We start from the raw sequence: 56586 nt of genomic DNA, 5'->3' as shown, positions 1-56586 counted from the left end.
TCGTGCAGGTGGTCCACATCGGACATGGCCCTGGGCTCCTGGTGACGGTGACGGAATGATGTCCGCAAGGTCTATCAACAGCCACTGACAACGGGCGCACCGGCCCCGCCGCCCGGTGCCTCACCGCCGATTGTCAGACCCCCGCCGTAGCGTTTTCCACGTGGCCGGCACAGCGGGTGCCGGTCCGGAGGGGAGACGTCTGTGTACCGGCAGGGCGATGTGCTGATCATGGCGCTGGAGGAGTCCGAGGTGCCGCCGAACCTGCTGGACGCACCGGGCGAACTGCGCGACGGGCGGGGCCGGCTGGTGCTCGCGCTCGGTGAGGTCACCGGCCACGCCCACGCGGTGCCCGGTCCGGCTGATCCGGGAGGCCGGGGTGTTCGGCCCGATGCTGCTCCACCTCCCCGACGGGGGACGGGTGGTGCACGAGGAGCACGCGGTGATCCCGCTGCCGAAGGGCTGGTTCCGCGTGGTGCGCCAGCGGGAGTACGCGCCGGGGGCGGTCCGCGTCGTCGCGGACTGAGCCGCCCCGCCGGCCGGGCCCGAGGGAGCCGGCGGCGAGGAGTGGCCGGAGAACGTCCGGAACAGGAACCGGAACAGGGAAGACAGGGGACGGGGAGAAACATGCAGTACGTGGACTCATGGCGGGCCGTGGCGGCGGCGACCGGTGCGGCGGACCGGTCGGCGGCGGAGGACGGGGTGCGGCTCGCCTACCGCAGCGCGGGTCTCGCCGAGCCGGCGGAGTTCGTCTGGGCCGATTCGCCCAGGGAGGCCGTCGGGCTCGTGCGGAAACTGGCCGACGCGGGACGCTCGGTCCGCGAGGAGATCAGGACCCGGCCCTGGGCGGACGAACGGCGCCGGATGTACGACGAGTTGGGCCCAGCCGGCTGGTCCGCGCTCTGGTCCGCCACCGGCGCCCAGCTGTGGGAGACCACGGCGGCGCTCGCAGAGCGGATACGGGCCGCTGTCGTCACAGAGGCGGCCGAGCGGCCACAGGACGAGCCGGATTTGCGGCTGCTCCTCCTCGACGCGGTCCTGGGCCAGCACGACGCGGCCTGGCTCGCCGCGTTCGACGGCCGGGGCGACCGGCTCGACGGACTGGCGGCGGTGGCCAGGAACGCGGGCTGGTGGTGGCCCTACGAGCGCACGGTGGTGATCAGTGAGCGTCCCGAGGAGCTGTACCGCGACGAGGCGGGCAGGCTCGACCGGGGCGACGGCCCCGCGCTCTCCTACCGGGACGGGTTCGGGCTGTACGCCTGGCGCGGCATGCCGGTGCCCGCCGCCTTCCTGGCGGAGCTGACCGCGCTCACCCCCGAACGGATCAGGGCCGAGGAGAACGCGGAACTGCGGCGCGTGATGCTGGAGTTCTACGGATACGACCGCTACCTCACCGAATCCGGCGCCGAACCGGTCCACCGGGACGAGACGGGCATCCTCTGGCGGATCGCGCTGGACGGCGACGAGGACGTGGTCATGGTCGAGGTGGTCAACTCCACCCCGGAGCCGGACGGCACGCACCGCACCTACTGGCTGCGGGTGCCGCCCTCGGTCCGGACGGCGAAGGACGGCGTCGCCTGGACGTTCGGGCTGCGGGGCGAGTCCTACGCACCCCTGCGGCAGACCTGACGGACGGCGGGCGGATGGACGGGCGGACGGGGCGGCCGCCGGGCCAGGGCCCGGCCGTTGGTCAGGCCGTCAGCGCCGCGTGGTCGATGCCGAGTTCACGGGCCAGTGCCTGCTCTGTCCACTCCAGCATGGTGGCCCGGGAGAGCGGGCCCGCGTACGAGGTCATCTGCACGGCCAGGCCGTCCAGCAGAGCGGTGAGCCGCCAGGCCACGGACATCGGGTCGTCGCAGTGGAACTCGCCCGCGGCCGCGCCTTCGTCGATGACCTCGGCCAGCTCCGCCTTCCACTGCTGGTCGAGGTCGCCCGCGACCGTGCGCAGCGCGGGATCGCGGATCGATGCCGCCCAGCCCTCGATCCACAGCCGCCAGCCCTTGGCCTGTCCCGTCGGTGCGTACCAGCGGACGGCGGCGCGCAGCCTGCGCACCGCCGTGGTCCGGCGGGTCAACAGCTTGCGCAGATGGGCGAGATCGGCCTCGGCCGCGTGCGCGAAAGCGGCGGCGACCAGCTTCTCCTTGGTGGAGAAGTGGTAGAGCACGAGTGCGTTGCTCACGCCGAGGACGGAGGCCACATCGGCGATCCGTACCGCCGCGACGCCGCGCACCTCGATCTGTTCCACGGCAGCGCGCAGCAGCTCCTCGCGTCGCTCCGCCACACTCAACCGCACTCTGCCCACGGCGCCACCCTAACAACGGCCTTGCCGGGGAAGGCCAGAACCGCGATCCGCCCGGTGGCCGCAGAGCCGTGATGCGTCCGTACGGGCGGCGGTCGCGCGCCGGGTCAGCGGTACCAGCCGAAGCGTTCCGCCATCACCGGCAGCCGGTCCGCGACGACGGCGTGGGCCGCCGCCCTGGGGGTGCAGCCGTCTGCGGCGGCCCGGCTCATCACCAGCTCGACGAGCGCGCGCATCGAACTGCGGGTGTGCGCGAAGGCCTCGTCCGCGTCGGCGCCGATGTCACCGAACAGGGTCCACCACCACCAGGCGTTGGTCCCGGAGTTGACGACGACATCGGGCAGCACCGTGATCCCGCGTTCGGCGAGCAGCGCCTCGGCCTCCGGCAGCACCGGCATATTGGCCGCCTCGACCACCCAACGTGCCCTGATCCTCGACTGGTTCCCGGCGTCGACGGCGTAGGAGATGGCCGCCGGAACGAGCACCTCCACGTCCTGTTCCAGCCAGGCCCCGGCGGGCAGCTCGCGGTCGGCCTCGCGCAGGGCGCCTCGGTCGACGGTCCCGTGGGCGTCCCGGGCGGACAGCAGGGCCTCGACGTCGAGGCCGGCCGGGTTGGCGATGGTGCCCTTGACGTCGGCCACGGCGACCACCCGGAGTCCGGCGCGCGACAGGAACCTGGCTGTCGCGCCGCCCATGGTGCCGAGCCCCTGCACGGCGGCCCGCGCCCCGCCGTACGCGATCCCGTCCCGGTCCAGGGCGGCGAGCGCCGACTCTGCGACCCCGCAGCCGCCGACCAGCTCGTCGAGGCCGATGCCGTCCACCTCGACGGCGAAGGCGTCGGCCAGTCGCCGCCGGGCGGCCGGCTCGTCGTCGAGCAGCGGATAGACGGCCTCGATGGAGGAGACGAGCCCGGCCTCCGCGGCCGCCCGGTCGACCAGGTCCTGGCTGAGGCCCAGGTCCTCGCCGGTCGTCCAGATCGTCTCGACGTACGGGCGCACGGCGCGCAGATAGCGGACGAGGACGCCGTAGGCGGCCGGATCGCGGGGGTCGCAGTCAATGCCGCCCTTGGCGCCGCCGAGGGGGACGTAGCGGACTCCGGTGCGGTCCGCGTCGAAGTGGAGGGCTTCCTTCATCGTCATGCCGCGGGCCAGTCCCGCCACTTCTTCGAGCGTGCAGCCCGCGCGCATCCGCAGCCCGCCGCTGGACACCCCGCGCACCAGCCGGTCGACGACCAGGTGTCCTCGGTGACCGGTGACGTGGTCCGTCCAGGTCAGTGAGATCAGCGGGGCGGGCGGGGTCACCGCGGGCGTCGTCATCGGAGTTCTCCTGGGTCACTGCGATCGGGGCGGGCCCGGCGACGGTGCGGCGGACCCGGGGCCGTACGGACCGGGTGCCCGTCGGGCCCGCGATCTTTACTGAATCGCGAGTCAGTATCGAGACGATCCGGCGCCGCTGTCAACGCGGCCCGCGCCGAAGCGGGGCCCGCCGGCCGGATGCGGTCGCGCGGGCCGCGGGACGTATGCCGGACGCGTAACGCGGAATCCTGCGGAGGGTCCGGACGTTGGATTCGGCATGACGGGAATCGACGCACATCAAGATGCGCTCCTTCGGCTGTTCTCGGAAGGGAACAGCGGTGTACTGGTCACGCTGAAGCGGGACGGCAGGCCCCAGCTGTCCAATGTCAACCACTTCTACTATCCCGACGAGCGCATCGTCCGGGTCTCGGTCACCGAGGACCGTGCGAAGACCCGGAACCTGCGGCGGGACCCGAGGGCGAGCTACCACGTCACCAGCGAGGACCGCTGGGCCTGGACGGTCGCGGACGGCACCGCGGACCTCACCCCGCCGGCGGCAGACCCGGAGGACGCCACCGTGGCGGAGCTGATCGCTCTCTACCGCGACGTCCAGGGCGAACACCCGGACTGGGACGACTACCGCCGGGCCATGGTCAGGGACCGGCGGGTCGTACTGCGTCTCCACGTCGAGCACGCGTACGGGCAGCCGCGTGGCTGAGGCGGGCCCTGCGGGCCACCATCCTGTTGGGTGTTCTGCTCTCGCACTGTCGTACCCCCTGTCCATAATGAGATGACACCGACTCCCTCAGGAGATCTTGTGACCGGCGCTGACTCCACGTTCTCGCTCCGTACCAGACTGCGTGCGCTGCGGCCCGCCGACTTCGGGGCCGACCCGGGCGGCCCCCGTATGGAGCGCATTCGCCGTTCCCCGAATTTCGTCGACGGGTCCTTCCAGAACCCGGTCGGGGCGCGGATCAGGCCGTCGGGGTCCGCCCTGGAGTTCGCGAAGACGTACTTCCGCAAGGAGGAGCGGGTCCTCAGATCGCCGACCGGTGATGTACCGGTCCATGCCACCACTCTGGCCGATCTCGCCACGCCTCCTGTCTCCGGGCTGCGGCTCACCTGGATGGGGCATTCCAGCGTGCTCGCGGAGATCGACGGCCGGCGGGTGCTGTTCGACCCGGTCTGGGGCGACCGCTGTTCGCCCTTCGCCTTCGCGGGCCCAAAGCGCCTGCATCCCGCACCGCTGCCGCTCGGCGTGCTCGGTCCGGTCGATGTCGTGGTGATCTCGCACGACCACTACGACCACCTCGACCTGCCGACCATCCAGGCGCTGGCCCGTACCGACACGGTCTTCGCGGTGCCGCTCGGGGTCGGGGCGCACCTGGAGCGCTGGGGCGTGTCCCCCGACCGCATCCGCGAGCTCGACTGGAACGAGGACACGCAGGTCGCCGGGATCAGCCTGACAGCCACCCCGGCCAGGCACTTCTGCGGCCGGGGCCTGCGCAACCAGCAGCACACCCTGTGGGCTTCCTGGGCCGTCGCGGGACCCGAGCACCGGATCTACCACAGCGGCGACACCGGCTATTTCCCCGGCTTCAAGGAGATCGGCGCCGCACACGGCCCGTTCGACGCCACCATGATCCAGATCGGTGCGTACAGCCAGTACTGGCCCAAGGACCACACGGGCGGCAGGCCGGAGCCCGGTGCCTGGCCGGACATCCACATGAGCCCCGACGAGGGGGTCCAGGCCCATCTGGACCTTCAGGGCGACGATCCGGCGGCCGGCGTCATGCTGCCGATCCACTGGGGGACGTTCAACCTCGCGCTGCACCCGTGGGCCGAGCCCGCGGAATGGTCGATGCGTGCCACCCAGGTCGCGGGAGTCACGATGGCGGCTCCGCACCCGGGCCGCCCGTTCGAGCCCGCCGATCCGCCGGCCGTCGAACCGTGGTGGCGCGGTGTGGCGGCGGAGCCCGTGGCGGGCTGGGGCAACTGGCCCCCGGTCCACGTACCGCTGCCCGGCGGAGCCGTGACGCCCGCCCCCGGCCGTGACCGCGACCCGGCGGCCCAGGCCTGAGCGTCGGGGTGTCCGCGGTGCGACGCGCGCGTGCCGCGGACACCCCGACGTGCCGGTTGACCGTCGGCGGGGCTCACCCCGAGGGGTGGAGGTGCGTGCGCTGCCCGTCGTGGTCGAGGATGCACAGGATCTCGGCCGGCCCGCCGTGCGCCTTCACGGCGTGCGGGATCATGGTGGAGAACTCGGCGGCCTGACCCGTTTCGACCCGGATGGCGCGCTCCCCGAGGATCAGCGTCACGGTCCCCGACAGGACCGTGAACCAGTCCTTGCCCGGATGCACTCCCAGCCGGTCGGCCCCGGGGCCCCTGGCCTCGTCGGTGATGCGCATCTTGGCGACGGTGGCACCGGCCGGCCCGGAGCCTCGGTTCAGCACCCAGGTGGTCAGCCCGCGCTGCTCGTCGCGCTGTGGTCTGATCACGACATCCTCGTCGTCGGCGCTCTCCACCAGCTGATCGAGCGAGATTCCCAGGGCGCGGGCCAGTGCCGTGAGCTGGTCGAGGCCGATGCGCCGGTGACCGGTCTCGATCCGGCTCAGGGTGGAGGGGCTCAGGAAGGCGCGCTCCGCGAGATTGTCGAGTGACCAGCCGCGGGCCCGCCGCAGACTCCTGATCCGCATGCGCACCGTGCTGTCCAGATCGCTTTCTTGCGTCATGCGCAAGAGCATAAGCGCTCTGCGCAAGCCAGGGATATTGTCGGGATATGAACACCCCCGCCACGCATACGGCCGCCACGGACACCGACACCACCGCCGCCATGGCCGAGATCCTGGAACTCGACGCGGAGGTCCTGGGGACGTACCTGTCGGAGCTGACCACCTGGCTGGGTGAACTGTCCGACCGGGAGCCGGTCCGCATCGTCGACCTGGGCAGCGGAACCGGGACCGGTGCGATCGCCCTGGCGCGGCGCTTTCCGCGCGCCGTTGTCTCGGCGGTGGACGTCTCCCCGCAGCTGCTCCAGCGCCTGTCGGTGAAGGCGTCCGGACTGGGACTCACGGACCGGGTCCGCGGCGTACAGGCCGATCTGGACCGGGACTGGCCGGCCCTCGGCGCCGCCGACCTCGTCTGGGCGGCCGCCGCACTCCACCACCTGGCCGACCCGGACAGGGTGCTGTCCCACGTGTTCGACACCCTGCGGCCGGGCGGACTGCTGGCCGTCACCGAGATGGACTTCTTCCCCCGCTTCCTGCCCGAGGACATCGGAGTGGGCCGGCCGGGCCTGGAGGCCCGCCTGCACGCCGCCCTGAAAGGGGCGCCCGCCGCCGGCTGGACGGGCCACCTGGCCCGCGCGGGCTTCACGTCGGAGGCCGAACGCGCCTTCGTGATCGACCTGCCCGCCCCGCTGCCGGGCGCCACCGCCCGCTACGCCCAGGCGTGCCTGCGGAAGCTGCGCTCCCACCTCGACGGGCAGCTCCCCGCCGAAGACCTCGCCGCCCTCGACGCCGTCACCGACGACGAGAGCCCGCACGGCGTCCTGCGCCGCGACGACCTCACGGTCCGGACCACTCGGACCACCTGGGTGGGCCGCCGCCCCTGACCGCCCGTCGGGCGTCGGCGCCCGCACGGCCGGGCGCGGGTCGAACGGCGGTACGCTGCCGTCGGGAAGCGGGTACGGCGTCGGTGCGCCTGCGCCTTCGAGGGAGCGGCCATGCTGCGGGTGCACTTCACCCCCGAGGACCTGGGGCGGATCCGGGTGGCACCCGGTCCTGACTTCCTCTGGGAGATCAGCAACAGCGTGCAGACCCTGCAACGCCGCGACGGCGAAAGGGTGTTCGGCGCATGGCGCCGCTGGGTCCGCCCACGGCTCTCCGCGAGCCCCCGGCTGCTCTCCCCGCTGCTGCCGCCGCGCGGGTACTCGCCGGACTTCCTCACCCCCACCGCCGGCGACCGCGCGACCTTGCAGGCGGCCGTCGACACCCTGATGAGCACTCCGCGCCCACGGCTGCGCACCGATCTGACGCACCTGGCGGCCACGCTCCAACTCCCCGGCTGGGTGAACTCCCTGGCCGGCGGGGACGCCGACGCCCTCCGGCAGCTCGGTGAGGCGCTGCGCACCTACCAGCAGGAGGCGCTCGCCCCGTACTGGCAGCGCGTCCACGCGCACATAGACGCCGACCGCGCCCTGCGCCTGCGCAGCCTCCTCGACGGCGGCACCGAGGGGCTGCTGGCCGGGCTCGGGCCGCAGTTCCGCTGGCGCCCGCCCGTACTGGAGGTGGCATACCCCGTCGACCAGCAACTCCGGTTACAGGGGCGGGGAATCGTGCTGCAGCCGTCGTTCTTCTGCTGGCCCACACCGATCACCCTGGCCGACGGGGACCTGCCGCCCGTTCTCGTCTACCCCATCCACCACGCAGAGGACTGGGCCGGTCCCGCCCCCGCCCGGCCTGCCGGGGACGCCGGGCCGCTGGGCCCGCTGCTCGGCCGCACCAGGGCGCGCCTCCTGCGCGCGACCTGTACCGGATGCTCCACCGTCGAGGCCGCCCGGCTCCTGGACGTGACCCACCCCGCCGTCAGCCAGCACCTCAACGTGCTGCGCGCGGCCGGTCTGGTCGCCACCGTGCGGGAGGCCGGCCGGTCCATCCACGTCGCGACGGCGGAGGGGCGGGCGCTGCTGGCCGCCGCCGGGCGGGCGAAGCGGTAGCCGGCGGCGGGACAGGGCCCCGTAAGCCTGAACTCTCGGGGGACAGGGCCCCGTAAGCCTGAACTTTCGTTCCTTGCGCCGTCCGTCGGCCGGGCACGACGCTGGCCCCTGCTGCCGGACCCGGCCGTGCCGCGCGGAGCCGCGGCGTTCACCGGCCGAGTGCCTTCCCGGCAGGCGTACCTCCCGCAAGGCCCGTCCCCCCACTCTCAGGAGCCTTTATGCGCAGGAGACTTGTATCCTCCGCGATCGCCGTCGTCGCCGTCGGTGCTCTCCTCCACCCCGGCATGGCCCAGGCATCGCCCGTACCGCACACCCCGCCGGTATCCGTGCTCGCCCACGGGACGAAGGCCGGTACGGCCGTCGTCAGCGGACAGAACGCGCCCGGCACCCGGCTGAAGGTCGACGCCGGGCGTACCAGCAGCGGGCACTGGCTGGAGATCGACTACCAGGTCCAGGAGACCGGCTACTGGTGCGGTCCGGCCGCCACCCGCATCGCCCTCTCGGCTCGGACGGCCCCGCCCAGCCAGGGCGTCCTGGCCGGACAGCTCGGCACGACCGAGGCCGGCACCGACCACATCGGCCAGGTCACCGGCGTACTCAACGCCAACCTCGGCGGCGGCTGGTACGAGACCAAGGAGATGCCGAACGACCCGCCCACCCAGGCCCAGCGGGACCTGCTCTGGAACGACATCGTCTTCGACATCGACCGCAACTACCCGCTGGTGGCCAACATCGTCGCCCCGCCCGGCAACCAGCCGCCCGGCTACCCCTCGGACCAGACGATCTACCACTACTTCACCGTGTTCGGCTACGACGACGTGGACCGCACCGTCCTGATAGCCGACCCCGCCTCCTTCGGCGGCAACCAGATCTACTGGATCTCCTTCGATCAGCTCGCCACGCTGATCCCGCCGAAGGGCTACTCGGCGTGACCCGTTCCCTTCCCGCCAGGAGGCCGTGTTGAGCAGCTACCGTCCCACCCGCAGAAGCGTCATCAGGGCCGCCGGTGGGATCTCCGCCGCGATGGCGCTGGGCACCGAGGGCATCCTCGCGGCCGCGTCCCCGGCCGGTGCGGCGGGCGACGGCTTCGGACTGCGCGTCGTGGAGCGCGGCGAGGCCGATCCCCGCATGTGGTACTACCGGTTCGCGACCGACGCGATCGGCTGGAGTCCGGGCGTCAACGTCCTGCTCCCCGACGACTACCACACCGGCGCACGCACCTACCCGGTCCTCTACCTCTTCCACGGGGGCGGTACGGACCAGGACTTCATCACCTTCGACCGTGCGGGCATCCGGGACTGGACGGCCGGGAAACCCCTCATCGTCGTGATGCCCGACGGCGGGCACGCGGGCTGGTACTCCAACCCGGTCAGCTCCAACACCGGCCCCCGGAACTGGGAGACCTTCCACATCGGCCAGCTCCTTCCCTGGATCGACGCGAACTTCCGTACCTACGCCGAGTACGACGGCCGTGCCGTCGCCGGATTCTCGATGGGCGGCTTCGGCGCCCTGAAGTACGCGGCCAAGTACTACGGCCACTTCGCCTCGGTGAGCGCCCACTCGGGCCCGGCCAGCCTGCGCCGCGACGCCGGACTGGTCACCCACTGGGCGAACGCGTCCTCTGCCGCCCTGGACCTGGGGGGCGGCACGGTCTACGGCGTACCGCTGTGGGACGAGGCCAGGGTCAGCGCCGACAACCCGGTCGAACGGATCGAGAGCTACCGGAACAAGCGGGTCTTCCTGGTGGCCGGCACCAGCCCCGACCCGGTCAACTGGTTCGACACGGCCAACGAGACCCAGGTGCTGGCCGGCCAGCGGGAGTTCAGGGCCCTCCTCGGTGACGCCGGCATCCCGCACGAATGGTACGAGGAGCCGGGCGGGCACATGATCCGCGCCGCCATGGTCCGCCGCGACCTCGACGGCATCGTCGCCCGGCTCCGCAAGGCCTGAGCGGATACGTCACAAAGCCCCCTCGACCCCGCCAACCGTCGAGGGGGCTTCTCGCGTGCTGCCGGGGACATGGCCGGTAACAGCCGCATAGGCGTACGTACTTAATCGGTCGCTCGTGCGAGAGGTCATACCAGAGCGGGACGGATGGCGGGCAAGTTCCGCAACTGCCCGCCGCGCCCTCGTCAAGGACGACTACCGTGTGTGTCCGGTGATCAACGGTGGGCTCATATCCCGGAGCCCGTCCGGCCGATGATCCAGGAATGACCGACCACCGTAGGTGCCACCACATGGATACCGATTCCTGGGGCCCCACGTACCGAGGACGCTGATGTCTCAACTTCGCGCACCCGACGCGCGACCGGAACGCCGAGAGAGCGGGCGGCACGGCCGACCGGGCGCCCGTTCCCACTCGGCCGCGGCCAGACCGCGCGCTGCCCAGCCGTCCCCCGAGGCGCGTATACGCCCCCAACTCCTGCGCACCGCCGTGCTTCCGGCCCTCGCCGTCATGCTGACCGGCGCCGCGGCCGTCATCCTCACGGTCCGCTCCACCGGCACCGCGCCGTCCACCGAGCTGTGGACCGCGCTCGGCGCGGCCGCGGCACTGGCGGTCGCCGCCGTGGCGGCGGCCTTCCTCGCCGCCAACCGCGTCGCCACCACCGTCCTCGGCCGGTGCTTCGCCCTGCGCCGGGCCAGCGCGCAGGGTCAGGCCGAACTGCAGCAGGTGGTGGAACAGCTCCGCAACGGCGAACCCGTACCCACCCGCCGGGCCCCGCAGCCCACCGTCCCCGGCAGCGACGCCTTCGAACTGCTGGCACAGGAGCTCGGCCGCCAGCAGGAAGCGGCCGTGGCCGCCGTCGTACAGGCCTCCCGGCTCTCCGAGCACACCGGCGAGGACCAGAAGGTCGAGGTCTTCGTCAACCTCGCCCGTCGGCTGCAGTCACTCGTGCACCGGGAGATCCAGCTGCTCGACGAGCTGGAGCACGAGGTCGAGGACCCCGATCTCCTCAAGGGCCTCTTCCAGGTCGACCACCTGGCGACCCGGATCCGCCGGCACGCCGAGAACCTCGCGGTCCTCGGCGGCGCCGTCTCCAGGCGGCAGTGGAGCAACCCGGTCACCATGACCGAGGTGCTGCGCTCCGCGATCGCCGAGGTCGAGCAGTATCCGAGGGTCAAGCTCGTGCCGCCGATCGACGGCACCCTGCGCGGGCACGCCGTGGCCGACGTGATCCACCTCCTGGCCGAACTGGTCGAGAACGCCACGGTGTTCTCCGCCCCCCAGACCCAGGTGCTGCTGCGCGCCCAGCACGTCACGGCGGGCCTCGCCCTGGAGGTGGAGGACCGGGGGCTCGGCATGCCGGGCAACGAGCAGAAGCGGATGAACGCCCTGCTCGCCGACCCCGACCAGGTCAATGTCGCCCGACTGCTCCAGGACGGCCGGATCGGGCTGTTCGTGGTGGCCTCGCTGGCCCGCAGGCACGGCATCGCCGTACGGCTGCAGAGCAACATCTACGGCGGCACCCAGGCCGTACTGGTGCTTCCGCAGTCCCTGCTGGGGGCGGAGGACGACACCGCGGCCGGCGAGGCACCCGCCCCGCCTCCCGGCCCCGTGCACCGCCCGCCCCCGCTGGACGAGGCCGCCGCCCCCCGCGACCTCGGCCCGGCCCCGGCGCCCGCCCCCGAGCCGGAGCGCCGGCCCTACGTGCCGCAGCAGCAGCAACTGCGGATGCACCAGCCGACGCGGCAGACCCGGCGTCAGGGCGAGGGCCCGCCGCTCCCGCTGCGAGCCGAACGCCTCGACCGGCCCACGCCCGCAGAGGCCCGCCCCGGCATCCGGCCGGCCGACGACGCGGTCCCGGCGCTCCCTCCGGAGACCGGGGTCGTACGCGGCACGATGGACCGCCCGCAGCTTCCCCGTCGCGCGAACCAGGAACACCTGGTCCCCCAGCTCAGGGAGGCACCGGTCCCGCGCACCGAGGAGGAGCCCACCCTGCACGACCCGGGCCTGGTGGCGGCCTTCCGGCGCGGCATCGACCTCGGGGAGGCCCGAGCGGAGACGGAGCCGGGGGCCGAGTCCGTACCGGAGCCCGGCCCCGGGGTGGATCCGGCGGCGGTGCCGGCCGCCGGGACACCACTGGACCCGCTTCCGGTCCGGGGCGCCCCGGCGCCGGGACAGCTCCTGCGGACCGGCTCGTACCACAGCGACCAAGACCCACTCGACGCGAACACCTCCAAGGAGTAGATGCACCATGGCGACCGATATGCCGTCCGGTCAGGTCTCGGACCTCGACTGGCTGCTGAGCGGGCTGGTACAACGCGTGCCGTACACCCGCAGCGCGGTCCTGCTCTCCGCCGACGGGCTGGTGAAATCCCTCCACGGCATGGACGCCGACAGCGCCGACCACATGGCGGCGCTGGCGGCCGGGCTGTACTCCCTCGGCCGCAGCGCCGGGGCGCGGTTCGGGGACAACGGGGAGGTGCGCCAGGTGGTGGTGGAGCTCGACTCGACCCTGCTCTTCGTCGCCACCGCCGGTTCCGGCACCTGTCTGGCCGTGCTCGCCGGGCGGAGCGCCGACGCCGCCGTACTGGGCTACGAGATGGCCATGCTGGTCAAGAGCGTCCGGCCCTATCTGATGACCCCGAACAGACAAGCGGCCGGGGTGCCGGGCGCCACGGGGCTGTGAGCGTGTCGGCCACCCAGGACGCGCCGTTGCTCGACGATGCGGCGGGCCGCCTCATCCGCCCTTACACGGTGAGCGGCGGCCGCACCCGCCCCACCACCGTGCTCGACCTGCTCTCCCTGGTGATGGCCACCGGAACCGTCCCGCAGGTCCACCTCGGCCCCGAGCACTCGGTGGCGCTGGGACTGTGCGGCGGGCCCACCTCGGTGGCCGAGATCGCCGCGCACCTGCGGCTGCCCGCGGTCGTCACCAAGGTGCTCCTCTCCGACCTGGTCGACTGCGGAGCGGTCACTGCGCACCCGCCCGCCTTCCATGACATGCCCACCGACCGATCCCTGCTGGAGGCAGTGCTCGATGGCTTACGACGACAGCTCTGACGGTTTCGACGGCTCCGCCCCGTACCCGGGGTCCGGGAGCCCCGGAAACGTCGGCTACGCGCAGGAGCCCAGCAGCCCGGAGGGCTTTCCCGTCGCGCTCAAGGTGCTGGTCGCGGGTGGATTCGGGGTCGGCAAGACGACGTTCGTCGGCGCGGTCAGCGAGATCGCGCCGCTGAGCACGGAGGAACTGCTGACCCAGGTCAGCGCGGCGACCGACAGCCTCGAAGGCATCGAGTCGAAGACCTCGACCACGGTGGCCATGGACTTCGGCCGCATCACGCTGGACGAGAGCCATGTGCTCTACCTGTTCGGCACACCCGGGCAGGAACGGTTCTGGTTCATGTGGGACGAGCTCTCGCAGGGCGCGCTCGGAGCCGTGGTCATCGCGGACACCCGCAGGCTGGAGGAGTGCTTCGCGGCCGTCGACTTCTTCGAGCGGCGTGGCATCGGGTTCATCGTCGCGGTCAACGAGTTCGACGGCGCCTTCCGCTACGGCCCCGAGGAGGTGCGGGCCGCGCTCGACCTGACACCCGCGGTACCCGTCGTCCTCTGCGACGCCCGGATCGCCAGTTCGGGGACCGGCGCACTGGTCACCCTCCTCCAGCACCTCATCAACGCCACCGCGGAGCCGGCCCCGCTCTCCGGCCACGGCAGTTTCGGAGTCCATACGTGATCCCGCACGCCATCGGACGGATGCTGCTGACCCCCGTCGACAGCGACGCCCCCGTCCGGACCCAGCGGCTGCGCAGCCTTGACCTGGGGGAGCGGAGCGACGCCTCGTTCGACAACTTCGACGCCTTCGCCGACCGGGTGGCCGAAGTGACCGAAGTGCCCTTCTCGATGGTCAACTTCATCGACGGCAACCGGCAGTTCTACGCCGGACTGCACACCCCCGCAGGCACCCGCAAGGGTGCCGACCTGGGCGCCACGGCGGCGGGCAGCGGCCGCAGCGGGCGCTATGTCGCCCTCGACCACGGATACTGCCCGCACGTCGTGGTCCGGCGAAGAGCGCTGGTCCTGGAGGACGTCTGCGACTATCCGAGGTTCGCCGGGAACCCGGTCGTCGACGACATAGGCATCCGCTCCTACCTCGGGGCGCCGCTCATCGACCGGACGGGGATCGCCCTGGGCGCCGTCTGCGCGGTGGACACCGTGCCCCGCCCGTGGGGGAGGGCCGGGCTCGACACGATCAAGTCCCTCGCACAGGAGCTGATCGGGCACATCCACAGCCGGGAGGACAACAGCATCGGGATCTGACCCGCCCCCGTCGGCCCAGGGCTCCGGCCGGCCGGCGCCGGTCAGACCCCGACTCGGCCCCCTCAGGAAGGTCAGACTCCGACCCGGCCCCCCAGGAAGGTCAGACCTCGACCCGGCTCCCGTCCAGGAAGGTCAGGACCACCGCTTCGCCGTCCACCCGCACGCGCACCGCCGTCCGCAGCGCCTCCGGATGGACACTGTCGCGGGAGAGCACGACGAGCGACACCTGCACGCTCCGGCCGCCCGGACGGGGCGCGCTGCGCAGATACGGGACCGCCGAGTGCGGCCCGTACGCGTTGGACTCGACATCGCGCGCCACCGCCGCCCCGTCGGCGCCGCCGTCCCACCCGTACAGCGCGACCACCGCACTGGTCAGCCCGTCGGCCGTGCGGGCGAGCGCCCAGTCCGGCCCCGAGGAGGCGAACGGGCCGGTCGGACCGGCGACCGCGTGGCCGCCCTCCCGGATCACGGCGCCCTCGGGCGAATCGACTCGGTGCACCCGGATCTCCCACGGTCCGTGCAGCACGCTCGTCGTCCCGATCCGGTACGCGCGCGCGTCGCCCGGCAGCCGCGCCGCAGACCAGGACGCGGCGACACGGCCCTCGCAGCTCACGGGATGGATCCGGCGGCGGCGGGAGGGGGTGCCGTCCGGGGCGATCAGGGACAGCTGGTTGTCGATGTTGCGGGCCAGGGCGTGCGGCGCGGACTCCGGCGCGGTCGCCGTCGAGTACGCGAGCTTCGCGTAGTGCGGGTCGTCCTCGCCCGCGCCCCGGTCCGGATCGGCTTCGGGTGAATCGGCTCCGGACGGACCGGCTTCGGGCGCGGGCGGGTTGTGGTCGCTGCCGTGGTTGACCAGCCGGACGATCCCGTCGTGTCGGGTGCCGTGCAGCAGCCAGCCCGGTGCGGGCAGCGCGGTGTACGTGTCGGACTCCTCGACGGGAAGCGGGAGTTCGCGCGCCGTCCACACCGCGTGGTCCGCCGGGAGCAGCAGCCCGAGGAAGCCCTTGCTCGCCCAGTACGGTGAGGCGGGTCCCGAGTACGGCTGGGTGGACGGCAGGAAGGTGTCGTACCAGCCGAGCGTCAGCAGCCCCCGCTCGTCCGGCACCCCGCGCTCCACGAAGTGCCGCAGCGTGCCGGAGGCGAGCCGCCGGGTGAGTCCGGGCGCCAGCGGCGTGCAGTCCGCGAGCGCGCCCATCCACACCGGGGCCAGCGAGGCGAAGCGGTACGCGAGCGAACGGCCCTGGTGGACCGGGGCGCCGTCAGCGCCGAAGAAGTGCGGGTAGTCCTCCAAGAACCGGCTGAGCCGCTCCCGGTAGACCGCGGCCCGGCCGCCGTCGTCGTCCGGCCCGGCGATCCGTGCCCACAGCAGCGGGTACAGATGCATCGCCCAGCCGATGTAGTAGTCGAAATTGCGGCCGTCCCCGTCGGTGTACCAGCCGTCACCGACGTACCAGTCCTCGATCCTGTCGAGTCCGCCCTCGATGTCGGACCTGCTGTACGGGGCGCCCACAGAGGCGAGGAACTGCTCGGACACCACCTGGAACAGCCGCCAGTTGTTGTCCCAGGTGCGGCCGCCGACGAACCCGGAGAACCAGTCGACGACCCGCTCCTGTACCCCGGCGTCGAGCCGGTCCCAGATCCACGGCCGGGTCTCGTGCAGCGCGACCGCGATGGACGCCGCCTCCACCATCTGCTGCGAACAGTCCGTCAGTCGCGGCCAGGCCTCACCGCTGCCGGGATCGGTGCCGGCGGCGAGACCGGCCGCGTACCGCTCGGTCAGCGCGGGGTCGACCGCCCCGCCCGCGCCCGCGATCCGGCAGGCGGCGAGCAGGAACGACCGGGCGAAGCCCTCAAGACCGTCCGAGACGACCCCCGACCAGCTGCCCCGGCCGGGCAGCCGGTACTGCGCGAAGCCGGGTGTGGCGTACGGCGTCAGCGCGTCCAGCATCCGGTCGGCGGTCGCCTCCCAGTGCGCCCGGGTCCAGCCGGTACGTGACGACAGGACCCGGTCGGTCGGCGGCAGTTGCAGATGCGGGGCGACGGACATGGTGGCGCTGCTCCTCGGGGTCGATGCTCAGAAGGGGGGGCTTACAGGACGAGTTCGGCGCGGTGGCTGTGGCCGCGCGAACCGCCGGCCGCGACGGTGAGGACGGTCCGGCGGCCGAGGACGACGCTCACGGTGGCATCGGCCCGCGCCACCGACCGCACCCGGAATGGCAGTTCGACCGTGATTGAGGCCTGGGTCCGGCCCGGGTCCGCCATCGCGACCGACACCCGCGCACCCCTTCGCCGCACGAGTACGGACGCCGGTCCCGACGCGACGATCCCGGCCGCAGACCCGGCGTCCCAGAAGTGCGCGGCGGTCAGTCCGGCCCTGCGGTCCTCCACGGCCTGGGCGATGGCGTCGTTGGCGACGATCCGGACCGGCCGGGAGTGCGACCAGACCGCGGTGGCGGCGGCCGACGCCCCGGGCAGCAGTACGTAGGCGTAGCCGGCGTCGTCGGGCGAGACGCCGTGGTCCACCCAGAGCGTGACGTAGCGTCGGGTGACGGGATCGGAGCTGCCCCCGGTGTCCGCACCCGTGTTGATGGCCCGCCACGTCCCGGTGCGCTCCTCGCGCAGGGTGCGCAGCGCGGCCCCTTCGGGGAAGACGTAGCCGCCGGTCCCGTCGAGATGCGCCCACCGGGCCCGGCGGAACTCATCGGACCGGCCCTGCTCCGCGGGGAGCGGGAACCCGTCGACCAGGAGCCGGGCCCGGCCCCGCGCGCCGAGGTTGCGGTTCTCCACGATCGTCTCGACCGCCCGGCCGTCGCTCGCGGTGATGCCCGCGCCGAGCGCGACCACCGCGTTGTCCAGCAGGAACCACGCCTTCCTGGTCCGCAGCGTGCTGCCGGGGGCGCCGGTCACCTCCATCGCGGCCACCGTGTACCGGTCGTCCAGTACGGCCCCGCCCGCGACGCTGTTCGACGGCAGGTAGGTGGAGGTGCCCGCGCCGGTGCCGAGGTCTTCGCGGCGGCGGTTGTCGACGGTGGTGCCGGGGAGCCGGTAGGGGTCGACGGTCGGCCAGAAGCCGTCGTTGTACTGCCCGAGGTCGTCGCCGTCGTACAGATACGTCATGCCGTCGCCGGTGTACCAGCCGTGCAGGTTCTCGCCGTTGCCCGCCTCGTACGCGGAGATCCGCTTCGACGACAGCGAAAGGGCGCAGGCCCAGCCGGGGCGGCGGTGCACCACCCGGTCCATGTCCGCGAGGACGAAGCTGCCCGTCGTGCGCGCCCCGGCGCGGATGGAGTGGTCGTCGAGCACGGCCTTGGCCAGGGCCAGTTGGGGGAGGGTGGCGAGAGCCGCGAACGGGGTGGTGCGGTTGCGGGTCAGCCAGCCCTTGGCCAGCGACCGCCAGCTGTCCGCGTAGGAGGCGGGCGCGCCGGCCGCGAGGAGGAGGATCGCCGCGACGGCCGAGGCGCCGTCCCGGTGGTCGCCCGCGCGCTCCCTTGAGACGGCCCGCCCGCGCACCGAGTCCATCATCAGCCCGTCGAAGACCACCGGAGCGAAACTCCGCTCCACGGCCTCGTACATCACGGAGACCTCCGGGTCCGCGACCGCCCACGGCGAGTTGGCGAGGAGGGCGATCAGCCAGGCCGCGCCGCCGAGCAGCACGGTGCCGTACGAGCCGGTGTACGCGACCACGTCGTGCTGGACGAACGAGCCGTCCTCGTAGAACCCGTCACCCGAACTCGCGTACCGGAAGAGGCTGTTGCGGCCGGAGTCGCGAACGTCGGAGAGGGCGTCCCGAGCCGATTCCAGCTTCTCCGCGTCCTTGCCGAGCAGCCCGCGCAGCGCCACGGTCACCGCCTTGTCGGTGCGGTTGGCGCCGGTCTCCGCCAGTGTGGGGGAGTTGGTCCGGCGGTCCGCGTCGGGGCAGAACCGGTCGACGACGGCCAGATAGTCCGTCAGGTCGTCCTCGGGCAGCTGACCGCGCAGCAGTACACAGCAGTCCATCAGCGCTCGGGGAGCGCCGATCTCCCAGAACCACCAGTTGCCGCTCTCCTTCGCCTGCGGATGGTAGGCGGTGTCGTACGTGAAGCGCAGCGCGCCGAGCAGGGCCTCCGCGGTCGCCGCGTCGCCGGACAGCGCGGCCCCGGGCGTGGCCCACGCGGTGGCGAGGGTGCGCAGCCGGGTGTAGCTCTGCCCGAAGTTGCCCGGCTCCGTGACCGGGGAGAGGTCGGCCCACAGCGCGGTCCGTCCGGCGTCGCGGTCCAGGGTGTCCCACAGCTCCTTCGCCGTGCTGTCCAGGGCCGCGAGGGCGGCGGCGAAGTCGGAGTCAGAGGGGTCTGACCCGCCTCCCGTGATCAGGGTCTCCGCCCGCAGGAGAAGTCCGTCGAAGTCCTGGTCCGCGCCGGTCGCGTTCACGGGTGTACTGTCCGCCGCCTGCGCGGCACCCGCTGTCGGTGCGAGCGTCGCACCGACTGCCGCGGCGCCGCTCGCGGCGAGAAGGGTCCTTCTGCTCAGTTGCACGATGACTCCCTGTCCTGTGCGGCTGCGTCGTCCATGTCCGGTACCGCTCAGTCGGAGAGCGTGCTCGGGTCGACGTCCGGCCGGGGGAGGTTCAGGGCGGCGAGTTCCGCCCTGCCGACGGCGTCGATGGGGAAGGCCCAGGTGTTGACGAAGAAGTCCGTGAGGTCGCGGCCCGCGACGCGGCTGGAGTAGGTGGCGAGTGCCCGGTAGCGCTTGTCGTTCTCCGTGGAGTCGGACTGCGGGTTCTCCTCGCGCACCAGCTTGTGCAGCCGGGGCCAGAAGTCGTCCCCGAAGGCCAGTTCCAGCTGACGGAGCGGCACGAGCTTCTCGTAGGCGCCGAACGACTTCTCGTAACTCAGCCCGTCGGTGCCGAACTTGGCCCGTGCGGTCTGGAAGGCGGTCAGCCCGGTCGCCGGATCGACGGTGAGCAGGTTGGACGGCTGGTCCAGGGTGCGCTGGGCGGCCAGCGAGTAGATGTTCACCGTCACCTCGGTGAGGCCGCCCGGCTTGTAGGCCATCTGCTGATGCAGGTGGCCCAGTTCGTGGTAGAGGCCCCAGCCGCGCGTCCGCAGGCCCTCTACGGTGGTGGCCCGGTCGAGATAGGCGCGCGGGAAGCCGTTGTAGCCGTGCGTGGCGTACGCGCCGACACCGGTCGGCACCTTGCTGACCTCGGTGAAGTGGTACGGGCCCGCCTTGCGCCGATGCACCGGGCGCGAACCGTCGAGGCCGCTGATCCGGGCGTGCGAGTCGATGATCGTCCCGACCAGCCGGAGCAGTGCGGCGTGGTCCTCGCCCCGGTACTGAAGCGCGCCGTCCCGGGTCAGCGTCATGATCGTGTCCGGACCGTGGAGTTCGGCCCAGGGCGACTCTGTGAGAGTGTCCAGCTGTCGCTGGTAGTCCGCCTCCGTGGTGCGTCCCAGCGTGAAGACGGGCATGGGGACGGCTCCGGAGCGGATGAGTACGGAGGCCCGTTCGCCGTGCCCGGTGAGCGTCAGGTAGACCGGGCCGCCGTGCGGGTCCGTCACGGTGTTGTCGCCGGCGGTCAGCGGATAGGAGCGCGGTTCGGTGATCTCGCCGTAGTAGTCCCAGGCGCCGATCCAGAGCGTGGGAAGCAGGCCGTCGTGCGGCCGGACGCCCAGCGAGAGCGGGGCGCCGGCAGGCACGTACAGGCCGGTCGGCTGGAACTCCGAGCCGCGCAGCGCCTGTGCGAGCCGCAGCCGTTCGGCCTCGGCCGAGGGGCGGGCGGTGACGGTCAGGGCGACGGGGCGGGCGCCCGGCCGGCGGGGGGCGGCCTGCGCGGCGGGAACGGCGGCGCCGAGTGCGGCCGCCGCCCCGGCGCCGGCCGCGGCGGCGAGTACGGAACGGCGGCCGACCGGGGCGGTGGACGGGGCGGAGGGGGTGTGCTGACGCATGCGGAACTCTCCCTGCAGAAACGAACGAGGGGCGGAAGCGTGCGGAACGGGATAGGACGTGCCGTCAGCATGTAAGCGGTTGCTGTCGAGCCGCAAGGGGAGTCGGGAAGTTACTGTCATTTTCTATGGCCAACTGCGGACAGGCAGGAGGTAACCGGTCAACCGCGCGCGGGCCCGCCGGCCCGGGGACCAACGGAATCGCGTACCACGATGTGGGTGCCGAGCCGCAGCGCGCCCGTGGTCGGCTCCCGCCAGTCGTCCTCGTCGCCGCCGGAGACGGCCAGCCGCACCGCCTGGCGCCCCATCTCCTCCAGCGGCACATGGACCGTGGTCAGCCGGGGACGCAGCTCCTGGGCGACCGGGATGTCGTCGTAGCCCACCAGCGAGATGTCCTTCGGCACCCGCAGCCCGGCCTCTTCGAGCGCCTGTGCCGCGCCGGCCGCGACCACGTCGTTCGCCGCGAATACGGCCGTGAACTCCAGCCCTTCCCGGATCAGTTCGGCCATCCGCCGGTAGCCGAAATTACGGCTGAAGGCGCCCGACTGGACCAGTTCGGGATCGGCCGGCAGCCCGCGCAGCTCCAGGGCCCGCCGGTGCCCGGCCAGCCGGTCGCGGGTGGTGGAGAGCCTGGGCGGGCCGCCGAGGTAGAGGATGCGCTCGTGGCCCCGCATCAGCAGGTGGTCGGTGATCGCGAAGGCGCCGCCCTCGTTGTCGTACTCGACGGACGCGGTCGGCGCGGCCTCGCCCAGCGGCGGCCTGCCGCACAGCACCAGCTTGGAGCCGCCCGCGTCCAGCTCGCGCGCCCGGCGGGCCAGCTCCGAGGTGTAGCCGCGGTCGGCGATGGAGCCGCCGACCACCACCACCGCGTCGGCCCTGCGCTCGTGCATCAGGTCGATGAAGGCCAGCTCGCGCTGCGGGTCGCCCTGGGTGCAGCACACCAGGCAGAGCCGACCGCCGAGCGCGGCCTCGCGCTCCACGCCCCGCGCGATGTAGGCGTAGAAGGGGTCGATGACCTCGTTGACGATGATGCCGACGGTGCGGTTGGAGACCCCGGCCAGTGCGCGGGCGTGCGCGTTGACCACGTAACCGAGCTCGCGCATGGCCGACTCGACGCGCTCCCGGGTCGCCTCCGCGACCGGGTAGTTGCGGTTCAGGACGCGTGAGACGGTGGCCGTCGAGACCCCTGCGCGCCGTGCGACGTCGGTGACCGTCGCCCGCCGCTGTCCGTCCGCGGCCGTGCTCTGCCGGCGCATCCGGCTCACCCCCTGGTGGCTGTTGTGTGACGCCGAGCCTAGAGCCTGCGGCGGGACGGGGTTCATGCGATCCTCCCCAGGTCCGCCCGGTGCACCGGGTGACCGAAGGGCTCGCCCCGCGCGTACCGGGCCAGCTCGTCGACGGCGAGTGCGCCGAGGCGGCCCACCTCGTTGCCCTGGGCGCCCGCGAGGTGCGGGGTCAGGAAGACGTTGGGCAGCTCCCACAGCGGGTGCCCGGCCGGCAGCGGCTCGGGCGAGGTCACGTCCAGGACCGCGTCGAGCCGCCCGCTGACCAGGTGCCCGGTCAGCGCCTCGGTGTCCACCAGCGGGCCCCGGGCGGTGTTGACGAGCAGGGTGCCGGGGCGCATCAGGCCGATCCGGCGGGCGTCGATGATCCCCCGGGTCTCGGGCGTGTCAGGGGCGTGCACGGTCACCACGTCGCTGGTCGCGACCAGGGTGTCCAGATCCACCGGGGTGACGCCGAGGAGTGCGGCCTCCGCGGCGCCCACGTACGGGTCGTACAGCAGCACCTCCGCGTCCAGGACCCGCAGCAGCTCGATGACCCGGCGGCCGATCCTGGAGGCGCCGACCACACCGACCCGCAGCCCGTGCGTGCCGAGCCAGTGCTGCCGGTCCAGGTCGGCGCCGGTGCGGTGGGTGCGGCGCTCCCGGTAGAGCCCCGCCAGCGGGAACACCCGTTTCGCGCCCATGATGATCGCGGCCAGGGTGAACTCCGCCACCGGCACGGCGTTGGCGGAGGCGGCGGAGGAGACGACGATCCCCCGGTCGAAGGTGTCAGGGGACAGGAACGTCTTCACCGTGCCGGCCGCGTGGATCACGGCCCGCAGCGCGGGCGCCCTCCCCAGCAGCGCGGCGTCCACGGGCGGGCAGCCCCAGCCGGTCAGCAGCACCTCGGCGGCGGACAGCGCCGCGGTGGCGGCGGGGGAGTCGAACTCGCTGATCACGGACGGGTCGAGGAGATCCGCCGTCTCCTCCAGCCGGGCCCGGACGGGAGGCGGGAAGACCTCGTCCAGCAGTCCGGGGCTCATGACCAGAACCGTGCGCGGCCGCCTTCCGGGCGGGGTCGCGGCATCGGTACCGGATTGAGCCGGTGCCTCTTCGGTGGTTCGCACCCTGCCTCCGGACAGTAATCGCGTTCTATGGAATGACCGGCACGCTAGGGAGCGTGACGCCCGACCGTCAAGCTCTCTCCGCCTGCAACTGACCCGATTCAGACGGTATACGGCGATTTTCTGGCCCGGATTTCCTTCGGAGAGCACTGCGAAACAAAGACGTTCGCTCGGATCTCTTGACGCTTGGGTTAACCGCTTACTAACTTGCGGCCGCAGAAGGCTCACCACGCGCCACCCGGCCGAACAGGACGCACCATGGCTGACACAGCACCCCCGCTGCCGCGGGAAAAACGGCGGCAGCGGGCCGATGAACCCGCCCCGCCCGAAGCCCGGACCGCTGCCGCGCCACACCGGCTGACGCTCGGACAGCGGATCAAGCGGGACCGGGTGATGCTGCTGCTCACCCTGCCCGGACTGCTCTACTTCGTCGTCTTCCACTACGTCCCGCTGCTCGGGTACGTGGTGGCGTTCCAGGACTACCAGCCGTACCTCGGCTACATGCACAGCGTCTGGGTCGGCTTCGCCAACTTCTCCTCGGCGTTCGGTGAACCCGCCTTCTGGAGCGCGACGTTCAACACCCTGGAGATCGCCCTCATCCAGCTGGTGTTCTTCTTCCCGATCCCGGTCGCCCTGGCCCTGCTGCTCAACAGCATCGCCAGCGACCGCATCAGGCGGTTCGTGCAGAGCGTCGTCTATCTGCCGCACTTCATCGGCTGGGTCATCATCGTCTCGATCTTCCAGCAGATCCTGGGCGGCGCAGGGCTGCTGCCCGATGTGCTGGGCGGTCTGGGGCTGCCCCGCTACGACATGATGAGCGACCCCGACGCCTTCCCTTGGCTGCTGACCCTCCAGGTGGCCTGGAAGGACGCCGGCTGGGGCACGATCATCATCCTGGCCGCGCTCCTGAACATCGACCGGCAGAGCTACGAGGCCGCCGCGATCGACGGCGCGGGCCCCCGGCGCAGGCTCTGGCACGTCACCCTGCCGGGCATCGCCCCCGTACTCATCCTGCTGCTGATCCTCAACCTCGGGCAGATCCTCTCCGTCGGCTTCGAGCAGATCCTGCTGCAGCGCGACGCGGTCGGCCCGGACGCCGGTGAGGTTCTCGACACGTACGTCTACTACCACGGCATCAAGGACAACGACTGGGGCGTCGCCGCCGCCGTCGGACTCGTCAAGGCCGTCATCGGCACCGTACTCGTGCTGGGCGCGAACAAGCTCGCCCACCGACTCGGCCACGAAGGGGTGTACCGCGGTGCTGACCGCTGAGAAGACCCGCGCCACGTCCGCGACCACGGCGCCCGCGCCCCGGCAGGGCCGTAAGCCCAGGACCGACGGCCGACCGCCGTGGATGGAACGCCCGACCCGGCTGGGACAGACCGCCAAGGCGGTGGCCGTCGTCGTGGTCGTCCTCGCCGTCGCCTATCCGCTGGTCGGCGTCATCGGAACGAGCTTCGCCTCGCAGACCGACATCATCAAGGCCTCCGGCCTCGTCCTGTGGCCCGACCACCCCAATCTGGACGCCTACCGCACGATCTTCACGGGCGGCGTCGTCACCCGGGCGCTGCTCGTCTCCGTGGGCATCACCGTGTTCGGCACCCTCGCCAGCCTGCTCGTCACCATCGGCATGGCGTACGGACTCTCCCGCCGCGAGGTCACCGGCTCCCGCCCCATCCTGATGATCGCCCTGTTCACCATGCTGTTCAACGCGGGCATCATCCCGAACTTCCTGCTGGTCAAGGGGCTCGGGCTGTACGACACCTACGCGGCGCTCGTCATGCCCACCCTGGTCAGCGCCTTCAACCTGGTCGTCCTGCGGTCCTTCTTCATGAGCCTGCCGGACGAGCTGTACGACGCGGCGAAGGTCGACGGCGCCGGCGACATCCGCATCCTGGTGCGAATCGTCCTCCCGCTCTCCAAAGCGGTCCTGGCGGTGATCAGCCTCTTCTACGCGGTGACGTACTGGAACGCCTTCTTCAACTCGCTCCTGTACCTCAACGACTCCGACAAATGGCCGCTGCCGATGGTGCTGCGGACCTACGTCCTCCAGGGCCAGAGCCTGAACTCGGCCTCGGCGGGCGAGGTGCTCGCCCCGCAGCAGGCCGTCCAGATGGCGGTCCTGGTGATCGCCGTCGTGCCGATCCTCTGCGTCTATCCGTTCCTCCAGCGCTACTTCACCAAGGGCGTGCTCACGGGCGCCGTCAAGGGCTGAGCGCAGCCCCCGCCCCCCACTCCTTCCTCCCCCTCTCACAAGGAGATTCAGGTGTCGAGCTCCACTCCCGTCAACCGCAGAGCGCTGTTCCGCATGGGTGCGGGCATCGGTCTGGGACTGGCCGCCGCGCCGCTGATCGCCGCCTGCGGCGACGGCGGCACGACCGCCAAGGCCGAGGCCAAGAGCGCCTCGCTGCTCCCCGGCACCGCGATCCGCAACATCGGTCTCAAGCCCGATCTGGCCGGTACCGCCGCCGGCGTCCCGCAGGGCTTCTTCAGCTACCCCGCCAAGCCGCTGCGGGCCACCAAGGGCACCCCGCTCAAGGGGGCGAAGCCGATCAGCGCGACGATGGAGACGTTCTCGCCGCCGCCGCCCTCGCGCGGCCGGAACGCCGCCTGGCAGGAGATCGAGAAGCTCCTCGGCGGCCAGGTGAACATCACGGCCGTCCCCGCCGACGACTACGGCACCAAGTTCTCCACCATGGTCGCCAGCGACAGCCTGCCGGACCTGTTCATGTACCCGGAGGTCGGCGGCGTCGACAACAAGGCGGCCTTCCTGCGCGCCAAGTGCGCCGACCTGACCCCGTACCTCGCCGGGGACAAGGTCAAGGACTACCCCAACCTCGCCGCGATCCCGAAGGGCGCCTGGCAGTCGGCCATCTTCGGCGGGAAGCTCTACGGCATCCCGATCGCGCGCACCGGTACGGGCGGCGCGGGTTTCTACCGCCACGACCTGTTCGAGGAAGTCGGCGTGACCAGCCTCGACCAGATCACCGGCCTCGACCGGTTCATCGAGGTGTGCAAGGAGCTGACCCGGCCCAAGAAGGACCAGTACGCGATCATCGCGGGCGCCACCAACGTCCTCGCCATGTCGGCCGGCGCGCCGTACGCCTGGCGGATGGACAGCAAGACCGGCAAGTTCACCACCGACCTGGAGACCCCGCAGTTCCGTCAGGCCGTGGAGACCGCCCGGTCGCTGTACAAAGCCGGCTGCTACTACCCGGGCACCCTGCAGATGTCCGGGGCGCAGAAGGCCCAGTACACGGACATGTTCAAGAACGGCAAGGGCGCGTACGTCTACGACGGCATGCCCACCTACCTGGCGCCCGGGGTCGGCTACGTCGCCGCGATGAAGGCCATCGACAAGAAGTACGACCCGAGGCCCTTCGTACCGTTCGGCTCCTCGCCCGTCGCCTGGATGGACAACGTCAAGCTGGAGAACACCTTTGTGAAGAACGCGTCCGGGGAGCGGGTGCGGCAGATCCTGGCCCTGGCCGACTTCGCCGCGTCCCCGTTCGGCAGCGAGGAGTACACGCTCATCAACTACGGCATCGAGGGCAAGGACTTCACCCGCGACGCGAAGGGCAACCCGGCGCTCACCAAGCAGGGGACCCAGGACGTCACCGTGCCCTGGAAGTTCATCTCGTCCGCCGTCCCGGCCATCTTCAGCGCCGACTCGGAGGAAGGTGTGCGCCATGTGCACGAGGCGTTCACCAAGATGATCCCGATCATGGAGCAGGACCCTACGCTCCAGTACTCCTCGCCCACCTGGGACTCCAAGGGCTACGGCAGCCTCTACACGTTCAAGCTGGACGCGCTCAAGGACATCATCTCCGGCCGCAAGCCCATGTCCGCCTACGACCGGCTGGTCAAGGACTACCTCGCCAAGGGCGCCGAGCAGGCCCGCGGCGAGTTCGAGGAAGCCGCCCAGAAGGGGAAGAAGTGACGACCCGACGCGCAGCCCTCAGACTCGGCGGCGCGGCGGCCGTCGCGGCCGTGGCCGTACCGGCCCTCGCCCCGGCCGCCGAAGCCCGGCCGCACCGCTTCGACCCGAAGCCCGGCGCCAACGGGGTCGGGGACCCGCTCTTCCCGACCCTGGGCAACGGCGGCTACCAGGTCCTCCACTACGACCTCACCTTCGACTTCACCCCGGTCGCGTACGACTTCTCCGGCAAGGTGAAGATCAACGCCAGGGCCACCCAGGACCTCTCCGCGTTCAACCTCGACACCGACGGCCACACCATCGACACGGTGACCGTCTCCGGCCGCCCCGCCACCTGGCAGCTCACGCCCGGCCAGAGCGGCCAGGAGCTGACCGTCACCCCGGCGCACCCGCTCCACGACGGACAGGCGTTCACCGTCGAGATCGGCTACCGGGGCAACGGCAAGGCGCCCCGACTCGGCCTCACCGGCTGGAACTTCGGCACCGACGGCGGATTCGCCTCGGCCGCCCAGTCCTCCCGCGCCGACACCTTCCTGCCGTGCAACGACACCCCGTCCGACAAGGCGACGTGGGCCTTCCACATCAGCGCGCCCAAGGGCTTCGTCGCCACCGCCAACGGTGAACTCACCCACAAGTCCCCCCGCGCGGACGGCTCCTGCGTCTGGCACTTCGCCCTGCGCGAGCGGATGGCGACCGAACTCATCGGCATCGCCGTCGTCAAGGGCACCTACCTGTACGGCACCAGCCACCGGGGACTCCCGCTGCGGCACATCGTGCCCCAGGGGCAGGAGGAGAAGTACGGCCCGATCGTGGCCCGTACCCCGGACCATCTCGACTGGCTGGAGGCGAAGTTCGGCCGCTACCCGTTCTCCGTCTACGGCCTCCACATCTACGACGGCTACACCGACGCCCTGGAGAACCAGACCCTGTCGCTGTTCTCCACCAACTGGTTCAAGCTCAACGCAGAGGGACAGCCCGGCTACGAGACCACCATGGTCCACGAGCTCGTCCACCAGTGGTTCGGCGACTCCGTCACCCCGGACAACTGGCAGCAGGCCTGGCTCAACGAGGGCCCCGCCGTGTACTACGCCGGTCTGTACGGCGAGGAGCGCGGCTGGTCCGTCTTCGAGGACAAGATGCGGACGACGTACGAGAAGCTCGACGCCGTCCGCGCCGCCGACGGCCCGCCCGGACTGCCGAAGGCGCTCGGCGGCACCAACATCTACGACGGCGGCGCACTCGTGCTGTATGCCCTGAGCCTGCGGGCCGGCCAGCGGAAGTTCGACACCGTGATGCGCGAGTGGGTCAAGCGTTTCAAGGACTCCACGTACACCACAGAACAGTTCATCCGGCACACCGTCGACGTCACCGGTGACCGGAGCCTGGACCCGTTCCTGCGCGACTGGCTCTTCGGGGCCGTCAACCCGCCCATGCCCGGCCACCCCGACTGGAAGGCCACCGCGTGAACCGCCCGTTGAACGCCGTACGAGGAACCGCCGCCACTGCCACCGCGGTCTTCCTGGCAGCACTCCTCGCCGCCCCGGCCGCCCAGGCCGCGCCCGGCACCCGCACCCTGTACGCGGCCCCCGACGGCCGCGGCACCTCCTGCACCGTCAGCCGCCCCTGTACCCCGGAGGGCGCCCGCGACCGGGCCCGCACCGAGAAGGGGCGCGACGTCCGCGTCCTCCTCAAGGACGGTACGTACCGGCTCGACGCGCCCCTGAAGCTCGGCCCGGACGACTCCGGCACCACCTGGGCCGCCGCTCCCGGCGCCCGCCCCGTCCTCTCCGGCGGACAGGACATCACCGGCTGGCACCGCAACGCCGACGGCACCTGGAGCGCCGCCGTCCCCGCCGGGGTCACCCCGCGACAGCTCTTCGTCGACGGCGAGCGCGCCACCCGCGCCCGCGGCGAGGCCTGCGCGGCGAGCACCTGCGACGCCTCGGCCACCGGCATGACCGGCGCCACCGCGACCGGGATCGACCACTGGCAGCGCCCCACCGACGCCGAAGCCGTCATCCGGGTCCGCTGGCGGAACTACCACTGCCGGATCGCGGGCGTCAGCGGCGACACCATGACGTTCGTCCAGCCCTGCTGGACCAACTCGGCGAGCGGCACAGACCGCACCGGCCCCGCCTGGGACTCCACCGCCGTCGACTCCACCCGCTACAGCGGAGTCGCCTTCTTCGAGAACGCCCCCGAACTCCTGGACCAGCCCGGCGAGTTCGTATGGGACTCGAAGGGCCGCACCGTCACCTACCTGCCGCGCAAGGGTGAGGACATGCGCCGCGCGCGGACCGTCACCCCGCACACCGAACAGCTGCTCGTCGTCGACGGCGCCCATGACGTCACCGTCAGCGGGATCGGCTTCGCGTACGCGGCGTACCGCCAGCCCGGCACCGATGAGGGCTACGCGGGAATGCAGGCCGGTCTCACCCTGACCGGCGCCACCGGCCCCGTCGACCACGCGGGCCGCTACTACACCAAGCCGTCCGCCGCGGTCACCGTCCGCGGCGGCCGACGGGTGCGCGTCGACAGCGGCCGGTTCAGCCATCTCGGCGGCGCCGGAGCGATCCTGGAGGCCGGCACCAAGGACAGCTCGCTGACCCGTTCGTCCTTCACCGACCTGTCCTCCGGCGCCGTCTACGTCGGAGACACCGAACCGATGCCTGAGGCGTCACTGGCGGGGGAGCGGAACACCGTCGCGTACAACACCATCAGCCGCTCCGGCGTCGAGTACACCGACTCGGTGGGCATCTGGGCCGGTTACGAGGCGGGTCTGAGCATCGATCACAACAGCCTGGACCACCTTCCGTACTCCGCGATCTCGGTCGGCTGGGGCTGGAACCAGCCCGAGGCCCAGAAGTCCGTACTGCGTGACAACAAGGTGACGGGCAACCGCATCACCGACGTCATGGAGGTCGCACAGCAGCAGCACGACGGTGGCGCGATCTACACCCAGGGTGCCCAGCCCGGCACCGTCCTCAGCGGCAACTACATCAACCGCTCCGCGTACGGCAACACCGAACGCGACGGGAACGGCATCTACCTCGACGAGCAGTCCTCGCACATCACCGTCGAGCGCAACGTCATCACCCGCATCGGCTACAAGTGGGTCTCGAACTGGGCGGACTACGGAATCCAGAACACCGCGCGCGGCAACTGGACCGACACCGCCGCCCCCGCCCTCGGCGGAACCGGCTCGGTCATGACGGACAACCTGACCGGCCTCGACCGGCTGCCCGCCCAGGCGCTCGCCGTCGCCGCACGGGCGGGCGCCCACGGCGGCCCGGTCGAGCAGCTCCGCACCGACCTGGCCCGCACCGGCACGGCCACCCAGTCCTCGACCGACGGAGCGGCGACGGCGGCACTCGCCCTGGACGCCGACACCAACACGGACACCCGCACCCTCGCGGAGCCGGGAGCCTGGTGGCAGGCGGACCTCGGCGCCGTCCGGCACGTCCGGCAGGTCGAGATCTGGAACGACGCCTCCTCCACGACGGCCGACTTCGACGTCGTCACGGACGACGGCACGGTGCACGTCAGCGGGAAGGCGCTGCGCCCCACGCTGGTGAACCTGAACAGCCGGACCCGCACGGTGAGGATCGTGACGTCCGGTACGGGTCGGGTGGCCCTGGCCCAGGTGCTTATCCACCCCTGACACCCGTCACCACCGCGCAAAACGATCGCCGGACCGGCCCCCAGGGCCTGTCCGGCGATCGGCGTTGCGGGACACCGTTCACTCCAGCCCGAAGGCGTCCGCCAGCATGGCGACCTGCGCGTCCAGCAGGGTGCCCCCGCTGTGTCCCATCCCCGCGAACTGGCCCGCGGCCTCCAGGCCCACGGATCCGTGCAGCTGCGCCCAGGCGAGGAGCGCACCGGCCAGGGCCCCGGCAGCGCCCGCCGTGCCGGCGGCGGCGTCCGCCGCGTACTCGGCCACCCAGTCGCCCACCGCTGGATCCCCGTCCAGCCAGGCCGCCATCTGCGCCACCACCGGCGCCACTCCCGCCCCGGGCGTCCCGCCCGCGAACACCGGAAGGAACGGCCCGAGCACCGCGCGGGCCCGGTCCAGCGTGTCGGCGGGCGCGACATACCCCGGCACCGGCGCGCCCTGGATCAGGAGATACCGGTGCGGCTCCCCGACCGCCCAGGCCCGGTACGCCACCGCCAGCGCGTGCAGCCGCTCGCGCGGGCTCTGCGCGGCGTCCACCGATCGGGCGGCCGCCGAGCCGATGGCCGAGGCGGCATCGTCGTACGCGTCCCTGATCAGCGCGTGCAGCAGATCGTCCCGGCTGGCGAAGTAGCGGTAGAGCGCGGGCCCGGACAGGCCCATGTCCTTGGCGATCCGGGTGAGCGCGAGCGCCGCCACACCCCCGTCGGCCAGCTGCCGCAAGGCCGCGTCCTTGATCTCCGCGCGGGTCTGCTCCCGGTAGCGGGCCCGCGGCCCCTGTTGCGCCTCGGCCATCCCCGGCCCCTTCCGCTAGGCAAGCTCACTTCAGTTACGGAGTCTAACAGTCAACCTTGCGATGACTCGTAGCGAGAGTTACAGTCTCTAACAGAAGTGACAATCCATCGCGATCGTCGTCCGCAGCACAGGGAGTACGTCATGAGCGCAGCACGTGACCTTCAAGTCGTCCTCGGCTCCGGCCCCGCCGGTACCGCACTCGCCGTCGAACTCGTCCGCCGGGGCCACCCGGTCCGGCTCGTCGACCGGGCGGCCACCGGGCCGGCGCTCGAAGGCGTCGACCGGTTCGCCGCCGATGTCGCCACCCCGGAAGGTGCCCGTGCGGCGGTCGGGGGCGCGGCCGTCGTCTACCACTGCGTCAACGTGGCGTACCACCTCCAGGTCGAGGCCATGCCGCGCATCCAGCAGGCCGTACTCGCGGCGGTCGAGGCCGAGGGCGCCCGCCTCGTGGTGCTCGACACGCTCTACCCGTACGGCGAGACGCACGGTGCGGTCATGACGGAGGACACCCCGTGGAACGCCACGACCGACAAGGGCGTGATGCGCGCCGAGCTCGACGCCCGCTACCTCGCCGCACACGCCGAGGGCCGGCTGCGGGTCGCACTGGGCCGGTCCGCCGACTTCGTGGGGCCCGGTGTCCTCAACTCCACGCTGGGCGGCGCGGTGTTCCCCGCCGCGCTGACCGGAGGAGAGGTCCCGGCATTCGGTGACATCGACCTGCCGCACAGCTACACGTACATCGGTGATGTGGCCGCAGGCCTCGCGACGCTGGGGGAGAACCCGGACGGTGACGGCCGGGTCTGGCACCTGCCCACCGCCCCGGCGCTCACCACGCGCCGGATCCTGGAGATGATCGAGGAGCGCGTCGGCCGTCCGCTGACTCTCACCGTCGTCTCGGAACCCCGCCCGTTCGGGCCGTTCGACGAGCAGTTCATGACCGCGTACGCCGAGATGTTCTACCAGCACACGGAGGCGCAGATCGTCGACTCCTCCGCCATCCAGAAGGCGTTCGGCCTGGCACCGAACCCGCTCTCCGCGACCGTCGACGCCACGCTCGCGTGGTACGGGGAGCTGCTGGCGGCCCACTGAGCGCGCCGGCCGCACCGCTCACCGGTGGCCGCCGGCCCCTCGCGGGGCCGCTCACCGACCGAGGAACGCGCCGATCCGCTGCCGCAGGCCTCGCGGGTCCAGGCCGTGAGCGGCGAGGTGCTCGTCCAGCTGCCCGTACCGGCGCAGCTCCTCGCGGGCGACGCCGAGCCCCAGGATCCGGTGCGGGCGGGCGGCGAGCGCGTCGTTGGCCGCTGCCGTGGACGTGCCCGCGAGGTACGGCTCGACGATGACCACGTCGGCGGCCGGCCGGTCGCCCATCGCCCTGCGCAGGCCGTCCCAGTCGAACGGCCGCACCGTCGTCGCGTAGAGCACGGTCACGTCGAGCCCCTCGGTGGCCGCGAGGACGTTGTCGAGCATCGGGCCGACGGCGATCACCACGCCGCCCGTCCCCTCGCGCACCGTGGCGAACCCGCCCCGTTCGCCGACCGGGCGCCCCCGCTCGTTGGACTGCATAGACAGCCGCACATACACCCGGTCGTCCCCGGCGACGGCTTCCCGCAGCAGTGTCTCGGCCTCGTCGGGGTGGCCCGGAACGTGCACCGTCCAGCCGTCGAGGGTGTCCAGGAGTGCGACATCGCCGGGCGCCATATGGGTGAAACCACCGGCCGGCCAGTCGTAGGAGGCTCCGGCGCTGACCAGTACCCCGCCCACGCCCTGGTGGCCGAAGTCCAGCTTCACCTGTTCGAAGGGGCGCTCCACCAGGAAGCTGGCGAAGGTGTGCACGATCGGCCGCATCCCGGTGAGCGCCATTCCGGCCCCGGCGCCGACGAGCAGCTGTTCCCGGATGCCGACGTTGACGACGCGGTGCGGATGGGCGCGCTCGGCCCGGCTGAAGCCGTCCCGGCTGATCTCGGCCAGCACGAGCGCCAGCCGCGGGTCCTCGTCGAGCAGGCGTGAGGTGGTCGAGATGAAACGGTCCCGCATCGTGTCCATGGGAGGTCTTCCTCTTCTTTCTGTCCGTCGGTCCGGTGGATGGCTGACGCGGGAGCTCAGCGCTTGGGGGCGACCCGGGCGACCACAGCACGCGGCTGTCCGGGGTGCGGTGCGGTGAAGGCGGCGTACAGCTCCTCGTGGTCCCGCCCGTCCACGGAGGCCACCGACCAGCCCGCGGTCGCGAACCGGCCGGCGATGCCGCCGGGGCGGCCGTACGTCGCGGAGGCGTTGTCGATCACCACGGTGTGCAGCCGGTCGAGGCCCGCCGGCGCCGCGTAGGCGATCGCCTCGTGGTTGCTGCCCTCGTCCAGCTCGGCGTCCCCGGTCAGCACCCACACGCGAGGGCCGGTCAGCCCCTGGGCCCGCAGCCCCAGCGCGGTGCCCACGGCCAGCGGCAGCCCGTGCCCCAGCGAACCGCTGCCGATCTCGGCGCCGGGCACGAGCAGCCGGTCCGGATGGTGGCCGAGCGGCGAGTCGTACGAGCCGAAGCCCGCCAGCAGCTCCTCGCCGAAGAACCCGTGCGCGGCGAGGACGGCGTAGTACGCCATCGGCCCGTGTCCCTTCGACAGCAGGAAGCGGTCGCGGTCGGGGGCGTCCACGGTCCCCGGTGACACCCGTAGCACCCGGTCGTAGAGCACCCACAGGGCGTCGAGCGTCGAGGTGGCGGCGGAGTCGTGCTTCTCGTCGCCGGTCATCAGGCTCATCAGCCGGTGCAGGTCGCGGTAGGCGGGGGCGGGGGCGGAGGTTGTGTGCGTCATGTGCCACAGCGTTCAACATCAAGCATGGTTGAGGTCAAGCGCCCAAAGGTGTTCGTAACCACCCGTTGAAGTGCGGTATTGTTCTCATGCGCGTTCGGCCAGGGGAAACCCCAGGTCAGGCGGGCATCGGGACGTGGCGCAGCTTGGTAGCGCACTTGACTGGGGGTCAAGGGGTCGCAGGTTCAAATCCTGTCGTCCCGACAGAGAGATAGCAGGTCAGAGGGGTCCTACGGGGCCCCTCTTGATCGTTTCCAGGGGTGCCGTCTCACAATTTCTCACAAACGCTGTTGATCAAGGTCAGCCGAGCAGTTCGGCCAGCTTCTCCGAACCCGCCTTCAACGACTGCGGGTCGGGGTGCACGTAGGTCCGCTTCGTGAACCCGGGGTCCGAGTGACCGGCCCACGCGGAGACCACCGTGTCCGGCACCCCGTTGTTCGCCATCCATGACAGGCAGGCGTGCCGCGCGTCGTACAACCGCACCTTCCGTACGCCCGTGGTGGCCATCAGCTTGTGTGCCTCGCGCCGGAGCTTGTCCGTCTTCCACGGCCGCCCGAGGTCGTCCACGAGCACATAGCCGCTGTCCTCGTACGCCTCACCGGCGGCCACCTTCTCCGTCGCCTGCGTGGCCTGGTACGCCTTCAGCGCCCGCAGGACGGGCTTCGGCAGGGGCAGCGTGCGCTTCCCGGCCTCGGTCTTCGCTCCCTTCTCCACCACCTTGTTCCGCTGGCCACGCTCGGCCGTGCGGTCGTAGACGATCGTCCGCGTGTTTGTGCCGACGGCGATTGTCCCTGCCGTCAGGTCCACATCCGGGTTCCAACGAGCGCCGCAAACCTCCGCCGGACGCTCTGCGATCAGGGCGAGCAACATGGGGGCGTAGGACCGATGGCCCTGGATACCCTCCAGGCAGAAGCGGCTGCTGGCCCTGCGCGCCGAGCAGGAGGCCCGGTACCGGCTCGCGCAGGAACGGCAGCGGGCCACGGCCGTGGAGTCCGTCGCGGACGCCCTGGACGCCGTGCTGGCCGGTGACTGGGAGGTCCGGCCGACCGTCGGGGAACTCGCGGACGTCGACCGGGGCCTGTTCTACGAGGGCTCCGTGAACGGGGTCTACGGCGACGGCTCCACCGGTAAGTCCGTGCTGATGGTGCGGGCCGCCGGGCAGCGCCGGGAGGCTACGGCCGAGTTCCTGCGCACCTACGGGGACGTGGACGGCCCGCAGGATGACCCGGCGGTCGTCGTCTCCCGGCTCATCCGGCAGGCGTCCGGCCACGTGGTGTGGCTGCTGGAGCGGGTGCAGGAGACCGAGGCCGAAGCCCTCGTGTGGGGCATGACCTCCGAAGTTGAGCGCCAAGGCGGGGAGTTCCCCGGCGTGGACACCACGTACAGCGCGGCCGTGAATGGCTGGGTGCGGCTGTACGGGGAGGAGCGGGATCGGCTGCTGAAGATGTGCGACCTCGCGGCCCGCATGGGTGTAAACGAGCGCCTGGTGACGATCGCCGAGGTGCAGACGAAGATCATGTTCGAGGCGATGAACCGGGCGCTGGACGCCTTGGAGTTGACGGCCGCGCAGCGCGTCCGCGTGCCGGAGGTGATGGTCGGTCTCCTGCGGGGCATGGCCGCCGAGGGGCGGCCGGAACTCCCCGCCGCCTGACACCAGGGGCCGCAGCCGGAGGGGCCGCGGCTTCGTGCGTGTAAACGGTTCACGGTACAAAGCCGCGCGCCCTGGCTACGATCCAGCGATGGAATGGTGGAAAACGATTGCGCCCCTGGTCGGCGTCGTCCTGGGAAGCCTCGGCACGTTGCTTGGGCAGAAGCTGTCCGACACCCGCACCCTCCGACGTGACCGGATGCTCGCCAAGGAAGAAGCGAAGATCCGCCTGGCCGCAGAAAGGGTGACCCTACAGCGGGAAGCGATCATGGAGATACAGCGTGGTCTCGAAGGCATCATGGCCGCCCATGAGTTGGCTCCGGGGCAAAGTCCCAGTGCCGAGTTCAGAGCGGCAGCAACCCAATCCGGACTGTTCTTGCGCGCACATATCGCGCGGCTGGAAGACAGGGAGCTAGCTGCCAGCGCGCTGGAATGGGCAGGTCCGCACCAGAACGCGGCGGCGGCTCGAACGGCGCTGGACTCACTTCAGCAGCGCTTGAGCGCCCACCTTCGAGCGCTCTACGTGGACCAGTGAGGCGGCGCGGTTCTCGCGGCAGAGTGAACAATGGCGTCCGGCGGTTACCACAGAACCACGCTACCTAGGTACCTTCGAAGGGAGCACCGAAGGAGGGCCCATGTCCGACGAACACGGCCTCGGGGACCGGCTACGGGAGATCCGCAAGCGGCGCGGCCTCTCGCAGCGCGAACTGGCGCGAGCCTCGAAGGTCAGCCACTCGCTGATCACGAAGCTGGAACAGGGCGTCGTGACCGACACCCGTATGGAGACCGCCCGGAAGCTGGCCGCCGCCCTCCGGGTGCCCACCACCACGCTGGTGGAGCGTGCGCCCGCCGAGCCCCATCCCGCGCCCGAACCGTGGCAGGCCCTCCAGCGCGCCGTGGAACGCCCCGCCGAGCAGCCCGAGGAGGAGCCGACGGCCCAAGGCGTCCAGGACGGTCTGGAAGCCGTCAGGGCAGCCCACTTCGGCAAGCGGATGCGGGAGGCCGTGGACCTTCTGGTGCCGCTGCTGCGGGACGCCGAAGCCCTCGGAGACGCCCCGGCCGCGCGGGCGGCCCGTGCGCAGCTTCTCCAGATCGCCGGATCGACCCTGACCGGGGCCCGGCAGTTCGCCGCCGCCGAAACCGCGCTACGCCGCGCCCTGGACGAAGCCCCGGACCGCCTGCGGGCCGCGAGCGTCGTCACCACCTGGACGTGGCTGCTGGTGAGGCAGGGACGGTTCGACGCCGCCCGCGCCATGGCGGTGAAGTGGGCGGACGACGCTGAGCCCCGCATGTCCCGGGCGACAGCCGAAGAGATCGCTGCTTGGGGGTGGCTGCTGATTCAGGGACACGCGGCAGCCCTCCGGGACAACCGGGGAGGGGAGGCCGCCGACATGCTGCGCCTCGCCCGGTCGGCGGCCGTCGCCACGGGACCGCTCCGCCACGGCGACGTACGGATCGCCACCTGGGGGCCGTCCACGGTGGCGTACAAGGCCGCCGAACAGGGTGTCGTGACCGACCGGCCGGACGAGGTGCTGGAGATCGCCCCCCGGCTGAAGGGCGGCACGGGGTCCGAGTACCACCGTCACAGGCTCGATGTGGCGAAGGCGTACACCATGACGCGTCAGCACGGCCGCGCGCTGGAAGTGCTGGGGGAGGTGGCAGCCGAAGCCCCGGAGTGGATCGCGGAGCAGCCCTACGCCCGGGACACGTTGGCCGACACGATCGCCCGTCGGCGCACCCTCACCACGGAGACGCGTCAACTTGCTGACCTGGTGGGTCTGCCCCTCTGAACTAGGCTTTTGTTACTTCGGGCTGACGGCCCGCCAGATTGTCATTGAACCGGTGGAGCGGCGTCGTCACGGTTGAGACCATGACCCCTTTCGTACGCCGTGTCGTCCGCCCGTGCCCACCTCGGAGAGTCTCGGACCGGGGCCACAGGCCGGGGGAGGGCGTGCGGTGACCATGTCTGCCTCTCCGCGCCCCACCGGGCACCCCGGGTACACCGAGACCCTGCCGCGCGAGCCCGGAAGCGCCGCCACCGCGCGCCGACTGGTGCGCGTCGCCCTGTCCGCCTGGGGTCTGGAGGCGCTGGCCGAGGACGGGGCCCTGATCGTCACCGAACTGGTGGCGAACTCTGTGCAGCACTCCCGGCGGGACTCCATCCGGATCACGATCGAACGGCCCGAGGCGGATCGGGTGCGCGTCGCCGTCGTGGACTTCTCCCCGCGACACCCCGTGCGCCGGGACTCGGGCCCCGAGGACGAGAGCGGGCGTGGCCTTGCGCTCGTGGAGAGCCTGGCGGCGGACTGGGGTACCGAACCGCTGCCGTGGGGCAAGCAGGTGTGGGCGGACCTGGAGGGGCGCGGATGACCACCGGAGAGATGCCCGGCCGCAGTGTGGCCCGAGCACACCTGTCGCAGTTGATCGAGATGTTCGGTACGGACGGGTGGCTACAGGTCAGAACCGCCCGCGACCCCGCAGCCGGTGGAGCCTCGGAGGCTGCTCCCGGTGGTGACGACCTGGAGGATGAGGGGCGGAGCTGACTGCCCCGGAGGACAGCGAAGCCCCGGCCGGTGAACTCCACCGAGCCGGGGCTTCGTCGTCTCACGCGCTCTCACACAGGTCTCACAGACTGTGCGGAAAGCTCTGGAAAATCTGGCCCTGACCTGGGCGTTTCTGCACTCCCTGGATCTCACGGACCCCCCTGGACAGTCTTTCGTTCACTGGGGGTCAAGGGGTCGCAGGTTCAAATCCTGTCGTCCCGACTGGAGACAGTCGTAGATCAGGGCCGGTTTCGGAGCAATCCGAAACCGGCCCTGATCATTTTTGGGGACCAGCTGGAGGTCCGGCGTCCTTGACCGGGTCAGCGGGTCAGCGGTCATGACAATGGGGCTCGGCAGCGAGCGCGGTGCGCGTAGCACGTTGAAGTGGGCCGAGAGCGCCGCCCCGGCGGCCGTGATCTTGTGGACGTCCGGGTGAAGGTAGCGTTGGGTGGTGGTCAGTGAACCGTGGCCGGCGATCCTGCGGAGGACGTGTACTTGGACCCCGGCGTCGGCGAACCAGGTGAGTGCGGTGTGCCGGAGGTCGTGGCGGCACAGATGTCCTGCGCGACATGGGCCAGCCACTCGACGCGGAAACCCATTTCCAGCGCAGCGTCACTACTCGCCGCCAGCAGCAGTACGCCCGCACCCACAGCGTGACTCCCGGCTACCCCGGCGCCGTCCAGGTACAGCAAGGACGTCTCGAAGAGGCGTGCGCCACTTGGAACCGGGCTCTCGTGCCACGGCCGGCGTCCAGTCCGGCCGCGCTCGCGACGTCATTGTCCGGATGCCGAGCGACCTCTCGCCCGTTCGGCAACGCGGCGGCCGCCATGTCGCCGAACTGGACCGCCGAGCAAGGCAGATGCTGCGGGCCATAGGCTGACCGTGGAACACGCTCGTCGCCTGGGGGGACGGCTACCGAGAGTGCGACTCTGAAGATGAGGAGAGAGCCTCGATGGCGATGTACGAGGTCGAATCGATTGCCACGGTGGTCGGGGGCCACACTCGCGTTCAGGACGACTACCAGGCCGGAGTCGAATCGGTCATCCGGCTCAATGATGTCTACCCTCTCGAAACGCTGCAGGGAATCGAGGAGTTCTCGCATCTGACGGTCACGTGGCGCTTCCACCTGGCGCGGTCCGAGGACGTCCAGCTCCACGCGCGCAGCCCACGAGGAAACCCGAAGTGGCCTGCGACCGGAACATTCGTTCACCGCAACCACCGGCGACCCAACCAACTGGCCGTCAGTTACCCAAAGCTTCTGAAGGTGGAGGGAAGGGACCTTCTCGTCACGGATCTCGACGCCGTCGAAGGCACGCCGGTCATCGACCTGGCCCCGTACTTCGAGCAGATGGGGCCTCGAAGCTGTGTCCGCCAGCCGGCGTGGCCAGGCGAGATGCTTGCAACCTACTGGTTGGACACAACGGAACGCCCCTAGCCTCCCGCTTACCGGCCCGACGGCCACTGCCCGTCACGCCGTCCGCGCGCCCCACGGTGAGGGCGACATTGCACGTTGCGGCCGTGTGTGGACGCTGGGCAGGTCGAGTCCCATTTTCCCGGCTGGCAGCGGAAGAAGTCGACTCGCGCACCGCGCGGCCGCATCTACTCCTGGGATATCGAACCGGGCGTGGACGACCAGCGGTTCTGGCGGGCCACCCTGCCCGGCGTCGACACCGGGCACTACGGCGCGGTGGAGGACCTGGCCCGCAACCGCGTGAACCTGAACAAGGTGATCACGCACTGGCCGGACATGCTGAAGGTCGCCGGTTCCCTGGTCACCAACCAGGTCCGCGCCTGCGACCTGCTGCGCATGTTCGGCCGCGACGGCCGTCCGAGCCCGCTCGGGGCGGCGTTCGCCGAGTACGGGCGGATCACGAAGACCGAGCATCTGCTGCGCGTGGTCGACCCGGCCGACGACACCTACCGCCGTCAGATGAACCGGCAGCTCACCGTCCGAAGTCGTTGACGGATCACTCTGCCGTCGAAGCGCGTGGAGCTATCGCCCCCATCGGCCGGGCGTCCGCAGTCGGTCGGCAGGTCTGCCTGGGCATCGCATGAATCCCTCCAGTACCGCACCGTTGCCTACCCCGAACTTCCCTTCGGCTTACCTCGCTTGTAGCTGACTGCCCAGAAGAGATGCGCCCGGCTGTCGGTAGGTTCCAAGGTGATCAGTGCGGGGCCGCTGGGCTGCAGAACCGCGAGGGCGCCTTCGCAACCCAATGCGGAGTCACCAAGAGCCACCGGCGATGGCGCCTCGGCGCCGTCAGCTGATCTTTGGATGACCCTGACGCGCCCCGGGCCCTCGCACATGAAGGAGAGGCGATTGCCCTCTCGTGACGTTCCGCCGATCCTCACGTCGGCACGAGCACCGTACGCCGCGGTACCTGAACGCAACAGTGTCTCGGAGGAAGGGCGGTACTCACGCCACATCTCCAGGAACGCACGCTGACGCATTCGCGCTTCTCGCTCCGAAGAGTCTGTTTGGTCAGCATCGGAAGCTGCGCGTCCAAGCGGTAACCACAGCAGAGTTAAGAGCACCCCCATGCACGTCAGCCCGGCGGCGATCGCTGCGATCGGTCGGGAGTAGAGGCGGTCTCGTCGTCGCAGCTCTACCGCCTCGATCACTTGCTCTTCGCGATCCCTCTTGTGCCGATGCACTCCGCCCCCTCATGTTCTGCCACTTCACGGATGGTTGATCGGGTGCGCGCCCCTCCGAATCGCCGCACCCCCGGCGTTCACGAACGGCAAAGGGGCGGCGCCCTTCGTACGACTACATCGATTGCAGAGCCTCGGCGATCAGGGGGTAGGCATCGGCACCGAACACCGCCTGTTGCTTCAGCCGAGCAAATGCCTCCTGGTACTGGCTGAGTTGTGCGCGCTGTTTGATGTCGATGAACGCGGAGACGGTCTCGACCTGGACCTCTCGGTCGTCGAAGATCCAGAAGTCCTCGACCGGCCAGGTCTCTGACCGGTCGGCCGAGCGGGGGATGATGCCAAGGCTCACCGTCGGCATGGCGGAGACGACGAACAAGCGGCTCAACTGGCTGGTCATGATCTGCCGGTCAGCAAGCCGGTAGTAGAGCGCGGCTTCCTCCAGCACGATGGTGAAGCTACGTCCCTTCTCCCGAAGGATCCGTTGGCGTTCACACCGGACGCGAAGGACATCGTCAACGTCGTCGGGTATGCCCCGGCGTCGCTGAACGCTCCGCAGCACGGCAGCGGTGTATCCCTCGACCTGAAGCGGGCCGGGCACGAGGCACTGGGCGTAGCCCTTGAACGTGCGCGTCGCATCCCACAGGGGCTGGACCTGGTCATGGGCGCGGCGCATGCCGTCGCGTTCCAGATGGCGCCATTCCTGGTACATGAGTTGGATGTTGGAGGCCATGGCGATCAGGTCGTCGGCGCGAGCCCCGGCTTCGCAGGCCACCGTCCAGGCACGAATGTCCGCCGGCGAGGGCAGTGCCTTGCCGTTCTCGATCCTGCTCACCTTCGACTCGTGCCAATGGCACAGGGTGGCCAATGCACGGGCGGTCAGGCCCTTGTCTCGGCGCAACCCCTTTAATTGCTGACCGAGCGCGATCCGGGCGGCTTCGAAATCTGACGATGAAGACATGAGGGCAGTGTCGCGTGACACACATGCCTGACGCCAACTCAGAGCCGCCCGGATTGCCCGGATCACCGTAAATACCCGACTACTCCCTTACTGGACAGCTGTCAGTTCTGCGGGGCGGGCTTCATGGCCAGCGCCTCATCCCGCCCGGGAAGCACCTCGAAGAGCCGCTTGGGGAACTCGACCACGGTCTCGTGGTCCGGCACGTTCAGCCCTTCCAGCCTGCTCTTGTCCTGAACGATCCAGGACTGAAGAAGGAAGGTGTCGGTCGCGTCGTCGTAGTAGAGCGTCGGGCTGTTGTTGTTGGGGCTGGCCGGGTCCTTGCACAGCAGATTGATCGTCACAGAATGTCTCCTCCGTAGTTCCGGTGCCCTCGACGGGGCTCCGACACCCGAGAGACTGCCCGACCGATTGTTAGCGGGACACCTTGTTGCGCATGTTTGCGCAACATCTATCTTCAATCCCGCATACTTGCGATTTCTTGCAGCTCAATTCGACCTATGGAAGATCAACTTGCAGGGTCTTGGGATCCCTTGACTGCCTTCGCACCGGGCCTCACTAGTGCTGTGACCGCAGAGGTTCGCCGGGTTGGGTCAACCCCAGGTTTCAAAGGTCGCAGTCTGACCGGAGCCCGTTGTCAGAGCCTTCCGGTAGCGTGCCGGCAATCAGACTTGACGATTCTCCGGGAGAACTACTGTCGACATCCTGCTCATCGCTGGCTTGTGGCTTGACGGATCCGCATGGGACGACGTCGTGCCCGAACTCACCGCCCTCGGCCACCGTCCCGTGCCGCTCACTCTCCCGGGCCAGGGTGACGGCGCCGCCTCCGCAACGCTTGACGACCAGCTGGCAGCAGTGCTTGCCGCAGTTGACACGGCCCCCGGAAAGCCTCTCGTGGTAGGGCGCTCCGCAGCATCGACCCCGGCCTGGCCGGCCGCCGACGCACGGTCGGTGAAGGTGGCCAAGATCGCCTTGATCGGCGGCTTCCCCGCCACCGATGGCCGGGCCTACGCCGATCAAGAGCCCTGAACGCTCAGCAGAGGCAACAGGATCGACGCTCAGTCCGCGGACGTCCTCATTGGCCATGCGGCTTCGCATCACGTGGACGAGCTGAGCGAAAGCGCTCTGAGCCTGCAGGCCCGGGTTGAGTCGCACCTCGACGCGATCACTGCGGCTCTCCCTCGCGCCGGTGCGTATGAGCGAGCGCTGACCATCGCGGCAGGCGAGACAGCAGCTCTTGCCGGGTGGGGTCGCCTGGGACCTGGGGCAGCTCGAAAGGACCGCCGCCTACTACGAGGTGACCTCGGAGTGCGAGAAAAAGGCCGGACACCCCCCTCTGTGCGCCTTAGCGCTGGGCTACGCCAGTTACGGTGCCGCCACCCGGCCAAAGCGCTGGAGATGCTGTCGCAGGCAGCTCAATCAAGGGACGATGCCGGTGCGCTCCGAACCTTGGACCAGGCGCGATTCGCTCACGACTTCGCCGACCACGCGAGCGAGCAGTCGTGGGTCCGTTTCGTCGCGCCGTATAGCATGGACTCCTTGGCTCTTTCGGTGTACGGCGAACTCCGACGTCAAGAGCTGACGGCGAGGGCAGACTCCGCGGTCGAGCGCCTCGGTGAGGGACTGCCCGACTCTGGGGTGGTGATCCTTGGAGATTTGGCGTCGGCACTTCTGCGTGGCGGCGACGTAGACCGCGGGGCCTACGTCGCGCACCGATTCGCAGCGGCAGCAGAGTCAAAACCGAACACCATGGGGCGTCAGCGGACGGAGGCCGTTGCTGCTGGGCTTCCTGATGCGGAGCAGCGCCAGCTCGGAAAGAGCGAGGTTACTGAGTTGCGGGCCCCTACTGCGTGCGCGTCTCGTCTTCGTCGCCGAGGTCGGCGGCCGTGATCTCCGACGGCCCCTCGCCGGAATACACCAGGTCAGAGACGCTCCCAGCACCGCTGCCGACCTGTCAGCAGCTCAGGCCCTCAGGGCTTCGAAAACAGGGTGTCCGAATGATCAGAACTCTGCTTCGTTCGACGGGCCGAATCAGTCGGCAGTCTCGGCCCGGTAGCGCCAGAACGGGCGTACGGCCAGGGCGGCCGCGAGGACGAGGGCGGCGCAGACGAAGGCGGAGGCCGACCAGGCGAGGGTGAGAGGAACGACGGCGGCCATCGTCCCGGCGCGCAGGTCACCAAGTCTCGGCCCGCCCGCGACGACGACGGTGTGGACGCCCTGGAGGCGACCGCGGAGGTGGTCGGGCACGTAGGACTGGAGGATGGTCTGCCGGTAGACGGCGCTGACCAGGTCCGCGGCGCCGCCGAGGGCCAACAGGGCGACCGCAGCCCACAGGGTGCGGGTGAGTCCGGCGGCGGCGATGGCCATGGCCCACACGATCACGGCCGCGGTCAGGGCGACGCCTTGGCGGCGGACACGGCCGATCCAGCCGCCGAAGAGTCCGGCGACAAGCGCTCCGGCTGCGATCGCGGAGTACAGCGGGCCCACACCGCCGTGGAACCGTTCGGCCGCGGCTTGAGGGAAGAGGGCTTCGGGCGCGGCCAGCACCATGGCGGCGACGTCGACGAGGAAAGACATGAGCAGCACGGGATGACGGGTGATGAACAGCAGGCCGTCCGTCACCGAGCGCAGGCCGGGAAAGCCGGCGGATCCGCCGGCGGGGGAGGGGAGGTGGGGCAGACGGAAGGCCGCGTAGAGGGCGACGGCGAAGAGTATGGCGTCGGCTCCGTAGATAAGGGCGAACCCACCGGGTAGGCCGAGCAGCACTCCGGCGAGGAGTGGGCCGAGTACTTGCCCGAGGTTGCCGACGCTGTAGAGGAGACCGTTCGCGGCGGAGATCTGGCCTGTGGGTACCAGCCGGGGCACGATGGCGCCGCGGACCGATGAGGAGACGGCGAACCCGCCGGATTGGACAGCGACCAGGCTGAGGATCAGTGCGGGCGACCGCACGTGGAGCAGGCTCTGCAGCATCAAGGCCAGAGAAACGATCCAGGTGAGCCAGCACGACCCGAGATACAGCTTCCGGCGATCCACCGCGTCGGCGACCGCTCCGCCGTAGAGGCCGAAGACCACGGTCGGCAGCAGCGCGACGAGTCCGCTGACGCCTACTACCGCAGAGGAGTGCGTCAGCGCGTACAACTCGACGGGGACGGCGACCGAGGAAGCCATGAGGCCGATCACGGACACGCTCTGCCCGAGGAAGGTGCGCCGGAAGGCTGCTACGGACAGTGGCCGGGTGTCCGCCACGCTTCGCGACAGCAGGGTCCTGACACGCTCGACGGGACGGGTACGGCCGCGCGGAGGCGCGTCGCCGGGATCCGTCCCGTGCGAGGCGCCGGCGGCGGAGGACACGGGCTCGGAACCTGCTGGCGGAAGGGGTACCTGCGGAGGATGGCTCACAAGATCCACCATCGGTCGCCCACCCCGATGACGGCTTCCGATATTCTGACGGATGATGTCGTATATCCGACACGGTCACCTGCCCGGCGAGTACATCGCACGACACCAGCACGAAGAACACCAGCTGGTGTACGTCAGCGACGGCATCCTGGCCGTACGCACCGAGCACGGTGCCTGGGTAGCCGGTGCGCAGCGCGCGGTCTGGATCCCCGCGCGCACCTGGCACGAACACAGTGCCCACGGACACACGACGGTGCACACCCTGATGTTCCCCACCGGCCGCACAGCGCTCCCGTACACGACGCCGACGGTCATCGCCGTAGGCCCGCTCCTGCGCGAACTGCTGATCGCCTGCACCGAGCCCGGCCTCGCGCCTGCCGAGCGGGGCCGGTTGCTCGGTGTGATCAACGACCGGCTGCTGCGTGCCGACATCACCGCCCTGCAGCTTCCCACGGCCCGCGACCCCCGCCTGGCCGCCGCATGCCGCCTCGTACTGAAGGATCTGTCCCAGCCGCGAACCCTCACCTGGCTGGCCGGACGAGTCGGCGTGGGCGAGCGGCAGCTGGGACGGCTCTACCGCGCGGAGTTCGGCGGAACCTACCCCCAGTGGCGCACCAACGCCCGGATCTTCCAGGCGATGATCGAACTGAGTGAGGGAGCTACCGTGACACAGGCGGCACACAGGTGTGGCTGGGCCACCCCCAGCGCCTTCATCGACACGTTCACCCGCGTCATGGGCCGCACCCCCGGCAGCTACCGCGGGTAGACGCTCCAGCGGGCTCGGCCTGCTTCGCCCGCCTCGTACCCGGCGACGATCGCCGACAAGCATCCGGCCGCCCACCTCAAAGGCGGGGGACTGCGAAACGTACGTTCGGTGTAACGCCCGCCATGCCTTTAGGAGCAGGCACTGAGAGCCGGACGGGTGTGTCCTTCCAGCTATCGGTGTCCGACGTGGCGGCGGTGTGTGGGCGTGGCGGTGCTGAGGGTGTCCGTGCGGCGGACGGCGAGGTCGACGGTGCCGGCGGAGCGTTCGATGCGGCCGGTGAGTAGGACTGCGGGGGTGTCGAGGAGGGTGCGGTGGTCGCGGTCCCAGATGTTGCGGTGCGAATACGAGGTTGATCATGCCGGTCTCGTCCTCGATGGCGCCGAAGGCGACGCCGTGCGCGGTCGGGGGCCTCTGGAGGTACTTCGGCAGCCCGCCGGCGTGCGCCAGCGCCCCGTCGGCAAGGGCTCGGGCCTGGCGCCGGTGAGGGCGCCCCGGCGGTCGCGGCGGGGCCGAAAGCTGTCGACGGGGTGGTCAGTCGTGCTGACTCTGGTGGTGATCTGTCGGCGCTGGCCGCCTCGGCAGCGGTCATCGATGCGAGGTCGGGCGCGGTTGCGCCGGCGAGGTCGGGGAGCGTGGGTTGCCGATGCGTGTCGGTTGGCTAAACCAGTGCTTCTCCCGACGATCGTCTGCGCTCGATGGGCGCTCGCCGGGGCGAGATCTCGAAGCTTCCTGAGCCGATCGCGTGGGGGTTCGGCCGGACAATGGGAGGGGGCCGAGTGGGCCCAGTTGGGGACCACGCGCTACGCGCGGCGGTGCACGGCGCATGCTTCAACGCACAACGTTGGCACGGATATTTTCTGTGAAGTCCTGAAAACACCCTTGGCCCCCACTCTGGGGGCCAAGGGGTCGCAGGTTCAAATCCTGTCGTCCCGACTGGAGACAGTCGCAGATCAGGGCCGTTTTCGGAGCGATCCGAAACCAGCCCTGACTCGTTTCCGGAAACGCTCGGGACCCGGCCCGGCCCGGCAGGATCGGTGACGGGCCGGGCGGGCTCGTGGCGGTCAGCGGCCCCTGCGTACCTGGGACGCCCTGCGGGCCTCCGCCTCCTGGCGGGACTGGGCGGCGCGGCGGCTCTCCTTCGGGGCCTGGGCCCCCATCCCTCGGAACGGCCGCCTGCCGGTCTGTGCGGGTTTGGTCGTCGGCGGCCGCTTGGCGCCGGTGATGCGCGTCAACTCGGCTTCGCCTGAGCGCACCTGAGTGACCGTCGGCCGGATACCGGCCTCGGACATCAGCTTGCTCACGTCCCGCCGCTGGCCCGGTGTGACGAGGGTGACGGCCTTGCCCGACTGGCCGGCCCGCGCGGTGCGGCCGCTGCGGTGCAGGTAGTCCTTGGCGTCCGTGGGCGCGTCCACGTTCACCACCAGGTCCAGCTCGTCGATGTGGATGCCGCGGGCCGCCACGTTCGTGGCCACCAGGGCGGTGACGGCGCCGTTCCTGAACTGGTCCAGCGTGTGTGTGCGCTGCGGCTGCGACTTCCCGCTGTGCAGGGCGGCCGCCGGGATTCCGCTGCTCTTCAGATGGCGGGTGAAGGCGTCCACGCCCGCCTTGGTGTCCAGGAACATCAGCACCCGCCCCTCGCGGGCGGCGATCTCGGTCGCCGCCGCGTACTTGTCGGCGGCGTGCACGTTGAGGACGTGGTGCTCCATCGTGGTGACCGAGGCGCGGGCCGGGTCGACCGAGACGAGGACCGGCTCGTGGAGGTAGCGCTCCACCAGCTCGTCGACGTTCCGGTCGAGCGTGGCAGAGAAGAGCAGCCGCTGGCCGTCGGGGCGAACCTGGTCCAGGATCTCCGAGACCTGCGGCAGGAAGCCCATGTCGCACATCTGGTCCGCCTCGTCGAGCACGGCGATCCCCACCCGGTCCAGGTGGAGGTGGCGCCGTGAGATCAGGTCGCAGAGCCGTCCCGGGGTCGCGATGACCACCTCGGTGCCCGCCTTCAGCGCGGCCGCCTGCTGGTTCATCGACAGTCCGCCGACCACCGTCGTCATCCCCAGCCCGAGGACGCGTGCGTACGGCTCCAGCGCGTCACCCACCTGCTGGGCGAGCTCCCGCGTCGGGACGAGCACCAGGGCGAGGGGGCGCTTCGCCTCCGCGCGCCGCCCGGCGGTCCGGACCAGCAGGGCCAGCCCGAAGGCCAGCGTCTTGCCCGAACCGGTCCGCGCCCGCCCCAGCACGTCCCGGCCTGCCAGCGCGTCGGGCAGGGTCGCCGCCTGGATGGGGAAGGGCTCGGTGACCTTGAGACCGGTCATCGCCGTCAGCAGTGCCTCGGGCAGTCCCAGCTCCGCGAAGGATCCGGCGGGCGGCAGTCCCGTGCCCGCGCCCGCCGCCGAGGGCGTGCCGAGCGCGCCCCGGGCCGGTTCGGGGTGCTGGTTCGTGCGGCCGCCGGGGCGTCCGGAGGCGGGCGGCTTCGCGTTCATGGGGGAACCTTCCTCAGGTGGGGGCCTCCGTAACGCGCCGGGGCCCGTGCTCCTCGGCACGGGCCCCGGCGATGTCGCAAGCGTCGGCCCATTTTACCAGCGGGCGCCGGAGCCCGGCGCCGGACAGTGCGACGGGGGCGGTCCCGCGGAACCCGGTGAAGAGCCGATGGTGAAGCGCCGATGAGCTTCAGGATGATCGTGGTGCCGAGGGGTGGGAAAATTTTTCTGGCTGATGACGCCGATGATGTCGAGAACCCGGAACCGGCTCCGTCCCCGTAGTGAACGCGACCACAATGGCTCGCACAGTGTCGAGGAGAAACCCATGGCGAAGTACCTGCTTCTCAAGCACTACCGAGGCGCCCCGGCCGCCGTCAACGATGTCCGCATGGACCAGTGGACGCCGGAGGAGATCTCGGCCCACATGAAGTACATGCACGACTTCGCGGCCCGGCTGGAGGGGACCGGCGAGTTCGTCGACGGCCAGGCCCTCGCACCGGAGGGAACGTTCGTCCGGTACGACGGCGAGGGCCGCCCGCCGGTCACCGACGGGCCCTTCGCGGAGACCAAGGACCTCATCGCCGGCTGGATGGTGATCGACGTCGACAGCTACGAGCGCGCCGTCGAGCTGGCCGGGGAACTGTCGGCCGCGCCCGGGGCGGGTGGCAACCCGATCCACGAGTGGCTGGAGCTGCGCCCGTTCCTGACCGAGCCGCCCACCATCACGGAGTGACCTCGTCGATGGATGACGTCATGCTCCGGAGCCTCACGCCGAGCGTGCTCGGGATCCTCGTCCGCCGCGGAGCCGACTTCGCGGCGGCCGAGGACGCCGTCCAGGACGCGCTGGCGGAGGCGGTCCGGGTCTGGCCGGCCGACCGGCCGAGGGACCCGAAGGGCTGGCTGGTCACCGTCGCCTGGCGGCGGTTCCTCGACGCCTCCCGGGCGGACGCCGCCCGCCGGCGTCGCGAGGACCTCGTCGAGGAGCAGCCGGCGCCCGGACCCGCGGCCGCGGTGGACGACACGCTCCAGCTCTACTTCCTGTGCGCCCACCCGTCCCTGACACCGTCGTCCGCCGTCGCGCTCACACTGCGCGCCGTCGGCGGACTGACCACCCGCCAGATCGCCCAGGCCTACCTGGTGCCGGAGGCGACCATGGCCCAGCGCATCAGCCGGGCCAAACGCACCGTCTCCGGCGGGAGGTTCGACCGCCCCGGTGATGTGGCCACCGTGCTGCGCGTCCTCTACCTGGTGTTCAACGAGGGGTACTCCGGCGACATCGACCTGGCGGCCGAGGCCATCCGGCTCACCCGGCAGCTCGCGGCCGCGATCGACCACCCGGAGGTGGCGGGGCTGCTCGCCCTGATGCTGCTGCACCATGCCCGGCGCGCCGCCCGGACCGCGTCCGACGGCAGCCTGGTGCCGCTGGCCGAGCAGGACCGCGGCCTCTGGGACACCACGTCGATCGCCGAGGGGGTCGGGATCCTGCAGACGGCCCTCGCCCGTGACCGGCTGGGCGAGTTCCAGGCCCAGGCCGCGGTCGCGGCCCTCCACGCCGACGCGCCCACCGCGCAGGAGACCGACTGGGTGCAGATCGTCGAGTGGTACGACGAGCTCGCGCTCCTGACCGACAGCCCGGTCGTCCGGCTCAACCGTGCGGTGGCCGTGGGCCAGGCCGACGGGCCGAGGGCCGGACTGGCGGCGCTCGCGCTGCTGGACGAATCGCTGCCCCGGTACACCGCGGCGGCCGCGTACCTCCACGAGCGCGACGGCGACCTCGCGAAGGCGGCGCGGCTGTACGCGGAGGCGGCCCTGAAGGCGTCCGACCTGGCGGAGCGCGACCACCTGATGCGCCAGGCCGCCCGGCTCAACGCCCCGCGCTCCGGCTGACGTCCGGTGAACCGCGCGCCCGGAACCGGGGCGCGCGGTTCACTGCGCGGTCAGGGTCATCTCGAACGAGTACCGCGACGCCCGGTACAGGTGCGAGCCGAACTCCACCGGGCGCCCCGCGTCCCCGAGGACCGTGCGCTCCATGGTGAGCAGGGTGCTGCCGCGGGGCTCGCCCAGCAGCCGGGCCTCCGGCGCGGTGGCCCGGCGTGCCCCGATGGTCTGCTCCGCGGTGCGCAGCGCGATCCCCGCCCGCCGGAGCAGCTCGTAGAGGCCGTGTCCGGTGAGCTCCTCCTCCGTCAGGCCCAGGAGGTCCGCCGGCAGGTGGTTCTCCATGACGGCTATGGGTTCGTCGTCCGCGTAGCGCAGTCGGCGCAGGGCCACGGTGGGGGCGCCGGGTTCGACCTTGAGGGCGGCGGCGATCCTGTCGGAGGCGGGCACGGTCAGCATCGACAGCAGCTCGGTGCGCGGCCGCCGGCCGTCCCGTCTGAGATCCTCGAACAGACTGGTCAGCTCGATCTGCCTGCGCACCCGGTTGTTGACGACCTGGGTGCCGACCCCCCGCTTGCGGGCGAGCAGTCCCTTGTCCACCAGATGCTGCATGGCCTGGCGCATGGTCGGCCGGGAGAGCCCGAACTGGTCGGCCAGGGCGATCTCGTTCTCCAGCCGCGTCCCCGGTGCCAACGTGCCTGATTCGATGAGCTGTTGAAGCTGCTGTGCGACCTGGAAGTACAGCGGCACCGGGCTGCTCCGGTCGATGGTGATCAGCCTGGTGATCGACTCCACGTCGGGCTCCTCAGAACGTTCTGCCACGAACTCAGTATGCCGTACGTTCGACTCTAGCTCTGTACGTATATATGTCAGAACAAATGCTGTCCTGAACATGCGGTCCGGCCCCTGCCGTGGCGCAGGGGCCCTTGTGGCGCGGGTTGCTCAGCCGGCCAGCTCTCCCAGCAGCGCCCATGTCCGGTGCCGGTCGGCCTCCCCGGCCAGGTCCGTACCCGAGAACACCACCTCGGTGGCCCCGGCGTCCCGGTAGCGCCGGATCTCGGCGGCGACCGTCCGCTCGTCGCCGATCACGGCCACGTCGGCGGCCCGTTTCCCACCGGACAGTTCCACGACCCGTGCGTAGGAGGGGATCTGCTCGTAGAAGGCGAGCTGCTCGGTGGCCGTCGCGCGCGCGGCGTCGGGGTCGCTCGTGACCACACCGTGCACCAGCGCCACGATCCGGGGCGCCGGACGGCCCGCGTTCCGCGCCGCCTCGGTGACGGCCGGCACGATGTGCTCGGCCAGGGCCCGGGGTCCGGCGAGGTAGGGCAGGATCCCGTCCGCCAGCTCGCCGCTGACGCGCAGCGCCTGCGGACCCATTGCGGCGACGAGCAGCGGCACGCCCGCATCCGCCCCGGGCACCTGCGCGGGGACCGGTGTGCTCGCGGTGAGCAGTTCGCCGTGGAAGTCGGCGGTGCCCGTCTCGGTGAGCTGCCGCAGCGCGGTCAGGAACTCCCGCAGGCGGGCGATGGGCCGCTCGTACGGGATGCCGAAGCCTCCCTCGGTCAGCAGTCTGGTGCCGAGCGCCAGCCCCAGGTGGTAGCGGCCGTGCGTGGCCGCCTGTGCGGTCAGGGCCTGGCTGGACACGGTCAGCGGATGGCGGCCGAAGACGGGGATCGCGGATGTGCCCACGTCGATGCCGGGCACCTCCCGGCCGACGATCGCCGCGAGCTGGGGCGAGTCGGCCCCGAAGGTCTGCCCGAACCAGGCGGACCGCAGCCCCGCGGCCGCGGCCTCCGCGGCAAGGCGCACGCTGGCATCGATCTGGTTGCCGGTGCCGGTCGCACCGATGGCTACTCCAACAGTCATGTCAGTTCAGAACCAGGCGAGTCGGACACGCATTCCGCTTCCTTCATGACGACTTCGTGTCCGCCGTGTGTACGCGGACGGGGCCGGGAGGCGCCTGCGGGGGAACCGTCTGAATGATCAGAACAACAGCGGGTTACCATATGAGCGCCCCCTAGCTCGAAAGATAAACCTGTGACTGTCAATGACGACTCGTTCACCAACTGGAAGAACCGCGAGGAGATCGCGGAGTCGATGATCCCGATCATCGGGAAGCTGCACCGGGAGCGGGACGTCACCGTCCTGCTGCACAGCCGCTCCCTGGTGAACAAGTCGGTGGTCAGCATCCTCAAGACCCACCGGTTCGCCCGGCAGATCGCCGGTGAGGAGCTCTCGGTCACCGAGACGCTGCCGTTCCTGAAGGCGCTCACCACCCTCGATCTCGGCCCTTCCCAGATCGACATCGGCATGCTCGCCGCGACGTACCGGACCGACGACCGCGGGCTCTCCGAGGCGGAGTTCACCGCCGGGGCCGTCGCCGGCGCCACCGGGGCCGACAAGATCGAGCGCCGCGAGCCGCGCGATGTCGTCCTCTACGGATTCGGCCGCATCGGCCGCCTCCTCGCCCGGCTGCTCATCGAGAAGGCGGGCTCCGGCAACGGCCTCCGGCTGCGTGCCATCGTCGTCCGCAAGGCCGCCGGCCAGGACATCGTCAAGCGCGCCTCGCTGCTGCGCCGCGACTCGATCCACGGCCAGTTCCAGGGCACGATCACCGTCGACGAGGCGAACAACAAGATCATCGCCAACGGCAACGAGATCAGGGTCATCTACTCCGACGACCCGACGACGGTGGACTACACGGCGTACGGCATCAAGGACGCCGTCCTCATCGACAACACCGGCAGGTGGCGCGACCGCGAGGGGCTGTCCCAGCACCTGCGCCCCGGTATCGCCAAGGTCGTCCTCACCGCACCCGGCAAGGGCGACGTCCCCAACGTCGTCCACGGCGTCAACCACGACATGATCAAGCCGGACGAGCAGATCATCTCCTGCGCCTCCTGCACCACAAACGCGATCGTCCCGCCGCTGAAGGCGATGGCGGACGAGTACGGCGTCCTGCGCGGGCACGTGGAGACGATCCACTCGTTCACCAACGACCAGAACCTGCTGGACAATTACCACAGCTCCGACCGGCGCGGGCGCTCGGCGCCGCTCAACATGGTCATCACCGAGACCGGTGCGGCGTCCGCCGTGGCCAAGGCGCTGCCGGACCTCGACGCGACGATCACCGGAAGCTCGATCCGGGTCCCGGTGCCGGACGTCTCGATCGCGATCCTCAGCTTGAAGCTCGGCCGTGAGACCACCCGCGCGGAGGTCCTCGACCACCTCCGCGAGGTGTCGCTGACCTCGCCGCTCAAGCGCCAGATCGACTTCACCACCGCCCCGGACGCGGTCTCCAGCGACTTCATCGGCTCCCGCCACGCCTCCATCGTGGACGCCGGGCCCACCCAGGTCGACGGCGACAACGCGATCCTCTACCTCTGGTACGACAACGAGTTCGGCTACTCCTGCCAGGTCGTCCGGGTCGTCCAGCACGTCTCCGGGGTGGAGTACCCGACCTTCCCCGTCCCGGTGCTCTGACCCCGCCGGGGAGGCCGCGGACGAGCGCTGGTGTGCGTCAACCACTCGCGATCAGCGCTCGTGCGAGGTTCATACGAATGAATGACCGACTGTCCTACGAATTGCCCTGTGATGGCCGGGGACGCACCATGTAATTCACCTCGGCGGGAGGGGCCCGGCCCAGCCGCTCGCGGCCCTCGACGACGGAGGACCTGGATGGCATCGTATTTCGAGAACGGTGACGACACCCTGGTGCCGGACGCCCTGCGGGGCTTCGCCCGCGCCCACGCGGAGCTGCTCACGCTCGACCCCGGCCACGGTTTCCTCCAGGCCCGCGACCCGGCACCCACCCGGAGGGTCGGCCTCCTCTCGGGTGGAGGGTCGGGGCACGAACCCCTGCACGCCGGATACGTCGGACGAGGCATGCTGGACGTCGCCTGCCCGGGGCTCGTCTTCGCCTCACCGCACAACCGGCAGGTGTATGCGGGATCCCTCGCCGCCGCCCGGCCCGAGGGCGTGCTGCACATCGTGAAGAACTACACCGGCGACCGGATCAACTTCGGCATCGCCGCCGAAAGGCTCGCCCACCGCGGCGTGCCCTGCGCCCGCGTCCTGGTCGACGACGACCTCGCCACCGACTCCGAGGACATCGCCGCAGGCCGCCGGGGTACGGGCGGCACCGTCCTGATCGAGAAGATACTCGGGGCGGCGGCCGACACCGGCCTCGGTCTTCACGAACTCCAGGAGCTCGGCACCCGCCTCGCGGCGAGCTGTCGCACCCTGGCCGTGGCCTCGGCCGCCCACACCGCGCCCACGACCGGCAGGCCCGCCTTCCTCCTCGATCCGGAGGAACTGGAGTACGGCGTCGGCATCCACGGCGAGCGCGCCCGGAAGACCGTCCCCCGCGGGCCTCTCGGCCCTCTCGTCGAGCGCATGGCCCTGGCGCTCCTGGACGCGCTCTCCCCGGCCCGGGACTCCTCCGTCATCGCCCTGGTCAACGGTCTCGGGGCCGTCACCCCGCTGGAGCTGTACGCGGTCCACGCCGAGCTCGGCGGCCTGCTCGACGACCGCCGTATCGAACTTGCCCGTTCCCTCGTCGGCGAGTACGTCACCGCCCTGGACATGCGCGGCTTCTCCATCACCCTGCTCGCCGCCGACCACCAGATCCTGCGCCTGTATGACGCGCCCGTGCGGACCGCCGCCCTGCACTGGTGAGGAGGCGGCGGCACACGGCCGTCCCCGACAGAGTTCCCCCGAGCACGGGAGGCACCCCATGACGACCAGCACGTCCCCCGACGCGTTCTCCACCGACGCCTGGATGCGCCGGTTCGTGCAGACCGTCCAGACCACGAAGGACCGCCTCACCTCATTGGACCAAGAGGTGGGCGACGGCGACTTCGGCATCAACCTCAGCACCGGAGCACACTCGACCCTTCGGCATCTCGACGCGAGCCCCGCGTCCCGCAGCGACCCCGCCGCACCCCTCCACGCCGCGGCCACCGCCTTCCTGGACGAGGTCGGCGGCACCAGCGGGCCGTTGTTCGGCTTGCTGTTCCAGTCACTGGCCGTCGCCGTGGCCGACGCGGCGGCCGCCACCACTCCGGCTCTCGCGGCCGGAGCGGCGGAGGGACTGGCGGCCATCCGCCGCGTGGGGGAGGCGGCGCCCGGCGACAAGACCCTCGTCGACGCACTGGGCCCGGCGGTCCAGGCCCTCCGGACCGCTCCGGCGGACACCCCGCCGGCGGAAGCCCTGGCTCGGGCCGCCGACGCCGCCTGGGCCGGCGTATCCGAGACCGCGCGGCTGCGTGCCCGGATGGGACGCTCCAGCTACCTCGGCGAGCGCGCCGAAGGCGTTCCCGATCCGGGCGCGGTGGGGATCGGGCTGCTCTTCGCCTCCGCCCGCGCGGTCGTGGAAGATCTCAGCGCGCGGCTGGACTGAGTGGCTGCCTGCCTACTCCCGCGCCTCGCGAGCCGGCCAGGACTCCACCCAGGCCGACAGCTCCGGAGCGTTCAGGACCGGCACCCACAGGTCGGCTCGGGCCGCGTCCTCCGGCCGCGGGCGCGGGCCCACCCCGACCACGCGCAGCCCGGCCCGCAGGGCCGACTCGATGCCCGTCATCGAGTCCTCGACGGCGAGGGCCCGTTGCGGTGCGGCACCGCAGAGGCGGGCGGCCGTCGCGTAGACGTCCGGCCAGGGCTTGGGGCGTACGGGTTTGTCGTTCGCGTCTGCGGGGTTCTCTTCGCTCGGGACCACGACGTGCTCGAAGTGACCGAGCAGGCCGGCCCGGTCGAGGCTCGACTCCACGGCCTGCAAAGGGCAGTTGCTCGCCACGGCGAGTGGCAGGCGGCCGGAGAGCCGGCGTACGAAGTCGGCGGCGCCGGGCATCGTGACCGGGTCCTTGGCCACCTGAACCATGAAGTGGCGCAGCAGCGAGCCGCTCATCTCGGCTGCCAGCTTGGGCTTGTCCGCCTCCTGGGCCATGAGTCGACCGCAGTCGATGTAATGGACGCCCTTGGCCCGCTCGGCGAAGCCCGGCGCGGGGTGGATGCCGAAGTCCCGGAAGACCTGGATGCGTGCGTCCTGCCAGTGGCTTTCGTTGTCCATCAAGGTGCCGTCACAGTCGAAGACGACGGCTTCGGGAGACCAGCCGGTCAGGGTGTTGGTTGTGTCGGTCATGGTGTGCCGCTCCTGAAGGAGGGAGGCGGTCAGGCTCGTGGCGGGACCGCGGATTCGG

At 71.0% G+C, this 56586-nt stretch carries 50 protein-coding genes, 1 tRNA gene and 6 pseudogenes (1 of these 57 running past the window's edge); 36 read left to right on the top strand and 21 right to left on the bottom strand.

What is annotated here, in order from left to right:
* On the bottom strand, nt 1-26 hold the start of the coding sequence (locus ACZ601_RS03060) for an STM4015 family protein (protein ID WP_469532356.1). It extends 925 nt beyond the left edge of the window; 26 of the gene's 951 nt are visible here — the first part of the coding sequence; the start codon lies at nt 24-26; the stop codon falls past the left edge of the window.
* 175 nt (nt 27-201) lie between these two features.
* Between ACZ601_RS03060 and ACZ601_RS03055 the strand changes: the two are divergent.
* Both ACZ601_RS03055 and ACZ601_RS03050 read left to right on the top strand, forming a co-directional pair.
* Nucleotides 202-523, top strand: a pseudogene (locus ACZ601_RS03055) (hypothetical protein).
* Between the two features lie 101 nt (nt 524-624).
* A complete protein-coding gene (locus ACZ601_RS03050; protein ID WP_469532355.1) occupies nt 625-1626 on the top strand; it encodes a DUF6745 domain-containing protein in 1002 nt (333 codons plus the stop codon).
* Nucleotides 1627-1687: 61 nt separating this feature from the next.
* Here the strand turns inward: ACZ601_RS03050 and ACZ601_RS03045 are convergent, their stop codons facing one another.
* Together ACZ601_RS03045 and ACZ601_RS03040 are read right to left on the bottom strand one after the other, a co-directional pair.
* The gene (locus tag ACZ601_RS03045; protein WP_440579078.1) at nt 1688-2278 is read right to left on the bottom strand and encodes a TetR/AcrR family transcriptional regulator; all 591 of its coding nucleotides are present in this window, start codon (nt 2276-2278) and stop codon (nt 1688-1690) included.
* Nucleotides 2279-2403: 125 nt separating this feature from the next.
* Nucleotides 2404-3612: a glutamate dehydrogenase gene (locus ACZ601_RS03040; RefSeq protein WP_469532353.1), complete on the bottom strand. Its 1209-nt coding sequence runs from the start codon at nt 3610-3612 to the stop codon at nt 2404-2406.
* 256 nt (nt 3613-3868) lie between these two features.
* Between ACZ601_RS03040 and ACZ601_RS03035 the strand changes: the two genes are divergently transcribed.
* Nucleotides 3869-4309 (top strand): PPOX class F420-dependent oxidoreductase, encoded by a 441-nt coding sequence (locus tag ACZ601_RS03035; protein ID WP_311301960.1) that lies wholly within the window; start codon nt 3869-3871, stop codon nt 4307-4309.
* 99 nt (nt 4310-4408) lie between these two features.
* Nucleotides 4409-5671 (top strand): MBL fold metallo-hydrolase, encoded by a 1263-nt coding sequence (locus ACZ601_RS03030; RefSeq protein WP_440579076.1) that lies wholly within the window; start codon nt 4409-4411, stop codon nt 5669-5671.
* Nucleotides 5672-5744: 73 nt separating this feature from the next.
* Here the strand turns inward: ACZ601_RS03030 and ACZ601_RS03025 are convergent, their stop codons facing one another.
* Nucleotides 5745-6323 carry an XRE family transcriptional regulator gene (locus ACZ601_RS03025; protein ID WP_469532351.1) on the bottom strand — a complete coding sequence of 193 codons (579 nt, stop codon included), beginning with the start codon at nt 6321-6323 and terminating at the stop codon, nt 5745-5747.
* Nucleotides 6324-6370: 47 nt separating this feature from the next.
* Between ACZ601_RS03025 and ACZ601_RS03020 the strand changes: the two genes are divergently transcribed.
* The 9 genes from ACZ601_RS03020 (at nt 6371) to ACZ601_RS02980 (ending at nt 14570) form a co-directional block, all read left to right on the top strand.
* Nucleotides 6371-7204 carry a class I SAM-dependent methyltransferase gene (locus tag ACZ601_RS03020; RefSeq protein WP_469532349.1) on the top strand — a complete coding sequence of 278 codons (834 nt, stop codon included), beginning with the start codon at nt 6371-6373 and terminating at the stop codon, nt 7202-7204.
* Between the two features lie 111 nt (nt 7205-7315).
* The gene (locus ACZ601_RS03015) at nt 7316-8308 is read left to right on the top strand and encodes an ArsR/SmtB family transcription factor (protein WP_469532348.1); all 993 of its coding nucleotides are present in this window, start codon (nt 7316-7318) and stop codon (nt 8306-8308) included.
* A 218-nt stretch (nt 8309-8526) separates the two neighbouring features.
* Nucleotides 8527-9240 (top strand): C39 family peptidase, encoded by a 714-nt coding sequence (locus tag ACZ601_RS03010; RefSeq protein WP_469532346.1) that lies wholly within the window; start codon nt 8527-8529, stop codon nt 9238-9240.
* Nucleotides 9241-9268: 28 nt separating this feature from the next.
* Complete coding sequence (locus tag ACZ601_RS03005) at nt 9269-10258, top strand: alpha/beta hydrolase (protein ID WP_469532344.1); 990 nt, start codon at nt 9269-9271, stop codon at nt 10256-10258.
* 328 nt (nt 10259-10586) lie between these two features.
* Nucleotides 10587-12497 carry a sensor histidine kinase gene (locus ACZ601_RS03000; protein ID WP_469532342.1) on the top strand — a complete coding sequence of 637 codons (1911 nt, stop codon included), beginning with the start codon at nt 10587-10589 and terminating at the stop codon, nt 12495-12497.
* Between the two features lie 7 nt (nt 12498-12504).
* A complete protein-coding gene (locus ACZ601_RS02995; RefSeq protein ID WP_311301952.1) occupies nt 12505-12939 on the top strand; it encodes a roadblock/LC7 domain-containing protein in 435 nt (144 codons plus the stop codon).
* 2 nt (nt 12940-12941) lie between these two features.
* Nucleotides 12942-13313, top strand: coding sequence for a DUF742 domain-containing protein (locus ACZ601_RS02990; RefSeq protein ID WP_185092623.1), 372 nt, complete (start codon nt 12942-12944; stop codon nt 13311-13313).
* Entirely contained in the window at nt 13291-13986 is a 696-nt protein-coding gene (locus ACZ601_RS02985; protein ID WP_469532339.1) for a GTP-binding protein, read from the top strand. The genes ACZ601_RS02990 and ACZ601_RS02985 overlap by 23 nt, the downstream gene beginning before the upstream one ends.
* Nucleotides 13983-14570: a GAF domain-containing protein gene (locus tag ACZ601_RS02980; RefSeq protein WP_073734458.1), complete on the top strand. Its 588-nt coding sequence runs from the start codon at nt 13983-13985 to the stop codon at nt 14568-14570. Before ACZ601_RS02985 ends, ACZ601_RS02980 begins: the two co-directional genes overlap by 4 nt.
* A gap of 100 nt (nt 14571-14670) precedes the next feature.
* On the opposite strand, the gene ACZ601_RS02975 is transcribed toward ACZ601_RS02980, so the two are convergent.
* The 5 genes from ACZ601_RS02975 to ACZ601_RS02955 form a co-directional block, all read right to left on the bottom strand.
* Nucleotides 14671-16617, bottom strand: coding sequence for a DUF2264 domain-containing protein (locus ACZ601_RS02975; protein ID WP_469532337.1), 1947 nt, complete (start codon nt 16615-16617; stop codon nt 14671-14673).
* A 41-nt stretch (nt 16618-16658) separates the two neighbouring features.
* Nucleotides 16659-19082 (bottom strand): polysaccharide lyase 8 family protein, encoded by a 2424-nt coding sequence (locus tag ACZ601_RS02970; protein WP_469532336.1) that lies wholly within the window; start codon nt 19080-19082, stop codon nt 16659-16661.
* A gap of 47 nt (nt 19083-19129) precedes the next feature.
* Nucleotides 19130-20494, bottom strand: a complete 1365-nt coding sequence (locus ACZ601_RS02965) for a M60 family metallopeptidase (RefSeq protein WP_469532334.1) — start codon at nt 20492-20494, stop codon at nt 19130-19132.
* Between the two features lie 158 nt (nt 20495-20652).
* Complete coding sequence (locus ACZ601_RS02960) at nt 20653-21747, bottom strand: LacI family DNA-binding transcriptional regulator (RefSeq protein ID WP_469533804.1); 1095 nt, start codon at nt 21745-21747, stop codon at nt 20653-20655.
* Nucleotides 21748-21809: 62 nt separating this feature from the next.
* Entirely contained in the window at nt 21810-22796 is a 987-nt protein-coding gene (locus ACZ601_RS02955) for a hydroxyacid dehydrogenase (RefSeq protein WP_469532332.1), read from the bottom strand.
* 339 nt (nt 22797-23135) lie between these two features.
* Between ACZ601_RS02955 and ACZ601_RS02950 the strand changes: the two genes are divergently transcribed.
* The 5 genes from ACZ601_RS02950 (at nt 23136) to ACZ601_RS02930 (ending at nt 30475) form a co-directional block, all read left to right on the top strand.
* Nucleotides 23136-24149, top strand: a complete 1014-nt coding sequence (locus ACZ601_RS02950) for an ABC transporter permease (protein ID WP_328864577.1) — start codon at nt 23136-23138, stop codon at nt 24147-24149.
* Between the two features lie 82 nt (nt 24150-24231).
* Nucleotides 24232-25092, top strand: coding sequence for a carbohydrate ABC transporter permease (locus tag ACZ601_RS02945; RefSeq protein ID WP_469533802.1), 861 nt, complete (start codon nt 24232-24234; stop codon nt 25090-25092).
* Between the two features lie 51 nt (nt 25093-25143).
* Nucleotides 25144-26817, top strand: a complete 1674-nt coding sequence (locus tag ACZ601_RS02940) for an extracellular solute-binding protein (protein WP_469532330.1) — start codon at nt 25144-25146, stop codon at nt 26815-26817.
* Nucleotides 26814-28280, top strand: a complete 1467-nt coding sequence (locus ACZ601_RS02935) for a M1 family metallopeptidase (protein WP_469532329.1) — start codon at nt 26814-26816, stop codon at nt 28278-28280. Before ACZ601_RS02940 ends, ACZ601_RS02935 begins: the two co-directional genes overlap by 4 nt.
* Entirely contained in the window at nt 28277-30475 is a 2199-nt protein-coding gene (locus tag ACZ601_RS02930) for a right-handed parallel beta-helix repeat-containing protein (protein ID WP_469532327.1), read from the top strand. The genes ACZ601_RS02935 and ACZ601_RS02930 overlap by 4 nt, the downstream gene beginning before the upstream one ends.
* A gap of 78 nt (nt 30476-30553) precedes the next feature.
* Here the strand turns inward: ACZ601_RS02930 and ACZ601_RS02925 are convergent, their stop codons facing one another.
* Nucleotides 30554-31279, bottom strand: a complete 726-nt coding sequence (locus ACZ601_RS02925) for a TetR/AcrR family transcriptional regulator (RefSeq protein ID WP_469532325.1) — start codon at nt 31277-31279, stop codon at nt 30554-30556.
* A gap of 141 nt (nt 31280-31420) precedes the next feature.
* On the opposite strand from ACZ601_RS02925, the gene ACZ601_RS02920 reads away from it, so the two are divergent.
* On the top strand, nt 31421-32368 hold the full coding sequence (locus tag ACZ601_RS02920) for an NAD-dependent epimerase/dehydratase family protein (RefSeq protein WP_469532323.1): 948 nt from the start codon (nt 31421-31423) through the stop codon (nt 32366-32368).
* A gap of 51 nt (nt 32369-32419) precedes the next feature.
* On the opposite strand, the gene ACZ601_RS02915 is transcribed toward ACZ601_RS02920, so the two are convergent.
* Nucleotides 32420-33322 (bottom strand): transketolase family protein, encoded by a 903-nt coding sequence (locus ACZ601_RS02915; protein WP_469532321.1) that lies wholly within the window; start codon nt 33320-33322, stop codon nt 32420-32422.
* A gap of 56 nt (nt 33323-33378) precedes the next feature.
* Nucleotides 33379-34080, bottom strand: a complete 702-nt coding sequence (locus tag ACZ601_RS02910) for a transketolase (RefSeq protein ID WP_469532320.1) — start codon at nt 34078-34080, stop codon at nt 33379-33381.
* 127 nt (nt 34081-34207) lie between these two features.
* Between ACZ601_RS02910 and ACZ601_RS02905 the strand changes: the two genes are divergently transcribed.
* A tRNA-Pro gene (locus tag ACZ601_RS02905) sits at nt 34208-34281 on the top strand.
* 96 nt (nt 34282-34377) lie between these two features.
* Here ACZ601_RS02905 and ACZ601_RS02900 read toward each other — a convergent pair.
* The gene (locus ACZ601_RS02900; protein ID WP_469532318.1) at nt 34378-34947 is read right to left on the bottom strand and encodes a site-specific integrase; all 570 of its coding nucleotides are present in this window, start codon (nt 34945-34947) and stop codon (nt 34378-34380) included.
* A gap of 115 nt (nt 34948-35062) precedes the next feature.
* Here ACZ601_RS02900 and ACZ601_RS02895 point away from each other — a divergent pair, with 115 nt between their 5' ends.
* The 5 genes from ACZ601_RS02895 (at nt 35063) to ACZ601_RS02875 (ending at nt 38268) form a co-directional block, all read left to right on the top strand.
* Nucleotides 35063-35728 carry a hypothetical protein gene (locus ACZ601_RS02895; protein ID WP_469532316.1) on the top strand — a complete coding sequence of 222 codons (666 nt, stop codon included), beginning with the start codon at nt 35063-35065 and terminating at the stop codon, nt 35726-35728.
* Nucleotides 35729-35816: 88 nt separating this feature from the next.
* Nucleotides 35817-36260 (top strand): hypothetical protein, encoded by a 444-nt coding sequence (locus tag ACZ601_RS02890; RefSeq protein ID WP_469532314.1) that lies wholly within the window; start codon nt 35817-35819, stop codon nt 36258-36260.
* A gap of 100 nt (nt 36261-36360) precedes the next feature.
* Nucleotides 36361-37515, top strand: a complete 1155-nt coding sequence (locus ACZ601_RS02885) for a helix-turn-helix domain-containing protein (protein ID WP_469532313.1) — start codon at nt 36361-36363, stop codon at nt 37513-37515.
* Between the two features lie 172 nt (nt 37516-37687).
* Nucleotides 37688-38095, top strand: a complete 408-nt coding sequence (locus tag ACZ601_RS02880; protein WP_469532311.1) for an ATP-binding protein — start codon at nt 37688-37690, stop codon at nt 38093-38095.
* Nucleotides 38092-38268 carry a hypothetical protein gene (locus ACZ601_RS02875; RefSeq protein ID WP_469532309.1) on the top strand — a complete coding sequence of 59 codons (177 nt, stop codon included), beginning with the start codon at nt 38092-38094 and terminating at the stop codon, nt 38266-38268. The genes ACZ601_RS02880 and ACZ601_RS02875 overlap by 4 nt, the downstream gene beginning before the upstream one ends.
* A 333-nt stretch (nt 38269-38601) precedes the next feature.
* Here ACZ601_RS02875 and ACZ601_RS02870 read toward each other — a convergent pair.
* Nucleotides 38602-38826, bottom strand: a pseudogene (locus ACZ601_RS02870) (tyrosine-type recombinase/integrase); the annotation flags it as partial.
* Nucleotides 38827-38828: 2 nt separating this feature from the next.
* On the opposite strand from ACZ601_RS02870, the pseudogene ACZ601_RS02865 reads away from it, so the two are divergent.
* The 3 genes and pseudogenes from ACZ601_RS02865 to ACZ601_RS02855 all read left to right on the top strand — a co-directional run.
* Nucleotides 38829-39148: pseudogene (locus tag ACZ601_RS02865) on the top strand (Tat pathway signal protein); the annotation flags it as partial.
* A gap of 72 nt (nt 39149-39220) precedes the next feature.
* Nucleotides 39221-39703 (top strand): SAM-dependent methyltransferase, encoded by a 483-nt coding sequence (locus ACZ601_RS02860; RefSeq protein ID WP_469532307.1) that lies wholly within the window; start codon nt 39221-39223, stop codon nt 39701-39703.
* A gap of 189 nt (nt 39704-39892) precedes the next feature.
* Nucleotides 39893-40222, top strand: a pseudogene (locus tag ACZ601_RS02855) (Tn3 family transposase); the annotation flags it as partial.
* A gap of 813 nt (nt 40223-41035) precedes the next feature.
* Here the strand turns inward: ACZ601_RS02855 and ACZ601_RS02850 are convergent.
* Nucleotides 41036-41878, bottom strand: a complete 843-nt coding sequence (locus ACZ601_RS02850; protein ID WP_469532306.1) for a helix-turn-helix domain-containing protein — start codon at nt 41876-41878, stop codon at nt 41036-41038.
* 101 nt (nt 41879-41979) lie between these two features.
* The gene (locus tag ACZ601_RS02845) at nt 41980-42219 is read right to left on the bottom strand and encodes a hypothetical protein (RefSeq protein ID WP_469532304.1); all 240 of its coding nucleotides are present in this window, start codon (nt 42217-42219) and stop codon (nt 41980-41982) included.
* A 358-nt stretch (nt 42220-42577) separates the two neighbouring features.
* On the opposite strand from ACZ601_RS02845, the pseudogene ACZ601_RS02840 reads away from it, so the two are divergent.
* Both ACZ601_RS02840 and ACZ601_RS02835 read left to right on the top strand, forming a co-directional pair.
* Nucleotides 42578-42892 (top strand): annotated as a pseudogene (locus ACZ601_RS02840) (alpha/beta fold hydrolase); the annotation flags it as partial.
* A gap of 15 nt (nt 42893-42907) precedes the next feature.
* Nucleotides 42908-43765: pseudogene (locus ACZ601_RS02835) on the top strand (transcriptional regulator); the annotation flags it as partial.
* A gap of 141 nt (nt 43766-43906) precedes the next feature.
* Here ACZ601_RS02835 and ACZ601_RS02830 read toward each other — a convergent pair.
* A complete protein-coding gene (locus tag ACZ601_RS02830; protein WP_469532302.1) occupies nt 43907-45226 on the bottom strand; it encodes an MFS transporter in 1320 nt (439 codons plus the stop codon).
* Between the two features lie 103 nt (nt 45227-45329).
* Between ACZ601_RS02830 and ACZ601_RS02825 the strand changes: the two genes are divergently transcribed.
* A complete protein-coding gene (locus ACZ601_RS02825; protein ID WP_469532301.1) occupies nt 45330-46040 on the top strand; it encodes an AraC family transcriptional regulator in 711 nt (236 codons plus the stop codon).
* A 1061-nt stretch (nt 46041-47101) separates the two neighbouring features.
* Here the strand turns inward: ACZ601_RS02825 and ACZ601_RS02820 are convergent.
* A complete protein-coding gene (locus tag ACZ601_RS02820) occupies nt 47102-48517 on the bottom strand; it encodes a DEAD/DEAH box helicase (RefSeq protein ID WP_469532299.1) in 1416 nt (471 codons plus the stop codon).
* Nucleotides 48518-48839: 322 nt separating this feature from the next.
* Between ACZ601_RS02820 and ACZ601_RS02815 the strand changes: the two genes are divergently transcribed.
* Both ACZ601_RS02815 and ACZ601_RS02810 read left to right on the top strand, forming a co-directional pair.
* On the top strand, nt 48840-49247 hold the full coding sequence (locus ACZ601_RS02815; protein WP_469532297.1) for a YciI family protein: 408 nt from the start codon (nt 48840-48842) through the stop codon (nt 49245-49247).
* Between the two features lie 8 nt (nt 49248-49255).
* Entirely contained in the window at nt 49256-50401 is a 1146-nt protein-coding gene (locus ACZ601_RS02810; RefSeq protein ID WP_469533799.1) for an RNA polymerase sigma factor, read from the top strand.
* A gap of 39 nt (nt 50402-50440) precedes the next feature.
* Here the strand turns inward: ACZ601_RS02810 and ACZ601_RS02805 are convergent, their stop codons facing one another.
* Nucleotides 50441-51184 carry a GntR family transcriptional regulator gene (locus ACZ601_RS02805; RefSeq protein WP_469533797.1) on the bottom strand — a complete coding sequence of 248 codons (744 nt, stop codon included), beginning with the start codon at nt 51182-51184 and terminating at the stop codon, nt 50441-50443.
* 147 nt (nt 51185-51331) lie between these two features.
* Nucleotides 51332-52255 (bottom strand): LLM class F420-dependent oxidoreductase, encoded by a 924-nt coding sequence (locus ACZ601_RS02800; protein ID WP_469532295.1) that lies wholly within the window; start codon nt 52253-52255, stop codon nt 51332-51334.
* Between the two features lie 171 nt (nt 52256-52426).
* Between ACZ601_RS02800 and ACZ601_RS02795 the strand changes: the two genes are divergently transcribed.
* From ACZ601_RS02795 to dhaL, 3 genes are all read left to right on the top strand, one after another.
* Nucleotides 52427-53872: a glyceraldehyde-3-phosphate dehydrogenase gene (locus ACZ601_RS02795; RefSeq protein ID WP_469532293.1), complete on the top strand. Its 1446-nt coding sequence runs from the start codon at nt 52427-52429 to the stop codon at nt 53870-53872.
* Between the two features lie 195 nt (nt 53873-54067).
* Nucleotides 54068-55066 carry a dihydroxyacetone kinase subunit DhaK gene (locus tag ACZ601_RS02790; protein ID WP_469532291.1) on the top strand — a complete coding sequence of 333 codons (999 nt, stop codon included), beginning with the start codon at nt 54068-54070 and terminating at the stop codon, nt 55064-55066.
* A gap of 58 nt (nt 55067-55124) precedes the next feature.
* The gene (dhaL, locus tag ACZ601_RS02785) at nt 55125-55790 is read left to right on the top strand and encodes a dihydroxyacetone kinase subunit DhaL (protein WP_440575174.1); all 666 of its coding nucleotides are present in this window, start codon (nt 55125-55127) and stop codon (nt 55788-55790) included.
* 12 nt (nt 55791-55802) lie between these two features.
* Here dhaL and ACZ601_RS02780 read toward each other — a convergent pair whose 3' ends face one another.
* Entirely contained in the window at nt 55803-56528 is a 726-nt protein-coding gene (locus ACZ601_RS02780; RefSeq protein ID WP_440575175.1) for an HAD family hydrolase, read from the bottom strand.
* Between the last annotated feature and the right edge of the window lie 58 nt (nt 56529-56586).

Source organism: Streptomyces sp. NPDC104307 (assembly GCF_055584045.1).
Note: the sequence above shows the minus strand (reverse complement) of the source record. Positions and strands in the feature narration are given on the sequence as shown.

Excerpts from the sequence above, each read along its gene's own strand:
- ACZ601_RS03050 (WP_469532355.1), top strand. The coding sequence starts at position 625 with ATGCAGTACGTGGACTCATGGCGGGCCGTGGCGGCGGCGACCGGTGCG.
- ACZ601_RS03040 (WP_469532353.1), bottom strand. The coding sequence starts at position 3,612 with ATGACGACGCCCGCGGTGACCCCGCCCGCCCCGCTGATCTCACTGACC.
- ACZ601_RS03035 (WP_311301960.1), top strand. The coding sequence starts at position 3,869 with ATGACGGGAATCGACGCACATCAAGATGCGCTCCTTCGGCTGTTCTCG.
- ACZ601_RS03025 (WP_469532351.1), bottom strand. The coding sequence starts at position 6,323 with ATGACGCAAGAAAGCGATCTGGACAGCACGGTGCGCATGCGGATCAGG.
- ACZ601_RS03020 (WP_469532349.1), top strand. The coding sequence starts at position 6,371 with ATGAACACCCCCGCCACGCATACGGCCGCCACGGACACCGACACCACC.
- ACZ601_RS03015 (WP_469532348.1), top strand. The coding sequence starts at position 7,316 with ATGCTGCGGGTGCACTTCACCCCCGAGGACCTGGGGCGGATCCGGGTG.
- ACZ601_RS03010 (WP_469532346.1), top strand. The coding sequence starts at position 8,527 with ATGCGCAGGAGACTTGTATCCTCCGCGATCGCCGTCGTCGCCGTCGGT.
- ACZ601_RS03000 (WP_469532342.1), top strand. The coding sequence starts at position 10,587 with ATGTCTCAACTTCGCGCACCCGACGCGCGACCGGAACGCCGAGAGAGC.
- ACZ601_RS02995 (WP_311301952.1), top strand. The coding sequence starts at position 12,505 with ATGGCGACCGATATGCCGTCCGGTCAGGTCTCGGACCTCGACTGGCTG.
- ACZ601_RS02985 (WP_469532339.1), top strand. The coding sequence starts at position 13,291 with ATGGCTTACGACGACAGCTCTGACGGTTTCGACGGCTCCGCCCCGTAC.
- ACZ601_RS02975 (WP_469532337.1), bottom strand. The coding sequence starts at position 16,617 with ATGTCCGTCGCCCCGCATCTGCAACTGCCGCCGACCGACCGGGTCCTG.
- ACZ601_RS02965 (WP_469532334.1), bottom strand. The coding sequence starts at position 20,494 with ATGCGTCAGCACACCCCCTCCGCCCCGTCCACCGCCCCGGTCGGCCGC.
- ACZ601_RS02960 (WP_469533804.1), bottom strand. The coding sequence starts at position 21,747 with ATGCGCCGGCAGAGCACGGCCGCGGACGGACAGCGGCGGGCGACGGTC.
- ACZ601_RS02955 (WP_469532332.1), bottom strand. The coding sequence starts at position 22,796 with ATGAGCCCCGGACTGCTGGACGAGGTCTTCCCGCCTCCCGTCCGGGCC.
- ACZ601_RS02950 (WP_328864577.1), top strand. The coding sequence starts at position 23,136 with ATGGCTGACACAGCACCCCCGCTGCCGCGGGAAAAACGGCGGCAGCGG.
- ACZ601_RS02945 (WP_469533802.1), top strand. The coding sequence starts at position 24,232 with ATGGAACGCCCGACCCGGCTGGGACAGACCGCCAAGGCGGTGGCCGTC.
- ACZ601_RS02925 (WP_469532325.1), bottom strand. The coding sequence starts at position 31,279 with ATGGCCGAGGCGCAACAGGGGCCGCGGGCCCGCTACCGGGAGCAGACC.
- ACZ601_RS02920 (WP_469532323.1), top strand. The coding sequence starts at position 31,421 with ATGAGCGCAGCACGTGACCTTCAAGTCGTCCTCGGCTCCGGCCCCGCC.
- ACZ601_RS02915 (WP_469532321.1), bottom strand. The coding sequence starts at position 33,322 with ATGGACACGATGCGGGACCGTTTCATCTCGACCACCTCACGCCTGCTC.
- ACZ601_RS02910 (WP_469532320.1), bottom strand. The coding sequence starts at position 34,080 with ATGACGCACACAACCTCCGCCCCCGCCCCCGCCTACCGCGACCTGCAC.
- ACZ601_RS02900 (WP_469532318.1), bottom strand. The coding sequence starts at position 34,947 with ATGTTGCTCGCCCTGATCGCAGAGCGTCCGGCGGAGGTTTGCGGCGCT.
- ACZ601_RS02890 (WP_469532314.1), top strand. The coding sequence starts at position 35,817 with ATGGAATGGTGGAAAACGATTGCGCCCCTGGTCGGCGTCGTCCTGGGA.
- ACZ601_RS02885 (WP_469532313.1), top strand. The coding sequence starts at position 36,361 with ATGTCCGACGAACACGGCCTCGGGGACCGGCTACGGGAGATCCGCAAG.
- ACZ601_RS02880 (WP_469532311.1), top strand. The coding sequence starts at position 37,688 with ATGTCTGCCTCTCCGCGCCCCACCGGGCACCCCGGGTACACCGAGACC.
- ACZ601_RS02875 (WP_469532309.1), top strand. The coding sequence starts at position 38,092 with ATGACCACCGGAGAGATGCCCGGCCGCAGTGTGGCCCGAGCACACCTG.
- ACZ601_RS02860 (WP_469532307.1), top strand. The coding sequence starts at position 39,221 with ATGGCGATGTACGAGGTCGAATCGATTGCCACGGTGGTCGGGGGCCAC.
- ACZ601_RS02850 (WP_469532306.1), bottom strand. The coding sequence starts at position 41,878 with ATGTCTTCATCGTCAGATTTCGAAGCCGCCCGGATCGCGCTCGGTCAG.
- ACZ601_RS02825 (WP_469532301.1), top strand. The coding sequence starts at position 45,330 with ATGTCGTATATCCGACACGGTCACCTGCCCGGCGAGTACATCGCACGA.
- ACZ601_RS02820 (WP_469532299.1), bottom strand. The coding sequence starts at position 48,517 with ATGAACGCGAAGCCGCCCGCCTCCGGACGCCCCGGCGGCCGCACGAAC.
- ACZ601_RS02815 (WP_469532297.1), top strand. The coding sequence starts at position 48,840 with ATGGCGAAGTACCTGCTTCTCAAGCACTACCGAGGCGCCCCGGCCGCC.
- ACZ601_RS02810 (WP_469533799.1), top strand. The coding sequence starts at position 49,256 with ATGGATGACGTCATGCTCCGGAGCCTCACGCCGAGCGTGCTCGGGATC.
- ACZ601_RS02800 (WP_469532295.1), bottom strand. The coding sequence starts at position 52,255 with ATGACTGTTGGAGTAGCCATCGGTGCGACCGGCACCGGCAACCAGATC.
- ACZ601_RS02790 (WP_469532291.1), top strand. The coding sequence starts at position 54,068 with ATGGCATCGTATTTCGAGAACGGTGACGACACCCTGGTGCCGGACGCC.
- dhaL (WP_440575174.1), top strand. The coding sequence starts at position 55,125 with ATGACGACCAGCACGTCCCCCGACGCGTTCTCCACCGACGCCTGGATG.
- ACZ601_RS02780 (WP_440575175.1), bottom strand. The coding sequence starts at position 56,528 with ATGACCGACACAACCAACACCCTGACCGGCTGGTCTCCCGAAGCCGTC.